The 55550-nt window shown below is 71.4% G+C and carries 56 protein-coding genes (2 of these 56 cut by a window edge); 28 read left to right on the top strand and 28 right to left on the bottom strand.

Translation table 11 applies throughout. The features are described 5' to 3' along the window. The 3 genes in view from ACZ6SA_RS06980 to rfbD are tightly spaced (at most 11 nt apart) and all read left to right on the top strand, a layout consistent with a single transcriptional unit that may run on beyond the window. On the top strand, positions 1-91 hold the 3' portion of the coding sequence (locus tag ACZ6SA_RS06980; RefSeq protein WP_465827000.1) for a glucose-1-phosphate thymidylyltransferase. The gene continues 977 nt to the left of window position 1, outside the view; only the last 91 of its 1068 coding nucleotides appear in the window; its start codon lies beyond the left edge, outside the window; its stop codon occupies positions 89-91. Further along, the gene (gene rfbB / locus ACZ6SA_RS06975) at positions 88-1011 is read left to right on the top strand and encodes a dTDP-glucose 4,6-dehydratase (RefSeq protein WP_465826999.1); all 924 of its coding nucleotides are present in this window, start codon (positions 88-90) and stop codon (positions 1009-1011) included. The genes ACZ6SA_RS06980 and rfbB overlap by 4 nt, the downstream gene beginning before the upstream one ends. An 11-nt stretch (positions 1012-1022) precedes the next feature. Further along, positions 1023-1880 (top strand): dTDP-4-dehydrorhamnose reductase, encoded by an 858-nt coding sequence (gene rfbD / locus ACZ6SA_RS06970; RefSeq protein ID WP_347648394.1) that lies wholly within the window; start codon positions 1023-1025, stop codon positions 1878-1880. On the opposite strand, the gene ACZ6SA_RS06965 is transcribed toward rfbD, so the two are convergent. Further along, positions 1862-2440, bottom strand: coding sequence for a dTDP-4-dehydrorhamnose 3,5-epimerase family protein (locus tag ACZ6SA_RS06965; RefSeq protein WP_347648395.1), 579 nt, complete (start codon positions 2438-2440; stop codon positions 1862-1864). The two genes, rfbD and ACZ6SA_RS06965, sit on opposite strands and share 19 nt — an antisense overlap. A 76-nt stretch (positions 2441-2516) precedes the next feature. On the opposite strand from ACZ6SA_RS06965, the gene ACZ6SA_RS06960 reads away from it, so the two are divergent. The 7 genes from ACZ6SA_RS06960 to ACZ6SA_RS06930 are packed head-to-tail and all read left to right on the top strand — an operon-like array spanning position 2517 to position 9394. Beyond that, on the top strand, positions 2517-3416 hold the full coding sequence (locus tag ACZ6SA_RS06960; RefSeq protein ID WP_465826998.1) for a phytanoyl-CoA dioxygenase family protein: 900 nt from the start codon (positions 2517-2519) through the stop codon (positions 3414-3416). Beyond that, positions 3417-4625, top strand: coding sequence for a methyltransferase domain-containing protein (locus ACZ6SA_RS06955; protein WP_465826996.1), 1209 nt, complete (start codon positions 3417-3419; stop codon positions 4623-4625). Then, positions 4622-5398 carry a glycosyltransferase family protein gene (locus tag ACZ6SA_RS06950; RefSeq protein ID WP_465826995.1) on the top strand — a complete coding sequence of 259 codons (777 nt, stop codon included), beginning with the start codon at positions 4622-4624 and terminating at the stop codon, positions 5396-5398. Before ACZ6SA_RS06955 ends, ACZ6SA_RS06950 begins: the two co-directional genes overlap by 4 nt. Next, positions 5395-6045, top strand: a complete 651-nt coding sequence (locus ACZ6SA_RS06945) for a PIG-L deacetylase family protein (protein WP_347648399.1) — start codon at positions 5395-5397, stop codon at positions 6043-6045. The genes ACZ6SA_RS06950 and ACZ6SA_RS06945 overlap by 4 nt, the downstream gene beginning before the upstream one ends. A 2-nt stretch (positions 6046-6047) precedes the next feature. Continuing rightward, the gene (locus tag ACZ6SA_RS06940) at positions 6048-7079 is read left to right on the top strand and encodes an NAD-dependent epimerase/dehydratase family protein (RefSeq protein WP_347648400.1); all 1032 of its coding nucleotides are present in this window, start codon (positions 6048-6050) and stop codon (positions 7077-7079) included. Further along, positions 7072-7956 (top strand): glycosyltransferase, encoded by an 885-nt coding sequence (locus tag ACZ6SA_RS06935; protein WP_347648401.1) that lies wholly within the window; start codon positions 7072-7074, stop codon positions 7954-7956. The genes ACZ6SA_RS06940 and ACZ6SA_RS06935 overlap by 8 nt, the downstream gene beginning before the upstream one ends. 13 nt (positions 7957-7969) lie before the next feature. After that, complete coding sequence (locus ACZ6SA_RS06930; RefSeq protein ID WP_465826993.1) at positions 7970-9394, top strand: oligosaccharide flippase family protein; 1425 nt, start codon at positions 7970-7972, stop codon at positions 9392-9394. Here the strand turns inward: ACZ6SA_RS06930 and ACZ6SA_RS06925 are convergent. From ACZ6SA_RS06925 to ACZ6SA_RS06910, 4 genes are all read right to left on the bottom strand, one after another. Continuing rightward, complete coding sequence (locus tag ACZ6SA_RS06925) at positions 9371-10405, bottom strand: hypothetical protein (RefSeq protein ID WP_465826992.1); 1035 nt, start codon at positions 10403-10405, stop codon at positions 9371-9373. The two genes, ACZ6SA_RS06930 and ACZ6SA_RS06925, sit on opposite strands and share 24 nt — an antisense overlap. A gap of 22 nt (positions 10406-10427) precedes the next feature. After that, positions 10428-11780 carry an O-antigen ligase family protein gene (locus tag ACZ6SA_RS06920; protein ID WP_465826990.1) on the bottom strand — a complete coding sequence of 451 codons (1353 nt, stop codon included), beginning with the start codon at positions 11778-11780 and terminating at the stop codon, positions 10428-10430. A 4-nt stretch (positions 11781-11784) separates the two neighbouring features. Then, positions 11785-12591, bottom strand: coding sequence for a YveK family protein (locus ACZ6SA_RS06915; protein ID WP_347648405.1), 807 nt, complete (start codon positions 12589-12591; stop codon positions 11785-11787). Positions 12592-12794: 203 nt separating this feature from the next. Continuing rightward, complete coding sequence (locus ACZ6SA_RS06910; protein WP_347648406.1) at positions 12795-13343, bottom strand: dTDP-4-dehydrorhamnose 3,5-epimerase family protein; 549 nt, start codon at positions 13341-13343, stop codon at positions 12795-12797. Positions 13344-13370: 27 nt separating this feature from the next. Here ACZ6SA_RS06910 and ACZ6SA_RS06905 point away from each other — a divergent pair, with 27 nt between their 5' ends. From ACZ6SA_RS06905 to ACZ6SA_RS06890, 4 genes are all read left to right on the top strand, one after another. After that, on the top strand, positions 13371-14429 hold the full coding sequence (locus ACZ6SA_RS06905; RefSeq protein ID WP_465826989.1) for a class I SAM-dependent methyltransferase: 1059 nt from the start codon (positions 13371-13373) through the stop codon (positions 14427-14429). Next, positions 14426-15226 carry a glycosyltransferase family 2 protein gene (locus ACZ6SA_RS06900; RefSeq protein ID WP_465826987.1) on the top strand — a complete coding sequence of 267 codons (801 nt, stop codon included), beginning with the start codon at positions 14426-14428 and terminating at the stop codon, positions 15224-15226. Before ACZ6SA_RS06905 ends, ACZ6SA_RS06900 begins: the two co-directional genes overlap by 4 nt. A 74-nt stretch (positions 15227-15300) precedes the next feature. Continuing rightward, entirely contained in the window at positions 15301-16095 is a 795-nt protein-coding gene (locus tag ACZ6SA_RS06895; RefSeq protein WP_465826986.1) for a 2OG-Fe(II) oxygenase, read from the top strand. A gap of 26 nt (positions 16096-16121) precedes the next feature. Further along, entirely contained in the window at positions 16122-17309 is a 1188-nt protein-coding gene (locus ACZ6SA_RS06890; RefSeq protein WP_465826985.1) for a glycosyltransferase family 4 protein, read from the top strand. Here ACZ6SA_RS06890 and ACZ6SA_RS06885 read toward each other — a convergent pair. Genes ACZ6SA_RS06885 through ACZ6SA_RS06870 form a run of 4 tightly spaced genes read right to left on the bottom strand, consistent with a single transcriptional unit; the run spans position 17270 to position 20796 of the window. Next, entirely contained in the window at positions 17270-18250 is a 981-nt protein-coding gene (locus ACZ6SA_RS06885; protein ID WP_347648411.1) for a hypothetical protein, read from the bottom strand. The genes ACZ6SA_RS06890 and ACZ6SA_RS06885 overlap by 40 nt on opposite strands. Continuing rightward, complete coding sequence (locus ACZ6SA_RS06880) at positions 18247-19239, bottom strand: GNAT family N-acetyltransferase (protein WP_347648412.1); 993 nt, start codon at positions 19237-19239, stop codon at positions 18247-18249. Before ACZ6SA_RS06880 ends, ACZ6SA_RS06885 begins: the two co-directional genes overlap by 4 nt. A gap of 1 nt (position 19240) precedes the next feature. After that, complete coding sequence (locus ACZ6SA_RS06875) at positions 19241-20131, bottom strand: glycosyltransferase family 2 protein (RefSeq protein WP_465826983.1); 891 nt, start codon at positions 20129-20131, stop codon at positions 19241-19243. Then, positions 20131-20796 carry a polysaccharide deacetylase family protein gene (locus tag ACZ6SA_RS06870; RefSeq protein WP_347648414.1) on the bottom strand — a complete coding sequence of 222 codons (666 nt, stop codon included), beginning with the start codon at positions 20794-20796 and terminating at the stop codon, positions 20131-20133. Before ACZ6SA_RS06870 ends, ACZ6SA_RS06875 begins: the two co-directional genes overlap by 1 nt. Positions 20797-20957: 161 nt before the next feature. Here ACZ6SA_RS06870 and ACZ6SA_RS06865 point away from each other — a divergent pair, with 161 nt between their 5' ends. Beyond that, a complete protein-coding gene (locus tag ACZ6SA_RS06865; RefSeq protein WP_347648415.1) occupies positions 20958-22073 on the top strand; it encodes an acyltransferase family protein in 1116 nt (371 codons plus the stop codon). On the opposite strand, the gene ACZ6SA_RS06860 is transcribed toward ACZ6SA_RS06865, so the two are convergent. Further along, positions 21978-22949 carry an NAD-dependent epimerase/dehydratase family protein gene (locus ACZ6SA_RS06860; protein ID WP_465826982.1) on the bottom strand — a complete coding sequence of 324 codons (972 nt, stop codon included), beginning with the start codon at positions 22947-22949 and terminating at the stop codon, positions 21978-21980. The genes ACZ6SA_RS06865 and ACZ6SA_RS06860 overlap by 96 nt on opposite strands. Positions 22950-23461: 512 nt before the next feature. Between ACZ6SA_RS06860 and ACZ6SA_RS06855 the strand changes: the two genes are divergently transcribed. Further along, positions 23462-24811 carry a glutamate-1-semialdehyde 2,1-aminomutase gene (locus tag ACZ6SA_RS06855; RefSeq protein ID WP_347648417.1) on the top strand — a complete coding sequence of 450 codons (1350 nt, stop codon included), beginning with the start codon at positions 23462-23464 and terminating at the stop codon, positions 24809-24811. A 42-nt stretch (positions 24812-24853) separates the two neighbouring features. Here ACZ6SA_RS06855 and ACZ6SA_RS06850 read toward each other — a convergent pair whose 3' ends face one another. The 4 genes from ACZ6SA_RS06850 to ACZ6SA_RS06835 form a co-directional block, all read right to left on the bottom strand. After that, positions 24854-25900 carry a 2-oxoacid:ferredoxin oxidoreductase subunit beta gene (locus ACZ6SA_RS06850; RefSeq protein ID WP_465826980.1) on the bottom strand — a complete coding sequence of 349 codons (1047 nt, stop codon included), beginning with the start codon at positions 25898-25900 and terminating at the stop codon, positions 24854-24856. Continuing rightward, positions 25893-27737 carry a 2-oxoacid:acceptor oxidoreductase subunit alpha gene (locus tag ACZ6SA_RS06845; RefSeq protein ID WP_465826979.1) on the bottom strand — a complete coding sequence of 615 codons (1845 nt, stop codon included), beginning with the start codon at positions 27735-27737 and terminating at the stop codon, positions 25893-25895. Before ACZ6SA_RS06845 ends, ACZ6SA_RS06850 begins: the two co-directional genes overlap by 8 nt. A 119-nt stretch (positions 27738-27856) precedes the next feature. Continuing rightward, on the bottom strand, positions 27857-27946 hold the full coding sequence (locus ACZ6SA_RS06840; protein WP_352322479.1) for a putative leader peptide: 90 nt from the start codon (positions 27944-27946) through the stop codon (positions 27857-27859). Between the two features lie 32 nt (positions 27947-27978). Next, positions 27979-29457 (bottom strand): polysaccharide deacetylase family protein, encoded by a 1479-nt coding sequence (locus ACZ6SA_RS06835; RefSeq protein WP_465826977.1) that lies wholly within the window; start codon positions 29455-29457, stop codon positions 27979-27981. 109 nt (positions 29458-29566) lie between these two features. Here ACZ6SA_RS06835 and ACZ6SA_RS06830 point away from each other — a divergent pair, with 109 nt between their 5' ends. The 5 genes from ACZ6SA_RS06830 to nuoH all read left to right on the top strand — a co-directional run bounded on the left by ACZ6SA_RS06830 (position 29567) and on the right by nuoH (position 33295). After that, entirely contained in the window at positions 29567-29938 is a 372-nt protein-coding gene (locus ACZ6SA_RS06830) for an NADH-quinone oxidoreductase subunit A (protein WP_347648421.1), read from the top strand. Between the two features lie 30 nt (positions 29939-29968). Next, positions 29969-31201: a M48 family metallopeptidase gene (locus ACZ6SA_RS06825; RefSeq protein WP_465826975.1), complete on the top strand. Its 1233-nt coding sequence runs from the start codon at positions 29969-29971 to the stop codon at positions 31199-31201. Between the two features lie 87 nt (positions 31202-31288). Beyond that, a complete protein-coding gene (locus ACZ6SA_RS06820) occupies positions 31289-31822 on the top strand; it encodes an NADH-quinone oxidoreductase subunit B (RefSeq protein WP_443155639.1) in 534 nt (177 codons plus the stop codon). Then, positions 31819-32361, top strand: a complete 543-nt coding sequence (locus ACZ6SA_RS06815; protein WP_347648423.1) for an NADH-quinone oxidoreductase subunit C — start codon at positions 31819-31821, stop codon at positions 32359-32361. Before ACZ6SA_RS06820 ends, ACZ6SA_RS06815 begins: the two co-directional genes overlap by 4 nt. Further along, positions 32354-33295, top strand: coding sequence for an NADH-quinone oxidoreductase subunit NuoH (gene nuoH / locus ACZ6SA_RS06810; protein WP_347648424.1), 942 nt, complete (start codon positions 32354-32356; stop codon positions 33293-33295). Before ACZ6SA_RS06815 ends, nuoH begins: the two co-directional genes overlap by 8 nt. A gap of 33 nt (positions 33296-33328) precedes the next feature. On the opposite strand, the gene ACZ6SA_RS06805 is transcribed toward nuoH, so the two are convergent. The 3 genes from ACZ6SA_RS06805 to ACZ6SA_RS06795 are packed head-to-tail and all read right to left on the bottom strand — an operon-like array spanning position 33329 to position 35611. Continuing rightward, a complete protein-coding gene (locus ACZ6SA_RS06805; RefSeq protein WP_347648425.1) occupies positions 33329-33787 on the bottom strand; it encodes a MaoC family dehydratase in 459 nt (152 codons plus the stop codon). Next, positions 33784-34674: an amidohydrolase family protein gene (locus ACZ6SA_RS06800; RefSeq protein ID WP_465827101.1), complete on the bottom strand. Its 891-nt coding sequence runs from the start codon at positions 34672-34674 to the stop codon at positions 33784-33786. Before ACZ6SA_RS06800 ends, ACZ6SA_RS06805 begins: the two co-directional genes overlap by 4 nt. A gap of 10 nt (positions 34675-34684) precedes the next feature. Beyond that, positions 34685-35611: an SDR family oxidoreductase gene (locus ACZ6SA_RS06795; protein WP_465826973.1), complete on the bottom strand. Its 927-nt coding sequence runs from the start codon at positions 35609-35611 to the stop codon at positions 34685-34687. A gap of 104 nt (positions 35612-35715) precedes the next feature. On the opposite strand from ACZ6SA_RS06795, the gene ACZ6SA_RS06790 reads away from it, so the two are divergent. Then, the gene (locus ACZ6SA_RS06790; protein ID WP_465826971.1) at positions 35716-36585 is read left to right on the top strand and encodes a PaaX family transcriptional regulator; all 870 of its coding nucleotides are present in this window, start codon (positions 35716-35718) and stop codon (positions 36583-36585) included. Positions 36586-36604: 19 nt separating this feature from the next. On the opposite strand, the gene ACZ6SA_RS06785 is transcribed toward ACZ6SA_RS06790, so the two are convergent. From ACZ6SA_RS06785 to ACZ6SA_RS06740, 10 genes are all read right to left on the bottom strand, one after another. Further along, the gene (locus ACZ6SA_RS06785) at positions 36605-37876 is read right to left on the bottom strand and encodes a 2-hydroxyacyl-CoA dehydratase (protein WP_465826970.1); all 1272 of its coding nucleotides are present in this window, start codon (positions 37874-37876) and stop codon (positions 36605-36607) included. Next, the gene (locus tag ACZ6SA_RS06780) at positions 37864-38961 is read right to left on the bottom strand and encodes a 2-hydroxyacyl-CoA dehydratase (RefSeq protein WP_465826969.1); all 1098 of its coding nucleotides are present in this window, start codon (positions 38959-38961) and stop codon (positions 37864-37866) included. Before ACZ6SA_RS06780 ends, ACZ6SA_RS06785 begins: the two co-directional genes overlap by 13 nt. Position 38962: 1 nt before the next feature. Then, a complete protein-coding gene (locus tag ACZ6SA_RS06775; RefSeq protein WP_465826967.1) occupies positions 38963-40201 on the bottom strand; it encodes a CaiB/BaiF CoA transferase family protein in 1239 nt (412 codons plus the stop codon). Beyond that, the gene (locus ACZ6SA_RS06770; protein ID WP_465826966.1) at positions 40194-41315 is read right to left on the bottom strand and encodes a CapA family protein; all 1122 of its coding nucleotides are present in this window, start codon (positions 41313-41315) and stop codon (positions 40194-40196) included. Before ACZ6SA_RS06770 ends, ACZ6SA_RS06775 begins: the two co-directional genes overlap by 8 nt. Continuing rightward, positions 41312-42127: an amino acid ABC transporter ATP-binding protein gene (locus ACZ6SA_RS06765; protein ID WP_347648433.1), complete on the bottom strand. Its 816-nt coding sequence runs from the start codon at positions 42125-42127 to the stop codon at positions 41312-41314. Before ACZ6SA_RS06765 ends, ACZ6SA_RS06770 begins: the two co-directional genes overlap by 4 nt. After that, on the bottom strand, positions 42124-42969 hold the full coding sequence (locus ACZ6SA_RS06760; RefSeq protein WP_347648434.1) for an amino acid ABC transporter permease: 846 nt from the start codon (positions 42967-42969) through the stop codon (positions 42124-42126). The genes ACZ6SA_RS06765 and ACZ6SA_RS06760 overlap by 4 nt, the downstream gene beginning before the upstream one ends. Next, positions 42966-43859 carry a transporter substrate-binding domain-containing protein gene (locus ACZ6SA_RS06755; protein ID WP_347648435.1) on the bottom strand — a complete coding sequence of 298 codons (894 nt, stop codon included), beginning with the start codon at positions 43857-43859 and terminating at the stop codon, positions 42966-42968. Before ACZ6SA_RS06755 ends, ACZ6SA_RS06760 begins: the two co-directional genes overlap by 4 nt. A gap of 110 nt (positions 43860-43969) precedes the next feature. Further along, positions 43970-44893, bottom strand: coding sequence for a PaaX family transcriptional regulator (locus tag ACZ6SA_RS06750; protein ID WP_465826964.1), 924 nt, complete (start codon positions 44891-44893; stop codon positions 43970-43972). 81 nt (positions 44894-44974) lie between these two features. Beyond that, positions 44975-46021 carry a PaaX family transcriptional regulator gene (locus tag ACZ6SA_RS06745; protein ID WP_347648437.1) on the bottom strand — a complete coding sequence of 349 codons (1047 nt, stop codon included), beginning with the start codon at positions 46019-46021 and terminating at the stop codon, positions 44975-44977. Between the two features lie 146 nt (positions 46022-46167). Next, positions 46168-47535: an alpha/beta fold hydrolase gene (locus tag ACZ6SA_RS06740; protein ID WP_465826963.1), complete on the bottom strand. Its 1368-nt coding sequence runs from the start codon at positions 47533-47535 to the stop codon at positions 46168-46170. 216 nt (positions 47536-47751) lie between these two features. Here ACZ6SA_RS06740 and ACZ6SA_RS06735 point away from each other — a divergent pair, with 216 nt between their 5' ends. The 6 genes from ACZ6SA_RS06735 to ACZ6SA_RS06710 all read left to right on the top strand — a co-directional run bounded on the left by ACZ6SA_RS06735 (position 47752) and on the right by ACZ6SA_RS06710 (position 54808). Then, positions 47752-48744, top strand: a complete 993-nt coding sequence (locus tag ACZ6SA_RS06735) for a phosphate/phosphite/phosphonate ABC transporter substrate-binding protein (RefSeq protein WP_465826961.1) — start codon at positions 47752-47754, stop codon at positions 48742-48744. Further along, entirely contained in the window at positions 48737-49522 is a 786-nt protein-coding gene (locus ACZ6SA_RS06730; protein WP_347648440.1) for a phosphonate ABC transporter ATP-binding protein, read from the top strand. The genes ACZ6SA_RS06735 and ACZ6SA_RS06730 overlap by 8 nt, the downstream gene beginning before the upstream one ends. After that, positions 49522-51174 (top strand): phosphonate ABC transporter, permease protein PhnE, encoded by a 1653-nt coding sequence (gene phnE, locus ACZ6SA_RS06725; RefSeq protein WP_465826960.1) that lies wholly within the window; start codon positions 49522-49524, stop codon positions 51172-51174. Before ACZ6SA_RS06730 ends, phnE begins: the two co-directional genes overlap by 1 nt. Before the next feature lie 16 nt (positions 51175-51190). Continuing rightward, entirely contained in the window at positions 51191-52396 is a 1206-nt protein-coding gene (locus ACZ6SA_RS06720) for a cytochrome P450 (protein ID WP_347648442.1), read from the top strand. 76 nt (positions 52397-52472) lie between these two features. Further along, complete coding sequence (locus ACZ6SA_RS06715) at positions 52473-53423, top strand: alpha/beta hydrolase family protein (RefSeq protein ID WP_465826958.1); 951 nt, start codon at positions 52473-52475, stop codon at positions 53421-53423. Then, positions 53420-54808, top strand: coding sequence for an alpha/beta hydrolase family protein (locus tag ACZ6SA_RS06710; protein WP_465826957.1), 1389 nt, complete (start codon positions 53420-53422; stop codon positions 54806-54808). Before ACZ6SA_RS06715 ends, ACZ6SA_RS06710 begins: the two co-directional genes overlap by 4 nt. A gap of 30 nt (positions 54809-54838) precedes the next feature. Here the strand turns inward: ACZ6SA_RS06710 and ACZ6SA_RS06705 are convergent, their stop codons facing one another. Then, on the bottom strand, positions 54839-55550 hold the 3' portion of the coding sequence (locus ACZ6SA_RS06705; RefSeq protein WP_347648445.1) for a serine/threonine-protein kinase. It continues 473 nt past the right edge of the window; only the last 712 of its 1185 coding nucleotides appear in the window; its start codon lies off the right edge, out of view; its stop codon occupies positions 54839-54841.

Genomic DNA, 55550 nt, shown 5'->3' with positions numbered 1-55550 from the left:
CCACGACGTCGAGGTCACCCCCGCGCCCCACACCCCCAGAGCCCACCGTCTCGTACTGGGCGATCACAGCAAGGTGCAGATCAGTTCATGAGAGTTCTGGTGACGGGTGGCGCGGGGTTCATCGGCTCCCACTTCGTGCACGGCCTCGACGCAGCGGACGTGACCGTGCTGGACAAGCTCACGTACGCGGGAAGCCGGGCCAACCTCGACGGCGTGCGGCACACGTTCGTGCACGGCGACGTCTGCGATGCCGGCCTGCTGGCCGAGGTCGTGCCCGGCCACGACGTGGTGGTGAACTTCGCCGCCGAGTCCCACGTGGACCGTTCGATCGAGGGGGCGGCCGAGTTCGTGCGCACCAACGTGCTGGGCACGCAGACGCTGCTGCAGGCGTGCCTGGAGGCGGGGGTGGCCAAGGTGGTGCAGGTGTCGACCGACGAGGTGTACGGCACGATCGAGTCGGGCTCCTGGACCGAGGACGCGCCGCTGGCGCCGCGCTCGCCGTACGCGGCCTCCAAGGCGGGCGCCGACCTGATCGCCCGCTCCTACGCGATCACCCACGGGATGGACGTCTCGATCACCCGGTGCGGCAACAACTACGGGCCCCGCCAGTATCCCGAGAAGATCATCCCGCTGTTCGTCACGCGGCTGCTGCGCGGCGCGACCGTCCCGTTGTACGGCGACGGCGGCAACGTGCGCGACTGGATCCACGTCCAGGACCACTGCGCGGGCATCCGCCTGGTGATGGACAAGGGCGAGCCCGGCGAGGTCTACCACGTCGCGGGCACGGCCGAGCTGACCAACCTGGAGCTGACCGGCCGCCTGCTGGAGGCCTGCGGCCGGGACTGGGACCTGGTCGAGCACGTCGAGGACCGCAAGGGCCACGACCGCCGGTACTCGCTCGACGACGCGAAGTTGCGCGCCCTGGGCTACCGGCCGGAGATCCCGTTCGAGCAAGGGCTGAAGGACACCGTGCGCTGGTATGCCGAGCACCGGGGCTGGTGGGCGGCTTGACAGGAGGCGTCATGAGATGGCTCATCACGGGCGCGGGCGGCATGCTGGCCACCGACGTGCTCGACCGTACGGCGCTGACCGGCGACCCGGTGGTGGCGCTCGCCCGCAGCGAGCTGGACCTGCGTGACCGGCGCGCGGTGCGCGACTTCGTGTGCGCCTACCGCCCCCGAGCGGTGATCAACTGCGCGGGGTGGACCGCCGTGGACGCGGCCGAGTCGCGCGAGGCGGAGGCGCTGGCGATCAACGGGCACGCGGTGCGCTGGCTGGCCGAGGCGTGCGACCAGGCCGGGTCGCGGCTGGTGCACGTGTCGACCGACTACGTCTTCGACGGCGCGAGCGCGGCGCCGTACCGCGAGGACGCGGCCACCGGGCCCGTGAACGCCTACGGGCGCACCAAGCTGGCGGGGGAGCGCGCGGCGCTGGAGCACGGCCATTACGTCGTGCGGACCGCCTGGTTGTACGGCGCGGCAGGTACCGACTTCGTCCGGACCATGATCAGGCTGGCCGGTGAGCGGCCGTTCGTGGACGTGGTCGACGACCAGCGCGGGCAGCCGACGTGGGCGGCCGACCTGGCCGACTTCCTCGTACGGCTGGCGCAGTCGGACCTGCCGCCGGGCGTCTACCACGGCGCATGCTCGGGCGAGACGACGTGGTACGGCCTGGCCAAGGAGGTCTTCACGCTCCTCGGCGCGGACCCCGGGAGGGTGCGGCCGGTGACCAGCGCCGACTGCCCGCGCCCCGCCCGGCGTCCGGCCAGCAGCGTGCTGGCCTGCACCAGAGCTGAGCCGCTGCGCCACTGGCGGGCGGCGCTGCACGCGGCCTGGCCGGTCATCGCCGCGAATGCGGGGCCTCAATGCAACGTGGCGTAGAACTCCTGGCACGCGCGATAGTCCGGCAGCAGCCCGGCCGCGAGCGCCTCGTCGAGCGAGGGAGCCGCGGCGTCCTTCTCCGACAGCACGGGCTCCACCTCGGGCGGCCAGCCGATCGCGAGCGCCGGGTCGAGCGGGTGGACGCCGTGCTCCCGGCCCGGCGCGTACGGCTGCGAGCACAGGTAGACCACCGTGGCCTGCTCGCTGAGCGCCATGAACGCGTGCCCGAGCCCTTCGGCGACGAGCATGCCCCGCCGCGTGCGGTCGTCGAGCGTCCGCGCCTCCCAGCGGCCGAACGTGGGCGAGCCCGCCCGCAGGTCGGCGACCACGTCGAGGACGCTGCCCGACACGCACATCACGTACTTCGCCTGGCCGGGCGGCACGTCGGCGAAGTGCACGCCCCGCAGCACCCCGCGGCCGGACACCGAGCAGTTGACCTGGGCGAGGTCGAACGGCCGCGGCAGGTCGGCCGCGCGGAACGCCTCGAGGAAAGAGCCACGGGGGTCGGTGTGGACGCGCGGCGTGTACACCCACGCGCCGTCGATCGAGAGGCGCTCCATGAGCGCAGCATGACAGAGCACTCCACCGCAAGGTAACTCTTCATCCCCTATGCCAGCCGATCAGGAGGAATACCCCATGATGACTGCGGTCTTCTCCAACAGCGATGCGAGCGACGAGAGGCGGCGCGAGCTCCTCTACCAGGGCGAGGTGTTCGTGTACGCGGCCTCGCCGGCCACGACGGAGCTGATCGGCTTCGCCAGGGAGCTGATCTCGGAGGCCTTCGGCGGGCTGGACCCGGAGACGGCGCAGCACGAGATGCCGGTCGAGGCCTTCGCCGAGGTGCTGGCCGGGCTCAAGCCCCGCTTCATCCACCACCCCCGGTGCAAGGAACTGCTGCCCGCCGTCATCGAGGAGCGCGGCTGCGACCTCGGGCGGACCTATTTCGACGTGCCCAGGATGCGCACCTCCACCTCCAACGACTATCTGGTCTCCGGCATCTCCTACGCCTTCCACCCGCACCGGGACTGCTGGTATTCGGCGCCGTTCAGCCAGGTCAACTGGTGGATCCCGATCTACGGCGTGGTGCCCGAGAACGTCATGGCCTTCCACCCGCGCTACTTCGACCAGCCGGTGCGCAACAGCAGCAGGGTGTACGACTACGCCGAGTGGAACCGCACCAGCAGGCAGTCCGCGGCTGGGCACATCCGTAGTGACACCCGCGTCCAGCCGCGGCCCGAGCAGCCGATCGATCTGGAGCCGCAGGTGCGCGTGGTGCCGGAGGCCGGCGGGACGCTCATGTTCTCCGGAGCCCAACTGCACTCCACCGTGCCGAACACCTCGGGCAGGACCAGGTTCAGCATCGACTTCCGCACCGTGCATCTCGACGACGTTCGCGCCCGGCGCGGCGCGCCGAACGTGGACGCCCGGTGCACGGGCACGACGCTGCGGGACTTCGTCCGCTGTAACGATCTGGCCCCCATGCCCGAAGATCTCGCGCTGGAGTACGAGAGCGCGGCCCTTGCCGGAGCGAGCTGAATGAACACCTGCCGACTGTGTGGCTCACATGAGCTTGCCGGGGTCGTGGACCTCGGCGCGACTCCGCCGTGCGAGCTGTTCCTGACCGCGGAGCAGCTCGACGAGCCCGAGCCCACCTACCCGCTGCACCTGCGGGTCTGCACCCGCTGCAGGCTGGCCCAGCTGCCGCCGCTGATCACGCCGGAAGAGACGTTCACCGAGTACGCCTACTTCTCCTCGTTCTCGACCTCCTGGGTGGAGCACGCGCGCCGGTTCGTGGACCAGGCGGGACCGCGGCCGGGCGACTTCGTGGTGGAGGTGGCCAGCAACGACGGCTACCTGCTCCAGCACGTGGTGGAGCGAGGGGTGCGCTGCCTGGGCATCGAGCCGTCCGCCAATGTCGGGAAGGCGGCGGACGCCAAGGGGGTGCCGACGCTCACCGCATTCCTCACGCCGGAGGTCGGGCGGCGGGTGCGTGCCGAGCACGGGCCGGCCGATCTGGTGGTGGCCAACAACGTGTACGCGCACATCCCCGACATCGTCGGCTTCACGAAGGGCCTGCGGGCGCTCGTGGCGGATGACGGCCGGGTCTCCGTCGAGGTGCAGCACCTGCTGACGCTGATGGAGCTCAACCAGTTCGACACGATCTACCACGAGCACTTCCAGTACTACACGGTCGCCTCGGCGCAGCGGGCGCTGGCGAGCGGCGGTCTGCATCTCGTCGACGTCGAGCTGCTGCCGACACACGGCGGGTCGATCAGGTTGTGGGCGCGGCCGGCGGAAGGGCCCGTGTCGCCGCGGGTGGTCGACGTGCTGGCCAGGGAGAAGGCTGCCGGGCTGCACGAGTCGTCCGGGTACGAGGACTTCGCGGCGCGGGTGGCCAAGGTGCGGCGCGACCTGCTGAGGTTTCTCATCGACGCGGCCGACGCGGGCAGGACCGTCGTCGGATACGGCGCTCCCGGCAAGGGCAACACCCTGCTCAACCACTGCGGGATCCGGCCCGACCTGCTCGCGTACACCGTGGACCGCAATCCGTACAAACACGGCCGGTTCACGCCCGGGTCGCGGATCCCGATCCGCGCGCCCGAGCGGATCGCCGAGGACCGGCCCGACTACGTGCTGGTGCTGCCGTGGAACCTGCGGGATGAGCTGGTGGAGCAGCTCGCGTACGTCCGTGAGTGGGGAGGCGCTCTGGTCTTCCCGATTCCGAGTCTGGAGGTCGTCGCATGAAAGTCGTGCTCTTCTGCGGCGGGCGCGGCACCCGGATGCGCAGCGGCGCGCCCGGCGGGGACATGCCCAAGCCGATGCAACTCGTCGGCCCCCGCCCGCTGGTCTGGCATGTCATGCGCTATTACGCGCACTTCGGGCACAAGGAGTTCGTCCTGTGCCTCGGCTACGGGGCCCAGCACATCAAGGAGTTCTTCCTGACGTACCAGGAGACAGCGTCGAACGACTTCATCATGCGCAACGGGCACGTCGAGCTGCTGTCCACCGACATCTCGGACTGGCAGGTGTCGCTGATCGACACCGGGCTCGACGCGCCGATCGGCGAGCGCTTACGCAGGGTGCGACCGTACCTCGGCACGGACGAGATGTTCCTGGCCAACTACGCGGACGTCCTCACCGACGCCCCGCTGCCCGACATCATCGACCGCTTCGCCGCCTCGAACGCGGGCGCGTCGATGATGGTGGTGCCGCCGACCAACACCTTCCACGTCGTCGACGTCAGCGAGGGCGGGCTCGTCGGCGGCATCACGCCTGTCAGCACGATGCCGCTCTGGGTCAACGGCGGCTTCTTCGTGCTCCGCCAGGAGATCTTCGAGCACATCCCGGAGAACGGCGACCTGGTGGCCGACGGCTGCGCCGAACTGGCCAAGAGGGGCCGCCTGCTGGCCTACCCCCATCGCGGTTACTGGCGGCCGAGCGACACCGTCAACCAGCGCCTGGAGCTGGACCGTTCCTGGGCGAGAGGCGAGCGGCCCTGGGCGCTGTGGGAAGCATGATCGGTCTGCGCCCCGCGCAGCTGGACGCGGTCGTCGCGCTCGGCGCGCACTGCGACGACATCGCCATCGGCGCCGGTGCGACCCTGCGGACGATCTGCCGCAACCGCCCGGGGCTGCGGGTGGACGCGCTGGTGTTGTCCGGCGGCGGCACCGAGCGGGAGGCGGAGGAATGGGCGGCGCTGGCGGCCTTCTGCCCTGGCGCCGACCTCAGCCTCACCGTGCTCAAGGTGCCCGACGGGCGGCTGCCGGCGCACTGGGACGAGGCCAAGAACGCCCTGGAGGGCCTGCGCGCCAGGACCCGGCCCGGCCTGATCCTCGCCCCCTGGACCGGCGACGCCCACCAGGACCATCAAGGGCTGGCCCGGCTCGTTCCGACAGTGTGGCGGGATCACCTGGCGCTGGGCTACGAGATCGTCAAGTGGGACGGCGACCTCGGGCGCCCCTCGGTCTACCAGCCGCTCGACGACGACATGGCCGAGACCAAGGTGAGGTTGCTTCAGGAGCACTACCACTCGCAACGGCACCGCCCCTGGTACGACAGGGAGGCCTTCCTCGGGCTCGCGCGCATCCGCGGCGTCGAGTGCAACGCCAGGTACGCCGAGGCGTTCCACGTGACCAAACTGACCATCGATCTGGCTGGAGACTGACTGTGCGGATCCTACTGACCGGGCACCAGGGTTACCTGGGCAGCGTGATGGCTCCCGTGCTGTCCGCCGCGGGGCACGACGTCGTCGGCCTCGACTCCGGGCTGTTCGCCGACCGCGTGCTCGGGCCGGCGCCTCATGATCCGCCCGGCTACGCGGTCGACCTGCGGGACGTGAGTGCCGAGATGCTCGACGGCGTCGACGCGGTGGCACACCTCGCCGCGCTGTCGAACGACCCGCTCGGTTCGCTGGCCCCCGAGCTGACCTACGACATCAACCACCACGCCTCCGTGCGGCTGGCCCGGCTGGCCAGGGATGCCGGCGTGCGCAGGTTCGTCTACGCGTCCACCTGCTCGGTCTACGGCGCTTCCGGTGGCGACGACCTGGTGAACGAGGACGCGCCGCTGCGGCCCGTGACGCCGTACGCGGAGTCGAAGGTCAGGGTGGAGGACGACCTGGCCAAGCTGGCGGACGACGACTTCTCGCCGGTGTTCATGCGCAACGCGACGGCGTTCGGGTTCTCGCCCAGGCTGCGGGCCGACATCGTGCTCAACAACCTCGTCGGCCACGCGCTGCTGGCCGGGGTGGTGAAGGTGCTCTCGGACGGTACCCCGTGGCGGCCTCTGGTGCACGCGCTCGACATCGCCGCAGCCTTCGCCGCCGTGCTCGCCGCGCCGCGCGAAGCGGTCCACGCCACGGCCTTCAACGTCGGCACCGAGCGCAACAACCTGCGGGTTTCGCAGATCGCCGAGCACGTGGCCGCCGCGGTGCCCGGCGCACGGCTGCTGGTCACCGGCGAGACCGGCGGCGACCCCCGCTCCTACCGGGTGGACTTCTCCAGGATCAGGGCCGTGCTGCCGGGCTTCGACTGCGCCTGGAGCGTCGAGGCGGGCGCGGCCGAGCTGGCCGCGGCCTACGCCACGCATGGCCTGACCACGCCGGCCTTCGAACGGAGCTTCGCCCGGCTGGCCCGCATCGCGGCCCGCCAGGCCGAAGGCAGCGTCGGCGCCGACCTGAGGCCGGTGGGGCATGTCTGAGCCGCTGATCGGCATCGGCCTGCCGGTCTACAACGGCGAGCCGTACCTCACCAGATCCCTCGACAGCCTCATGGCGCAGAGCGAGACCGACTTCGAGCTGGTCATCGGCGACAACTGCTCCACCGACGGCACCGAGGAGATCTGCCGCGAGCTGGCGCGCAAGGACCCGCGGGTGAAGTACGTCCGCCGCGAGCGCAACATCGGCGTGCTGGGCAACCACAACCGCCTGATCAAGGAGACGCGGGGCGAGTTCTTCTCCTTCGCCTCCTCCGACGACGAATACCACCCCGACCGGCTGGCCAAGCTGGTCGCCGCGCTGCGCGCGGAACCCGGCGCGGTGCTTGCCTTCTCCGCGGCCGAGGAGATCGACGAGGACGGCGACGTGCTGCGCGTCTGGCGTAACTCCATCAGAACCGACCATCCGTCGCCGGTCGTACGCATGCGCGCCAAGCTCGCGGACCCGGAGGAGAACCTCCAGCTCTACGGCCTGATCCGGCGCTCGGCAATGGAGCGGGTGCGTCCGCAGGCGCCCTTCAAGGGCAGCGACCGGGTGACGATCGTCGAGCTGGCCCTCCTGGGGTCGTTCGTGGCGGTGGACGAGCCGCTGCTGCGCCACCGTCAGCACACCCAGCGCATGAGTGAGGTCGTCGACGCGCGCGCCTACCGCATGCGGGAGCAGGGCACCGAGCGCCGCTTCTACCTGCCCAACGTCGAGGAGGGCGTCTTTCTGCTGCGCGGTGTCAACCAGGCGCCGCTGACGCGGGGGGAGCGGGTGCGCGGCTACGCCTCGCTGTGGCCGTGGGTGTGGCGCAACACCATCCCCATGGCACGTAACGTCGCCCACGCCGGACTGGATGTCCTACGGAGGCGGCACTGAAAGACGGGACGCGATGGCGGCAACGGCGGAGCTGGGCGGCAAGTTCAAACGGGGCCTCGCGTTCAGCCTGATCAACACGGTCCTGTCCCGGCTGGTCACCTTCACTCTGGGCATCGTGCTGGCGCGCATCCTGACGCCGGAGGAGTTCGGCATCTACGCCACGGCGCTGCTGGTCCAGCTCTTCCTGATGGTGATCAACGATCTCGGTGTGGGCAACGCGCTGATCCGCCGGGAGGGCGAGGTCAAGCCGATGATCCCGACCGCCTGGACGATGTCCGTGGGCGGCGGGTTGATCTGCACGATCCTGGCCTACTTCGGCTCCGGCACCCTGGCCTGGGCGCTGGGCAGCCCGAACGCCACCGGCGTGCTCCAGCTCATGTCGCTGAACATCCTGATCAACGGCTTCGCCTCGGTGCCCGCCTCGGTGCTGGCCAGGGAGTTCCGCCAGGGCAAACGGCTGAAGGCGGACGCGGCCGGGCTGGTGGTCAACGTCACGCTCACCTTCACCCTGGCCATGACCGGGTTCGGGCCTTGGTCGCTGGCGATCGGGCACGTCACCGCGGGGGCGTTCGTGAACGTGCTGCTGATGGCGTTGTCCGGCTGCTGGCCGGTCTTCGGCTTCGACCGCCGCCACAGCGGCGAGGTGGCGCGCGTCGGGCTGGCCATGGCCGGGTCCTCGGTCCTGCTCATCGCGCTGCAGGGCACCGCCCAGGCGGTCACCGGCCGCTTCCTCGGCGAGGCCGCCATCGGCCTGTTCTTCATCGCCAACAACGTGGCCAACTGGCCGATCCAGATCATCTCCAAGACCCTGGAACGGGTGGCGCTGCCCACCTTCGCCCGTGCTCGCGAGGGTGACGGCGACTTCGGCACCACCGCGGGCACGGTGATCGGCGTGGCGGCCGGGGCCGTGCTCATCTGCGGCACCGGCCTCGCCGTACTGGCCAAGCCGATCGTGCAGGTCGTCTACGGCCACCAGTGGCTGGCCGCGGCCACCATGCTGGCCGGGCTGGCGCTGGCCAACGTCGCCAGGATCGTCGCCGAGCTGGTCTTCCACCTGCTCATCGCGGCCAACTCCATGCTGATCTCGGTGCTGCCGCAGCTCGCCTGGCTGCTGGTGCTGGTGCCCGCCTCGGCGATCGGCGCGCACGTGTGGGGCTTCGAGGGCATCGGGTGGGCGCAGGCGGCCGTGGGCTTCGGCTGGGCCGTTCCCGTGCACCTGTGGTGCGCCCGCAAGGCCGGGGCGCGGCTCGGCGCGCTGCTGCGCACGCTGGTGCTGCCCGTGTCGATCTCGGCGGTGCTGGCGCTGCTGCTGTTGGGGCTGGTGACCGTCGCGCCCAACGAGCTGGTGGCGATGCTGGGCGGTGGCGTGCTGATCGCCGGTGCGCTGTTGCTGGTCTACCGGCAGGTCAAGAGGCTAACCGCCATCGACGCACGGTAGCTCGGGGCCCAGCCAGGTGACCCGGTAGGCCGCGTCGATCCGTACGAGCCGGTTGTCGGCCCAGGCGGAGATGGCCGAGCACGAGCTGTCCACGGGGCTGTAGAGCCAGGCGTCCAGGACGACCCGGTTGCCGGTGACGATGTACTTCCACCTGTCGCCGCCCTTGTGCACGCGGATGGTGGAGCTGCCGCCGATGAGCAGGTTGTCCACGACGGTGGCCTCGGGCGAGCCGTCGGAGATGAAGATCGGCGCGGTGACCCCGGAGGCGGGCACCTGGCGCTGGTCGAAGGTGTTGTGGCGGATGACGATGCCGCGGCCGCCCCGGTAGGCCTGGAAGCCGTCGGAGTGCCACTCCTCCTCACCGCACAGCAGCGCGTAGGAGTCCTGGATCAGCACGTTGTCGCCGCCTGTTCCGAACGCGTCGCCGTGGCCGACGACCTTCACCCGGGTGGCGGTGAACTCCGACTCGCTGACACCGGTCCCCGCCTCGCAGGAGTCGGGCCGGCCCACCGTCGAGTCGGTGATGGCGAACGAGCCCTTCCCGCGGGGACCGTTACGGCTGTTGTCGACCCAGCCCTCGATCCAGCTGTCGCGGATCACGACGTCCTCGCCCTCGACGAGCAGGTTGCCGGTGATGTGCAGGCCGTCGATCACCTGGCCGTCCTTGTCGGCGACGAAGTCGCCCTCGGCCTTCTTGAGCTCCTTGCCCGGCGGCACGCCGGTGCACTCGGGAGTCGGATATTCCGGCGGCGGGGGACAGGCCCGCCCCCCGGAGGGCGTGGCCGGGCTGCTGGCAGGCGTGGAGGAAGGGCTGCCGGCGGGGGAAGGGCTGGTGCGCGGCGGGGCGCTGTGCTCGCCGGCGGCGGGCGGCGAGCCTCCGTCGGAGGAACGGCCGGTGCCGTTCACGGCGAGCACGCCCGCGCTCACCACGGCCACGCCCGCGCTCAGCACGGCCACGCCGACGGCCAGGCGTAAGGCCACGCCCGAGCGCCGCTTGCTGGGTGAGGGCATGGGTGATCCGTCCTTCGAGAGGTCAGGTTTCGATTCTCGCCGACGATCCGGCGGCACGCGCGGAGCCGACCGGTTCGCGCTGGTGCCGGAGCAGGGCGCCGCACGCGCCCACCGTGAGGAAGACCAGGCCCGTGATCAACGCGTACGCGAGCATGTCGAAGGTGATCGCCGCGACCGTGGGCACCGACAGGCAGGCGACCAGCGTCATCGCCAGGTCGCGCAGCTCGGGGTCTCCGGTGAGGGAGCGCACCCGCAGGGCCGCGTAGATGCCCGACAGGAAGACCGCCACCAGCGCGAACAGCCCGACGATCCCGTTGTCCAGCAAGGTCATCATGTACTGGTTGTCCAGCCAGCCGTACTTCAGCGGCAGGTTGGTGCCCACGCCGTGGCCCAGCCACGGGTAGCGCTCGATGCGCAGGGAGGTCGGCGCGTAGTCGACCAGACGGCCCTTGATGCTGTTGTCCTGGCTGAAGTTGGAGAACAGCGCGATCAGGGTGCCGACCAGGCCGGGCACCAGGATGCGCATGATGACCAGGAAGACGCCCGCGGCGATGGCCATCCTGACCCGCACCCGCCATGACCAGGAGTAGAACAGCACCAGCCCGGCGACCGCCGCGCCCAGGATGGCCGAGCGGGACAGCGAGAACATGATGCCGCCGCTGATCATGGCGAAGCAGCACCACCACAGCCACTGCCTGGGCTCCTTGCGGCGGTTGGCACGGAAGGCGAAGTAGAGGGCGAGCGGCGCGGTGAAGGCGCACATCACGCCGTACTCGATGGGGTGGCCCGCGGTCCCGGACGGCCGGCGGAAGATGGATCGCTCCAGGATGGTCTCTTCGGTGGAGACCGAGCGCAGCCCCGGCAGGGTCAGGAAGTCGGTGAGGTCGACCCCGAGCCGCGACTGCAGGATGCCGACGAACGACATGAACGTCGCGCCCAGCACCATGCACTTGAGAACGAGTTCCACGCCCTTGCGGGTGCGCAGCCCGTCCACTGCCGCCAGGCCGGCGGCGATGACCGAGAAGAGCGTGATGAGCGTGCGGTCGGTGGCCTTGAGCTCGTCGGCCGGCAGACCGGAGTAGGTGGCCGCGCCGTAGGTCAGCAGTTGCGTGATGGCGTAGCAGAACAGGACGGTACGCACGACGTTGCGCCCCTTGGCCACGCCGAGGGTGTCCACCTGCTGGGCGCAGAACCACAGGACGCCGATGCCGAGACCGAAGAGCATCGTCGGTGCCAGGTCGAGCGGGATGCCCTGTAGCACCAGCTTGGCCGGCAGGGCGCACAGCACCAGCACGTACGTGCACAGCAGCACCGTCGCGTCCTTGAGCGGGCGCCCGGAGTCCGCCGTGACCGGTGGAAGGACCGTCGTAGTCACGGCGTCAGTCGGTCACGCGAGGGATGTCCGTCAGGGTGTCATCGTCGGCCGGGCCGGTGAGCTCCTTCGACGGGATGGCGGGGACGGCGCCGTTGTACTGCTTGACCTGCTCGGCCTGCTCATCCGGCTGCGGCTCGGGCTCGGGTGGTGCTTCCTGCTCGGGCACGGCTCGCGCCTCCTGGCGGCGGCGTCGCTGGTTGAGGTAGCTCTCGGTGCCGTAGACGGCCAGCAGACTGGCCGCCAGTCCGACGCCGAGGGCGGCGCCGGCGGCGCGCAGCTTGAGATTGTTCTGACCGATCGGCGTCGTGGGCTCGATGATCGGCGTCATCACGATGTAGGTGGCGGGGATCGAGGGCGCCAGCCTGCGCTGGTGCTTGAGCAGGTCGAGCCTGGTGCGGACAATGGCGTCGGTCACCATCCGCCTGGCACGCTCCGGCGAGGTGCTGGTGGCCTTCACGGCGATGAAGGGCCCTTCCAGTTCGCCGCTGGTGACCGAGAGGCTGTCGTCGGAGTCCGGGTCGACGAGAGTGTCGGCGACCTCGGGCGTGTTCATCGCCTGGATCAGGAAGGTCGACGTGATCCTGAGGCCCTCGTCGAACGCCAGCAGTGGGTTGGCGTAGGCGTTCTCCGCAGGATTGCTGGCCACCTGCGAACCGCCCGTCGGGACGGTGAGGATCAATAAGCCCTCGGAGTCGTAGTACGTCGGGTAGGTGATGAAGATCGCTCCCGTGACGCCGAGGGCGGCCAGGAACATGGGCACGGTGACGTACCACCGCCGCACCATGACCTGCAGGGTCTTCCAGAGATCCACGACATTAACCCCTCAGCGACATGTCCCGGCGCACGGTGATTCTCGCCCAGTCCAGATCGAGATACAAGTCCGCGAAAACACCCACAGCCTGCCGTGAATTTCCAGCTTCTGCGATGTCCGAAATCGGACAGTTTATTCGTGTAACGAGCTCTGGAACGTGCCCGATATTGGTGCGGATAAGTGCGTCTTTGGGGGAGCGATTGTCATACGCCCAGCTGCTCGCGCAGCTCAGCCCAGCTTCCTGCCCGGGTGTCGCGAGGGCTGAGCGTGGTGACGGGGAGTGGCCAGGTGATCGCCAGTTCGGGATCGTCGAACCTGACCGACAGGTCCTCGGCGGGATCGTGTTCGCGGTTGATTCGGTAACACGTGTCGGCCTCTTCCGTCAGCACCTGGAAACCATGCATAAAGCCCGGCGGCACGTAAAGGCAGGCGAAACTGACATCGTCCAGCAGGTACGCGGCCGAGCGCCCGAAAGTCGGCGAACCCGGCCGGGCGTCCACGATCACGTCATGCACCGCGCCGCGCGCGCACCGTACCAGCTTGGCCTCGCCCGGCCCGCTCCTGCCGTGCAGCCCGCGCACCGTCCCGAGCTTGGAACGCGACTGGCTGTCCTGCACGAAGGAGTGCGGCTCCAGGCCCGCCCCTGCGGCCACGGTCGCGTCGAAGGTGCGGGTGAAGAAGCCTCGCTCGTCACGGTGGGGGGTGGGCACGAACAGCAGCACGCCGTCCAGTTCGCCACGTCTGATCTCCATGAGCGCATGATGTCCAAAGGAGACACCGTGATCCAGTGCCGGTTCTGCCGCTCCGCCTCCGGCCGCGTCGTCCTCGACCTCGGACCGCAACCGGCCTGCGACCTGTTCCCGCCGGCCACCGATCAGGGACCGGATCCGGTTCACCCGCTGCGCATGTGGGCGTGCGCCGCCTGCGGCCTGGCCCAGCTCGCCGAGGACCCGGCCGGCGCGGAGGAGCCGCGCGGAGCCGAGCCGGCCGCCCTGGTCGAGCAGGCCCGCGCCGCGGTCTCCCGGATACGCCTGGCCGGCTGGCTGGACGGGGCGCGCACGGTCGCCGAGTTCGGCAGCCCGCACGGCGGTTCCTGGCTGGGACTGGTGGACCTCACCCCGGTGGACGGCCCAGGCGCGATGGAGGGCGGGGCAGACCTGGTCATCGACTGCTTCGGGCTGATGCACGAGCCCGACCAGGCCGCGGGGCTGGCCGCCCGCGCCGAGTGCCTGGCCCAGGGCGGTGTGCTGCTCCTGCAGTTCCACAGCCTCGCCGCGATCCTGCGCGGCGGCCAGTGGAACGCTCTGCGGCACGGCCACCACGCGTACTACTCCACCCCGGTGCTGGCCGCCATGCTGCGCCAGGCCGGGCTGGTCGCGCGCAGCGCCTTCCGCTTCGACCTGTACGGCGGGACCGTGCTGCTGGCCGCCACCCGCGACGGTGAGCCGGACGAGTCGGTCACCACCCTGATCGAGGAGGAGGTGGCGGCAGGCGTCACCGACCCCGCGGTGCTGGAGCGCCTGGGACAGGACGCCACGCGCGGCGCCGAGAAGCTGCGTGCCCTGCTGGCCGAGCAGAGCGGCCCGGTCATCGGGTACGGCGCGGCCTCCCGGGCCGTCGCGCTGCTGTGCCGCGCGGGCGCGCACGCCGGCCGGCTGCCCGCGGTGGTCGACGCCTCGCCGGCCAAGCAGGGCCGCCGCATGCCCGGGACGGACATCCCGATCGCCGGCCCGGAGCGCCTGGCCGGGGCGGGTCAGGTCCTGCTCTTCCTGCCCGACCTGCTCCCGGAGGTCCGCGCGAGCTACCCGGACGTCTCCGGCTGGATCGTGGTCCCGTGACCGGCCTCAGCGTGGTGATCGCCGCGCACGACGAGGAGCGTGTGCTCGGTCGCTGCCTGGACGCGCTGCTGCCGCAGGGCGAGCCGGAGGTGGTCGTGGTCGCCAACGGTTGCGCCGATCGCACCGCCGAGGTGGCGCGCGAGCGCGGCGTGAAGGTGATCGAGCTGCCCGCGCCGGGCAAGGTCGCCGCCCTGCGCGCCGGAGACGCCGCCTGCGCCGCGTTCCCCCGCCTCTACCTGGACGCCGACGTGGTGCTCGCGCCGGGCTCTGTGGCGGCGATGCTGGCCTGCCTGGCCGGGACGGGCTTGTCCGCCTGCGCGCCGGAGCCCGAGCTGGACCTGGCCGGCGTTTCGCGGGTGGCGGCCGGTTTCCACCGCGCCCACGAGCGGCTCATGGCGGGCCGCCGCGGGCTGGCGGGCACGGGCGCCTATCTGCTGACCGAGGCCGGCCACGCCCGCGTGTGGCCGATGCCGGACGTGCTGTCCGACGACGGCTGGGCGCACCGCTCGTTCGCTCCGGCCGAGCGGGCCACCGCGGGCCGGTCGCTGGTACGCCCGGCCCGCACCGTCGCCGCCGTGGTGCGCCGCAGGGCCCGCGTACGGCAGGGCAACCGGCAGCTCGACCGGCTGGGCCGTACCGAAACCAGGCTGGGCGGTGCGGACCTGGTGACACTCGTGCGGCGGCGGGAGGTGGCGGTGTGCGACGCCGCATGCTTCGTCGCGGTGCTCGTCGCGGAGCGGCTGGCCGGGCCGCGAGCCGGTGGCGGCTGGGCTTCGGATCGTTCCAGTCGTGAGTAACGTCGCGGCAATTTCGCCGAAATAGGTGGAGAAGGAAGGTCTTCATGGGGGACGAGAGGGTTCCTATGCAGGATGTGACATTCGCCTTTCAGCGGGCCGAGCTCATGGCCCACGCCGAGCGGTTTCGCGAGCAGTTCGCCACGGCCGAGCCGTTCCCCCACGTCGTGATCGACGACTTCCTGCCACCCTCGGCCCTGGAGCCGGTGCTGGAGGAGTTCCCCGAGCCGCGTGGCGTCACCTGGCAGGAGTTCGACAGCGCCAGGGAGATCAAGCTGGCGCTGTCGGACACCGAGTTGATGGGGCCCGTGACGCGGAATCTGCTCCACGAGTTCAACGGCCAGGTGTTCGTGGACTTCCTGGAGGCGCTGACCGGCATCACCGGCCTCATCCCCGACCCGCACTTCGACGGCGGCGGGCTGCACCAGAGCCGCGCCGGCGGCTACCTGAAGGTGCACGCCGACTTCAACAAGACCAAGCGCCTCAACCTGCACCGCCGGCTCAACGGCATCCTCTACCTGAACCGGGACTGGTCGCCCGAGTGGGGCGGCGACCTGGAGTTATGGGACAGCGACATGACCGCGTGCGTCAAGCGCGTGGCCCCGCTCTTCAACCGTTTCCTGATCTTCGCGACCACCGACAACGCCAACCACGGCCTGCCCGACCCGATCACCTGCCCGCCCGACCGCGCCCGCCGCTCGATGGCGCTGTACTACTACACCAACGGCCGCCCCCAGGAGGAGTTCAGCGGCGAGCACAGCACGCTGTTCCGCCAGCGGCCCGGTGAGGACTTCAAGGGCACCTTCCGGCAGAGGCTCAAGCGCTGGGTGCCGCCCGCGCTGGCCGATCTGTTCTCCCGGCGCGGCGCATAGTGGCGGGCGAGCACGTCCTCATCGTTGTGCAGAACCTTCCGGTTCCCCTGGACCGCCGGGTCTGGCTGGAGTGCCGGGCGCTGAAAGCGGCCGGCTACGAGGTCTCGGTGATCTGCCCCCAGGGCCCCGGCGACCCGGCCTACGACGTGCTGGAGCGCGTGCACCTGTACAAGTACGCGCCGCCGCGCCAGGCCGCCGGTCCGGTCGGTTACGCCTGGGAGTTCGTGTACTGCTGGATCCGCACGGCGCTGCTGTCCCTCAAGGTACGGCGCCGCCGCAGGTTCCACGCGCTGCAGGCGTGCAACCCGCCGGACACGTACTGGGCGCTGGCGCGGCTGTGGCGGCCCTTCGGCGTGCGCTTCGTCTTCGACCACCACGATCTAAATCCCGAGGTGTTCCGTTCCCGCTTCGGCGAGCCGGCCTCCCTGGCCGGGCGGTCGCAGCTCAAGGCGCTGCTGTGGCTGGAGCGCCGGACCTTCCGCGCCGCCCACCGGGTGATCTCCACCAACACCTCCTACCAGAACATCGCGGTCGGGCGCGGCGGCGTGCCGCGGGAACTGTCCACCGTGGTCAGGTCCGGCCCCGACACCACTGTGATGCGGCCAGGCCAGCCGGTGCCCGAGCTGCGCCGCGGCCGGAAGCACCTGCTGGTCTGGCTGGGCATCATGGGCCCGCAGGACGGCGTGGACGTCGTGCTGCGCATCGCCGAGCAGGTGATTCACCGGTACGGCCGCACGGACGTGGGCTTCGCCCTGCTCGGCTTCGGCGACTGCCTGGAGGACCTCAAGCGCCTGGCGAGCGAGCTGAGGCTCGACGAGCACGTCGAGTTCACCGGACGGGTGGGACCGGAGGAGATCGCCCGCTACTTCTCCACCGCCACCGCCGGGCTCTCGCCCGACCCCTTCAGCCCGCTCAACGACGTCTCCACGATGAACAAGACCATGGAGTACATGGCCTTCGGCCTGCCGGTGGTGGCCTACCGGCTCACCGAGACGGCCGTGACCGCAGGGGAGTGCGCCGTCTACGCCGACCCCGACGACCTGGACGGCTTCGTCAAGGAGCTGATCGCGTTGCTGGACGACCCGCCGCGCCGCGCGGCCCTGGGCGCGGCGGGACGCCACCGCGCCGAGACCGTGCTGGACTGGCGCCGGCAGGCCGAGGCCTACGTGGCGGTCTACGACTCGATCTTGCGCAACCAGACCTCGCGCCAGTAGGGGTAGATGGAGCGCGGGCAGTGCCGGTGGTAGACGGCCTGGCAGATGACGTTCTCCAGGATCAGGCAGTCCTTCAGCTTGATCATGCGGCCGGTGGGCTCGTCGATGATGCGCTCGACGCGGCGCAGCACGCGGGCCCGCTTGCCGCAGTAGAGCAGCATCTCGGCGTCGAAGACCATGCCCCGGTTCTTGTTGTCGGGCCGCAGCGTCTTGACGATCTCCTCCTTGCTCTTGACCTCGACCAGGTCACCGGGCCGCAGGCCGAGCGGTTCGGCGGGCGGTGTCGGGCCGGTGGCCGTGCCGCGCAGGAACGGCCACTCCTCGCCGCCCCTGATGCGCAGCCGACGCGGCAGCCGTAGCGTACGCCGCTGGAAGATGTTGAACGCCAGCACGGCCAGGCCGCGCAGCACGGTCAGCAGCCGCTCGTTGCGCGTACGCACGTCGTGGACGTACTGGCTCCAGTCGTAGGGCCCCAGCCCGCCCTCGGAGGCGTTCAGCAGCTCGGTGGCCTGGCAGCGGTGAAGCGGCTCGCCGTCCTCCGCCGTGCCCCGCACGGTGTCCTTCTCCAGCGTCTCCAGCGCGGCGCCCCCGCCCTCAGGCGGCCTCGGCCCGCCCTCCAGCCACTCCTCGCGGAAGAACAGCAGGCACCCGGCCTGGCAGCCGCCGTGCGCGCTGCCATCGCAGCGGGCGCCGACCAGGTGCACCGTGTTCTGCATGCGCCGCCTGGTGCCGGTCTGCTGGATCGTGTCGCAGGTCTTGTCCGCTCGCTTGTACACCCGCATTTCCTGGCCGGCGTAGGCCAGCATCTCCGGCATGAACGGTAGCCCGCCCAGTCTGCCGTTCTCGTCCAGGGAGGCGAGGATCTCCTCCTTGCCGCGCACCCGCACGATGTCCCCTGCGCGCACTTGCGCGACGTCCCCCGCGCGAAGCTGCTTGTTCAACGTCCCCTCCTGAGCACCTTCTTGGCTGTCGCGATCAGTGCGTTCCTGGCCTTGCGTACCGGGCTGGCGGTGACCTCGCCCTCGCAGACCAGGATCTGCCCGGTCATCGCCCGGCGTTTGTACTCGTCCTCGCCGCGCCCCAGGTCGATGCGTGCCACGCCCATGTGGGGCGCGGCCGCGATCAGCTCGCGCAGCAGGATCCAGCCGGGCGACAGGCGCGCGTGCGCCGGGTCGTAGACGGGAAACCACCAGTGCAGCACCCCGCCAGAGCGCAGCCCGAAATGCGCCGCCAGCAGGTGCGGCCCGGCGTGCACGGCCGACAGGACCCCGGCGAACTCCGGATCGCGGGCGGCCAGCAGCTTGTGCAGCATGTCGGCCCGCCTGGGATCGGTGAAGTAGTCACGGGCTCCGGTGGCCGTGTACTGGGCCCGCTTGAGCTCGATCACCCTGTCGAGCAGCGCGTGATCGAGCGCGTCCGCGGTGAGGACCACCTCGCCCAGCTCCCGCCCCGCCTTGCGGGCCCGGCGCCTGGCCTGCGCCAGGTTGTCCTTGGCGGTACGCGAGGCCCGGCCGAGGTAGCCGTCCAGGCCGCCGGTGACCTCCAGGAAGGGCGAAGGGCGGCGGCGCCTGACCCATCGGTCGAAGTCCGGCTGCTCCAGCAGGTGGTCGAAGGCCAGGCCGCGCACCCGTGCCGCCCGGACGAACTCCAGGGCGGGGAAGGCGGTGCCCGGTGCCCGGATCGGCGCCTGGAAGTCGGCGGCCGGCCAGCCCGCCGGCCTGGCGATCGAACCGTCGCGCTGGAAGGGCAGCAGCGCCAGCACCTCGGGGTCGCCGTGCACCGCGACCTGGATCTCGCGCCCGCTCGCGTGGACGGCGGCGGCGAAATCGGGGTGGAAGTAAGGGCTGTCCAGCGCCGGATCGGTGGCCCTGAGCCGGTGCCAGGCGGCCAGCTCGTCCGGCGTGAGGGCATCGAAGGCGACGATGCGCACGTCAGCCCCCCGGAAGCTTCCGCAGCCGGCGCGCTGGCCGCACCAGGGCCACCAGCGCGGCGCGAGCCGTACGCTGACCGCGCAGCGCCCTGACCGCCTCGCCCAGCAGCACCGCGGCGAAGTAGGCGGCGCCGCGCACTGGACCGTTCCGGTCGCGGAACAACCTGACCCGGTTGACCGCGATCAGCGCGGCCAGCATCGGGCTGGTGTCGGACTCGCCGCCGATGTGCTCGAAGACCGCCTCGGGCTCGTACCACAGGCTCCAGCCCAGGTCGGCGGCTCGTAGCGCGTACTCGGTCTCCTCGCTGTAGAGCAGGAAGGACTCCTCCCACGGACCGGCCGCCCGCACCAGCGGGGTGGCCACGAGCATGGCCGCACCGGTGGCCCAGGCCGCCGGGCAGGGCCGCTCGTAGGCCGCCGGGTCGGTGACCAACTCGCCCAGCCGGCTCGACCGCCCGGCCAGGGTGCCGCCGAGCACGGCCTGCGCCAGCGCCCGCGTGACAGTGGGCGCGCGGCGCAGCGAGGGCTGCAAGGAGCCGTCCGAGTTGACCAGCTTCGGTACGGCGATGCCGCATCCGGGACGGTCCAGCGCGCGCGCCAGCACGGGCAGCGACCCCGGCGCCAGGCGGCAGTCCGGGTTGAGCACCAGCACGGCGTCGACCGCGTCGAGGTCGAGCGTCGCGACCGCCGCGTTGATCGCCGCCGCGTAACCGGCATTGCGCCCGAGTTGCACGATCCGGCACCCGGCCGCCTCGGCCACCCGGACGGACTCGTCGCGGGAGGCGTTGTCGGCGACCACCACCCCGGCCAGGTCGCGGGGGAGCGAGCTGAGGCAGTCCTTCAGCACCTCGGCGCTGTTGTAGCTGACGATGACGGCCGCTATGCGCGTCATCAGCGGAGACGCTTGATCGTCCGCGAGACCAGTTTCCTGGCCCGCATCCCGGGTGACCGGCTGTCCTCCAGCAGGGCGGTGGCCCAGCCGGGACCGATGTCGCGGTGGAGGCTGGTGCGCGGCTGGAGCCAGGCGCCGGCACGGGCCCGGCCGCCGTCGCTGGTGTAGGCGAGGCTGACACCCGCCCGGCGTAACCTGGCCAGCACGTGCCGGTCATAGGAGCCGAACGGGATGGCCACCCTGCCGACCGGCTCCCCACACAGCTCGCTGAGCACCTCGGGGGCCCGCGCCAGCTCCTCGGCCTCCTGCCCGGGCGCGAGCCGCCGCCAGTCGCGGTGGGCCCAGCCGTGCGAGCCGATACGCATGCCCTGCTGCACCAGTTCCCGCACGCCGTCGGCGTCCAGCCTGGCCCGCTCGCCTAGCCGGCCGGCCAGCACGAAGAACTCCGCGCGGAGCCCCCGCTCCAGCAGGGCCGGCAGACCGATCTCCAGGTCGGAGTCGTTGCCGTCGTCGAAGGTGAGCCTGACGTCCGGCCGGTCCTTCACCTCATCGAGGACCTGCTCGAACTGTTCGACACTGACCCACGTCACGTCCTCGCCGGGGTCGAGTTCCCGGAGTGGTTCGCCGATGCCGTGGACAGTCAGGTTGAGGACCGAACGGGTCAATGTCCCCCGACCTCTCTAGTGGCAGCCGTCCCGATCAATATCGTTCCAAAGCGCCGTACTTGTTACATCTCGCAGTGGCCGGTTCCGGCCGTTCCAAAGCTGTTGCCACGGCCTTTGAGCACGTCTAAGGTGACGTGGGTTCCGGCGTAGGGCGGGGATGCATGGAGCAGCGGGCACGTGACCTGGTCGCGGAGGCCGACAATGCGGCCCCGGCACGATTACCGTCCCTGACGGGTCTGCGCTGGCTGGCCGCCTTCGGCGTGTTCGGCTTCCACATCCTGGCCAACCAGACGATGACCAGCGATCCCGGGTTCGTCCACGGGATGGGTGTGCTGTTCGGCGCCGGCGCCTCAGGGGTCTCGCTGTTCTTCGTGCTGTCCGGGCTGGTGCTCACCTGGTCGGCCCGCCCCGGTGACCGCCCTGTGCGCTTCTGGCGCAGGCGGGCCGCGCGGGTGCTGCCCGACCACGTGGTGACCTGGCTCTGCGTGCTGGCCATGCTGGCGCTGGTCGGGCGCGAGCTGTCGGCGGGACCCGCGCTGGCCGGGCTCGTCCTGGTGCAGCCGTGGGTGCCCGACGAGGGCTACTACTTCGCCGTCAACACCCCGGCCTGGTCGCTGGCCTGCGAGGCGTTCTTCTACGCCGTCTTCCCCTGGCTGGTCGCCCTGGTACGCGCGGTGCCCGCGCGGCGCTGGTGGCTGCTCGCCGTGGGACTGGTGGCCGGCGTCTGGGCGGTGTCCGCTCTGGCGACGCTCATGCCGGAGCCGCGCGCCTACTGGTTCGTCACGATCTTCCCGGTGACCCGGCTGCTGGAGTTCACGCTCGGGATCTGCCTGGCGCTGATGATCCGGAACGGGCGTTGGCGCGGGCCCGGGGTAGGCGTCTCGGCGGGCCTCGTGGCCGTGGCCTATCTCGCCGCCGGGCTCGTTCCCGAGCCCTGGGGCTGGGTGGCCTGGATGGCGGGCCCGCTGGCACTGCTCGTCGCCGCGCTCGCCGCCGCCGACGCACGGCGCGGGCGCGGCCTGCTGGGGCATCCCTGGCTGATCCGGCTCGGTGAGATCTCCTTCGCCTTCTACCTGGTGCACCAGCCGGTGATCCGGCTGGGCACCAAGCTTCTGGGTCACGACCTGAACGCGGTGGCGGTGGTCGCCGTGTCGGCCGGCATGTTGGTGGTGAGCGTCGGCCTAGCGTGGCTGCTGTTCAGGTTCGTCGAGCGGCCCATGGAACGCCGGCTGCGGCCTGTGGAGGGCGGGCGCGTGGAGCGCCACTTGAGGCACTAGCCGGCCCGCGTACCATCGCAGGGTCCGCGCCAGCCCCTCCGCCAGCGGCGTGGCCGCCCGCCAGCCGAGCACCTCCTCCGCCGGTCGCACGTCGGCGAGGTGGGCGCGGTCACGTGCCCGGTCGGCGATCGCTCCGTAGACGGGTGCCACGGACGTCCCAGCCAGCCGGTGGAGCAGGTCCACGGTGGCCCGGATGGAGGTGCCCGTGCCGCTGCCCACGTCCAGGGCCTGGCCGTCGGCCGCGCCGCTCAGCGCAGCGGCCACCAGCGCGTCGACGACGTCGTCGACGAAGACCCAGTCGACCAGGCGGGTGCCGCTGCCCACCTGCGGCGACCGGCCCTGCAGGAGCTCGGTGGCCACGTACGGCACGAGCTTGCTCAGGTCCTCCTGGCCGGGGCCGTACACCATGGCGATGCGCAGGACCGTCACCGGGACGTTCCACAGATGGTGGAAGAGCATGGCGTAGCCGGTGGCGGCGGCCTTGGCGGCGGAATAAGGGGAGTGCGGGGCGACCGAGCCGGCGTGCGGCTCCTCGACCGAACCGGCGAACACCAGCCTGGCCGGCGTGCGCGTGGCGGCGGCCAGGAGGTTGACCGCGGTCAGCAGGTTGCCGCCCAGTGTCTCGGAGACCATCGCGACCTCGCGCCTGCCGCTGACCTCCCCGGCCAGGTGGAAGACCACCTGAGGGCGGATCGCCCGCATCAGGGCGGCGGTCGCCTCTTCCTCGCGCAGGTCGCACTGGTGCCAGATCTCGCCGTGCAGGGAAGCCCGCGGCCCCCGGCTGACGGCGTGGACCTCGACCGACAACCCCCGGAGGCGGCGGGTCACGTGGGCGCCGATGAAACCGGAAGCTCCGGTGATCAGAACGCGGTGCATGCTCTCTCCTAAGTGTCGACTTCAGAATGATCACGAGGAAAGAGCGGTCCGGGCGGTGCCCGGGGGGAATGTAAGCCGGGTGGGCCTGGATCAGGGTCAGGATCGGGCCTGGCCCGTTGCCGTTCCCGGCGATGGCGCGCGCGGGGTCTGCGAAGGGAGCGGCGGCGCAGCGCCCGAGAGCGGGCGGGAGCGGGCCGGCGCGTGGCTGTCGGGTTACGCCGGGGCGCGCTCGACGAGAGGGCGGGGCGAGGGCTGCGCGACAGCGGGCACAGCCGCTCGTCGCCCTGCTCGACCGGCAGGTGCTCGCCGGTCAGGTGCTCGACCGCCGACGGCGGTGGATGGGTGCTCGCGGACGGCTCGGTGGGCGCCGCGAGCACGAGTAATATCAGGACCAGCCAGTGCAGGACCACCAGGCCATTGTCACGGCTGGCCCGCCGGGTGTCTCCGTCTTGGAGCGATCCAGCAGAGCCGTCGATCTGTCGCCCCGGGATGGTGATCCCTATCATCGGGTAATGGTCCCGTTACAAGAGCATGCCGGGTTCGCCGAATCCGAGCGGCTGCAGAGCCGCCTGCACGAGCTCGTCCCTGGAGGGGCGCACACCTACGCCCGCGGCAGCGACCAATATCCAGAGGGCATGGCACCGGTGCTCGTGCGCGGCTCGGGCGCCAGGGTCTGGGACGCCGACGGCAACCGCTACGTCGAATACGGCATGGGCCTGCGCGCGGTCACGCTGGGTCACGCGTACGAGCCCGTGCTGGCCGCGGTGCGCGCCGCGCTCGAGGACGGGCTGAGCTTCAGCAGGCCGACCGACCTGGAGGTGTCGGCGGCCGAGGACTTCCTCCGCCACGTGCCGGGCGCCGAGATGGTGAAGTTCGCCAAGAACAGCTCGGACGCGACCTCGGCCGCGGTCCGGCTGGCCAGGGCGGCGACCGGACGAGACCTGGTGGCCATCGGCGACCAGCCTTTCTACTCGACGGCCGACTGGTTCATCGGGACGGTGGCGATGAACGCCGGCGTGCCCGCGGCCGTACGCGAGCTGACCGTGCGCTTCCCCTTCAACGACCTCCACTCGCTGCGGGCGCTCTTCGAGCGGCATGACCGGCAGGTGGCGTGCGTGGTCATCGAGCCGGCGACCGCGACCGCCGAGCCGGCGCCCGGCTACCTGGAAAGCGTGCGTGCGCTCTGCGAGGAGCAGGGCACGGTGCTCGTGTTCGACGAGACGATCACCGGGTTCCGCTGGGCCATGGGGGGCGCGCAGACGTTCTACGGCGTCACGCCCGACCTGTCGTGCTGGGGCAAGGGCATGGGCAACGGCTTTCCCATCTCCGCCCTCGCCGGCCGTCGGGAGCTGATGGAGCTCGGCGGCCTGCGTACCGACCGGCCGCGCGTCTTCCTGCTGTCGACCACGCACGGGCCCGAGCGGGTCTCTCTGGCGGCCTTCCGCGCGGTCGTGCGCGCGTACGAGGAGGGCGACCCCATCGCGATCATGGAGCAGCGCGGCCGCGCGCTCGCCGAGGGGGTCAACGCGGCGGCGGCCGAACTCGGCCTGGGGGACCACGTCGCCGCCGTCGGCCGGCCGTCGTGCCTGGTGTTCACCACGGCCGATCACGAAGGGCGGCCGTCACAGGCCCATCGCACGCTGTTCATCCAGGAACTGCTCAGGCGCGGGGTGCTGGGGCAGTCCTTCGTCATCTCGGCCGCGCACACGGCCGGCGACGTGGCCCACACCGTCGAGGCCGTACGCGAGGCTCTGGCGGTGTACGCCAAGGCGCTCGAAGCACGCGGTGTCACAGGGCTGCTGAACGGGCGCCCGGTCGCGCCCGCGCTCCGCGGCCTGGCGGAGCCGCGCCGGCTGCGCTGACGGGGGAGCTCCCGCGTGACCGCGGCGGCTCCCCCGCGAACGTCAGCCGATGCGCCAGGTGTCGCCACCCAGCAGCAGCTCGCTCAGGTCGCCGGTCCCCGTGCGGGCCGCGGCCTCGTCGAGCTGTTCGGCCATGAGAGTGTCGTAGGCCGGGCGGGCGACCTGCCGGAAGATGCCGATCGGCACGTGCTCGAACGCCGGCTCGTCGAGCCTGCTGAGCGCGAAGGCCACCGACGGGTCGGGGTTGTGCGCGTCGTGCACGAGGATCTGGTCGTCGCTCACGCTGTCGCGGGCCACCACCTCGATGCCCCCGCTCGCGGCGCGTACGACGGCCTTCGAGGCGCTCGCGATGGGCTGGCCGTGCTCCAGCCGCACCGTGATGTCGTCGCGGACCTCGGGGTCCTTGAGCTGCTCGAAGGCGTTGTCGTTGAAGATGTTGCAGTTCTGGTAGATCTCCACCAGCGACGTGCCGTGGTGCGCGGTCGCCTCGCGCAACACCGACTGCAGGTGCTTGCGGTCGGAGTCGATGGTCCTGGCCACGAAGGACGCCTCGGCGCCGATGGCCAGCGAGATCGGGTTGAACGGCTTGTCGAGCGACCCCATCGGCGTCGACTTGGTGATCTTGCCGACCTCGCTCGTGGGGGAGTACTGGCCCTTGGTCAGACCGTAGATCCGGTTGTTGAACAGCAGGATGTTGAGGTTGACGTTGCGGCGCAGCGCGTGGATCAGGTGGTTGCCGCCGATCGAGAGAGCGTCGCCGTCACCGGTGATCACCCACACCGACAGGTCGGGACGCGAGGCGGCCAGCCCGGTCGCGATCGCCGGCGCCCGGCCGTGGATGGAGTGGAACCCGTAGGTGTTGAGGTAGTACGGGAACCGCGACGAGCACCCGATGCCGGAGACGAACACGATGTTCTCGCGCTTGAGCCCCAGCTCGGGCAGGAAGCTCTGCACGGCGGCCAGGATCGCGTAGTCGCCGCAGCCCGGGCACCAGCGCACCTCCTGGTCGGACTTGAAGTCCTTCAGGGTCTGCTTCACGTCGGTCTTGGGAACGAGCGAGAGCCCCTTCCCATTGACTAGCTCAGTCACTGTCGATCACGTCCTGGATGACTCCGGCCAGCTCCTCCGCCTTGAACGGGAGCCCGCGCACGCGGTTGTAGCTGATCACGTCGACGAGGTAGCGGGCCCGCAGCAGCAGGGCCAGCTGGCCCAGGTTGATCTCGGGCAGCAGCACCTTGTCGTAGCGCTTGAGGATCTCGCCGGTGTTGGCGGGCAGCGGGTTGAGGTGGCGCAGGTGGGTCTGGGCGACCTTGCCGCCGCCCTTCCTGATGCGCCGCACGGCGGCGGCGATCGGGCCGTACGTCGAGCCCCACCCGATGACGAGCACCCTGGCGTCGCCCTCGGGGTCGTCGAGCTCGAGGTCGGGCACGTCGATGCCGGCGACCTTGGCGGCCCGGGTGCGGACCATCAGGTCGTGGTTGGCGGGGTCGTAGGAGATGTTGCCGGTGCCGTCGGCCTTCTCGATGCCGCCGATGCGGTGTTCGAGGCCGGGGGTGCCGGGGATGGCCCACGGGCGGGCGAGGGTCTCGGTGTCACGCTTGAAGGGCAGGAACGTGCCGTCCTCGCTGTTCGGAGCGGTCGTGAATTCCTGCGATATGTCCGGCAGATCGGAAATTTCGGGCAGGCGCCAGGGCTCCGAGCCGTTGGCCAGATAGCCGTCCGACAACAACATGACCGGCGTGCGATATTTGACGGCGATCCTGGCCGCCTCGATGGCCGCGTCGAAGCAGTCGCTCGGCGACATCGGCGCCACCACCGGCACCGGCGACTCGCCGTTGCGGCCGAACAGGGCCATCAGCAGGTCGGTCTGCTCGGTCTTGGTCGGCATGCCGGTGCTCGGCCCCGCGCGCTGCACGTCGACGACGATCAGCGGCAGCTCGGTGGTGACCGCCAGGCCGACGGTCTCGGCCTTCAGCGCCACGCCGGGACCCGACGTGGTGGTCACGCCCAGCGACCCGCCGAACGCGGCCCCGAGCGCCGCGCCGACACCGGCGATCTCGTCCTCGGCCTGGAAGGTGCGGATCCCGAACCGCTTGTGCTTGGACAACTCGTGCAGGATGTCGCTCGCCGGGGTGATCGGATAGGACCCCAGGAAGAGCGGCAACTTCGACTGCACGCTGGCGGCGATCAGACCGTAGGCGAGCGCCTGGTTGCCGGAGATGTTGCGATAGACGCCCGGAGCCAGCCGCGCGGGCTTGACCTCGTAGCTCACCGAGAAGCCCTCGGTCGTCTCGCCGTAGTTCCAGCCCGCCTGGAAGGCGGCGATGTTGGCCTTGGCGATGTCGGGCTTCTTCGCGAACTTCTGCTCGAGGAACTTGACGGTGTGCTCGGTCGGCCGGTGGTAGAGCCAGGACAGCAGGCCGAGGGCGAACATGTTCTTCGACCGCTCGGCGTCCTTCTTCGACAGGTCGAAGTCTTCGAGAGCCTTGACGGTCAGCGAGGTCAGCGGGACCGCGTGCACGCGCCACTCGCTCAGGGAGTCGTCCTCGAGCGGGCTGGCGGCGTAGCCGACCTTCTGCAGGTTGCGCTTGGTGAACTCGTCGGTGTTCGCGATGATGTCGGCGCCCCTGGGCAGGTCGCCGAGGTTGGCCTTGAGCGCGGCAGGGTTCATCGCCACGAGCACGTTCGGCGCGTCGCCGGGCGTGAGGATGTCGTGGTCGGCGAAGTGCAACTGGAAGCTCGAGACGCCGGGCAGCGTGCCCGCGGGCGCGCGGATCTCGGCGGGGAAGTTGGGCAGGGTCGACAGGTCGTTGCCGAACTCCGCCGTGCCCGCCGTGAAACGGTCGCCGGTGAGCTGCATGCCGTCGCCGGAGTCTCCGGCGAATCTGATGATCACGCGGTCGAGTTGCTGGACCTGCTTCGTCACAGCTCAGTCCTCCTCGACGCGCCAAGGCGCGGTTGATGTAGGCGCGTTCTCTGTTTCCATGCTAGATCCTCGGAAGGTCACGCGTTTGCGGGCCGCGAAAGCGGGTAACGCGGCCGGGGTCAGGGTGAGGCGGGAGAACGACGACACAGCCCGGACGCGAGCCTGCAGAGGTCCACATGCAGGCGGGCGAACAGGACGGTTCGGGTCACGTGCGCCAACTATACGTCCCCCTACACGCGCACTATGTCTGGGGCTGCTCGCTCCCAGACGTGTACATGCGTCCGGCCTGCATCCCCGCAGTGCCGTACAACTCGGGAACGGTGACAAAGCTGTAACCCTTCCCGCGCAACCTTTCGAGGATGTCCGGAACGGCATCGACGGTTTCCCGATGGATGTCGTGCATGAGAATGATCGCACCTGGATGCGCCTCGCGCACCGCTCGTTCGACGATGTCGGCAGATTTCCCGCCCTCGTGGTCGTGGGTGTCGACGTCCCAGGTGACCAGTGACATGCCCTGCTCGGCCGCGACGGCGCGCAACTCCGGGCCCACGGCCCCGTACGGCGGTCGCACGAGCGTCGGCGTGCGCCCGGTCGCGACGGAGATCGCGTTCCCGGCCTCCCTCAGCGAGTCGGCGATCTTGCTGGTGGTCAGGTCGGCAAGGTTCCTGTGCGTCCAGCCGTGGTTCCCGACCAGGTGACCCTCGGCGCTCATCCGCAACACCAGACCGGGGTCGGCGGCGGCGTTCGCGCCGAGCGGGAAGAACGTCGCCCGCGCCCGGCCGTCCTGGAGCCGGTCGAGCAGCGCGCCGGTGTAGGGACCGGGACCGTCGTCGAACGTCAGGGCCACGCACTTGGTCTCGGCGCAGTCGGTGGTCACGGCCAGGTTCCTGACGGCCTCGGTGTTGTTCGCGGGGTGGTCCGTGGGCGGAGGGCCGTTCAGGTCCTCCGCGGCCCTCCGCGCCGCCGCCCTGACGCCGTCCTGCGCCCGCGCCCCCAGGCCGGACAGCAGCGGCGTGACGTCGTCAGCCGGCACGGCCGCCGCCACCCGGCCCAGCCGGCACGGCCCGGCCTGGCAGTCGTCGAACTCGACCACCAGGTCCCCGTCGCGGTTGAAGGCCATCGAGTCGAACCGGTCGGCGTCCGCGATGATCCCGCCCGCCACGATCTGCGACCCGCGCTCGTGGATCAGGCGCCGCTTGACCAGCACGCCCAGCCTGCGCAGCGCGTCCGCGCCCGCGAGCAGCCCGGAGGAGCGGACCGCCCTGCCGTCGTGCGGGTCGAACCAGTACGTCCGCGTGGAGTGGTGCCAGCCCGCCTTCAGCTTCTCGCCGGTGCGCATCCGCACGGCGATCGCCCCGGGGGAGGCGGCGGCGAGCTGCCAGTTCACGTTCAGCTCGGACCGGGTGCCGGCCGCCCTCGTCCTCGCGCGCTCGCGGAAGGCGCGCAGTTGCGCCCGTGCCCGCTCGTGCAGCGTCCGGTTGAGGGCGGGGGCCTCGTCCAGCTCGGGGTAGGTGATGTACGCGTATGTGCCGTCGGCGGAGTCGCCGCCGGTAAGCGTTCTGGTGGACAACCCGACCACGGTCGTGGGGTCGACAAAGTCGATCGACGTCGGCTCTGCCGGGACCACGATGTCCCTGCCGGGTGCGGTGGCGGCCACGCCGCAACCGGACACCGAGAGGGCCAGCAGAGCGATTCCTGAAGAGAATCGCTTTTTGCGCATGCATGTCAGGGTATGGGGGCGATCTTCCGATTTACCCTGACTTGGGATGATCAGGTCCTGACTTTTGACCATCTCCCGGTTTGCGTCTCCCCTGGGTTACCATCCCGTCATGGACGGCTATTTCGGGTCGTACGTGCTCGTCGCCGCGCTGCTCGCCATCGGCGTCGCCATCGTGGCCGGCGCCCTGCTCGCCAACCGCCTGCTCCGCCCGTCCAGGCCCACGCCCGACAAGCTGACCACGTACGAGTGCGGGGTCGACCCGGTGGGCGAGGGCTGGGCGCAGTCCCAGGTCCGCTACTACGTCTTCACGTACCTCTACGTGGTGTTCGCGGTGGACGCCGTCTTCCTGTTCCCCTGGGCGACCGTCTTCGACGCCCCCGGCTACGGGCTGACCACGCTCGTCGAGATGTTCGTGTTCCTCGGGTTCATCGCCCTCGGCATCGTCTACGCCTGGCGCAAGCGCGTACTCACCTGGACGTGAGGGTGTGGCACGTTGTGTGCCATGTATGCCGTGTCCGTCTGCCCTCAGTGCGACCAGCCGCTCAAGACCGAGCCGTCCTTCCCCTCGTGGTGCCCGTCGTGCGACTGGAACGTCGTACGCGACGGCGGAAGGCGGGAGCACGCGCGGCCGGCCCGATTATCAGCCAGGCTCGTCCGCGGCCTCCACGAGGACGTCCTCCGCTCGGAGAAGGAACCCGGCGGACTCCCGGCGGGCACGGCCCGCGTCGCCGGCTACGCCCTCGCCTGCCTGACCCACCTCCTCACCCCCGCTCTCCTCCTCCTCGCCGGCTACCTGCTGACCCGCGGCAGCCTCTTCGCCGTGCTCCCCGCCCTGGTGGCCCTCGACCTCGCCTGGCTGCTGCGCCCCCGCCCCGCCCCCTTCCCCGGCGGCGCGCAGCCCCTCACCCGCGAGGACGCGCCCGACCTGTACGCCCTGCTCGACCGCATCGGCACGGAGATCAAGGCGCCCCGGACCGACCTGGTCGCCGTCAGCGGCGAGGTGAACGCGTCCTTCAGCACCTACGGCTGGCGGCGCCGGCGCCTGGTCGAGATCGGCTACCCGCTGTGGGCGATCCTGACCCCGCAGGAACGCGTCGCGCTCCTCGCCCACGAGATGGCCCATGCGAGCAACGGCGACGACCGGCACGGGCTCGTCGTCGGCAGCGCGCTGCACTCGCTCACGGTGCTGCGCGAACTGACGACATTCGGCTGGGAGCCGGGGGACGGCCTCTCCCGCTGGCTCGCCGAATCCCTGCTGGCCCTGCTCGGACTCCCCGTACGCGGGCTCATCGCCGCGATGGAACTGCTGCTGCACCGCGCGTCACAACGTGCCGAATACCGGGCCGACGCGATGGCGGCGCGGGTCGCGGGCGTGCCGGCGACGGCCTCGCTCCTGGACGCGACGGTCACCAGGGCGGCCTCCGCCCTCTGGTTCCTGGAGACGAGCGCGCTCACGGTGAAACCCGAACGATTGTGGACGGCCCTGCGCACGTCCGCTGACGCGGTGCCCGACTCGGAGCTGGAGCGCCGCCGCCGCGCCGCCCGCCTGGAGGAGCTGCGGGTGGACAACACGCACCCGCCGACGTACCTGCGGATGGAGTGGGTCGCGACGCTGCCCTACCAGGAGGCACGGGTGGCGGCCGGGGACGCGGCGCGCGGGGCGGACGGCGCCGAGCTCGACGCGGCGGCGAGCCGCGTGGCGCGGGCCATCAGGGAGAACGCGCAATCAGCCCGCTACCGCTGACCGCGCGGTGGTCATCGGGAGCGCAACGGCTGTTCACGCCAGGGAAGATTCCTTTGCGTTCCCCCTGATGCGCGTAAGAATGGGCACATGGCAGCAACGGACCTCCCGATGCCCACAGTGGGGCCGATCTCCAGGTTGGCCCCCAAACCCATGCGCTTCGTGCTCAACTGGGGCAGGCGCTATTCGCTGTGGGTGTTCAACTTCGGCCTTGCCTGCTGCGCCATCGAGTTCATCGCGACGTCGGCGAGCCGCCACGACTTCATCCGCTTCGGCGTCATCCCGTTCGCCAACGGTCCCAGGCAGGCCGACCTCATGATCGTCTCCGGCACGGTCACCGACAAGATGGCCCCCGCCGTCAAGCGCCTCTACGAGCAGATGCCCGACCCGAAATACGTGATCTCGTTCGGCGCCTGCTCCAACAGCGGAGGCCCCTACTGGGACTCCTACTGCGTGACCAACGGCGTCGACCAGATCATCCCCGTGGACATCTACGTCCCCGGCTGCCCGCCCAGGCCGGAGGCGCTCCTCTACGGCATCACCAAACTCCAGGAGAAGATCGCCGGGGAGAAGCTCAGCGACCGCTACGTCTGGTCCCGCGCCCACTCGTCGGAGCAGGCGTGACCGCCCGGATCGCCGAACGGTTCGGCGAGCGCGCGGAGATCACCGAGTCGTACGGCGACGTCACCGTCGACGTCGCCCCCGACGGCTGGATCGAGTTGCTGACGTTCGTCCGCGACGAGCTCGGCCACACCTTCTTCGACTGGCTGACCGGCGTCGACGACCCGCCGGACACGTTCCAGATCGTGGCCCACGTCTGCAACCCCGACGCCCGCACCCGCCTGCTGCTGCGCACCCGGGTCCCGCGCGCCGACCCTCACCTGCCCAGCGCCGTCGACGTCTACAGGGGCGCCAACTGGCACGAGCGCGAGACGTACGAGATGTTCGGGGTGATCTTCGACGGTCACCCCTACCTGGTGCCGCTGCTGCTGCCTGACGGCTTCGAAGGCCATCCGCTGCGCAAGGACTTCGTCCTGGCCGCCCGCGTGGCCAAGGCATGGCCCGGCGCCAAGGAACCCGGCGAGTCGGGGCACGGCGCCCCGAGCCGCCGCAAGACGCTTCCGCCAGGAGTTCCAGCCGACTGGGGGCCGCCCGATGCTTGACGTGGTGCTGAGCTTCGCCGTCATCCTCCTCGTGTTCCTGGTGCTGCCGCTGATCGTGGGCCAGACCGAGCACAAGGTCATGGCGCACATGCAGTCGCGGCTGGGGCCCATGTACGCGGGCGGCTTCCACGGCTGGGCGCAGCTCATCGCCGACGGGGTGAAGTTCGCGCAGAAGGAGGACGTCGTCCCGGCCGCGGCCGACCGCCGCATCTTCATGATCGCCCCTGGTGTGGCGCTCGTGCCCTACCTCCTCGTGCTGATCGCCATCCCCCTCGACCGCGGCCTCGTGGCCGTCGACCTCGACCTCGGCCTCTTCTTCGTGCTCGCCGTCATGGGCGTGGGCGTGCTGGGCGCGATCATGGCAGGGTGGGCCTCGGCCAACAAATACTCCGTGCTCGGCGGCATGCGCTCGGCGGCCCAGCTCATGGCGTACGAGCTGCCGCTCGTGCTGGCGGCCTCGTCGGTGGCGATGGCCGCGGGCACGCTGTCGATCCCCGGCATCGTCGAGGCGTGGCAGTGGTGGTGGTTGCCGTGGCAGGCCATCGGCGGCGTCGTCTTCTTCGTGGCCGGGCTCGCGGAGCTGCGGCGCCCGCCGTTCGACATGCCGATCGCCGAGTCCGAGATCATCATGGGCCCGATGACGGAGTACACCGGCATGCGCTTCGCGCTGTTCATGCTCTCGGAATATGTCGGGATCGTGGTCCTGTCGTTCCTGACCACCGTCCTGTTCCTGGGCGGCTGGCACGGGCCGTTCCTGCCCGGCTGGTTGTGGACCCTGGTCAAGGTGTTCGCGCTGGCGTTCGTGGTGATCTGGCTGCGGGTGACCTATCCGCGGCTGCGCGAGGACCAGTTGCAGAAGCTCGCCTGGGCCGGGCTGGTCCCGCTGGCGCTCGTGCAACTGGCGCTCACCGGGGTCGTCAAGGTCATCGTCTGACGGGCACAGCCCGGTCCTCCGCGCGTGACGACGTCAGGCGTAGTGGCGGTAGATGGCGCGGGCGACGCAGGCCGGCTTGTCCGCCCCTTCGATCTCGACGGTGAAGTCGAGGTGCATCTGCACGCCGTCGCCGGGCACGTCCTCGACCGAGGCGACGGTGGCGGCCAGGCGGACCCGGGCGCCCACCTTGACCGGGCTGGGGAAGCGGACCTTGTCCAGGCCGTAGTTGATGCTCATCTTAACGCCCTGGATGTCGAGCACCTCGTTGAACAGCGGGATGACCAGGGACAGCGTCAGGTAGCCGTGGGCGATCGCGCCGCCGAACGGCCCGCCCGCGGCCCTGCCGGGGTCGACGTGGATCCACTGGTGGTCGTCGGTGGCGTCGGCGAAGGTGTTCACCCGGTCCTGGGCGATCTCCAGCCAGCCGCTGTGGCCGAGACTCTCGCCGGCCAGCGCCCTGATCTCGTCGAGCCCGTACGCCGTGGTGGTCATGCGTCCGTCGTCCTCTCCTGGGTGCCGAGCCCGAGCAGGCGTACGGCGTTGTCCTTCAGAATCCTCGGGCGGACCTCGGGCTTGATCTCGAGCTTGTCGAAGTCGGCCAGCCAGCGGTCCGGGGTGATCACGGGGTAGTCGGACCCGAAGAGCACCTTGTCCTTGAGCAGCGTGTTGGCGTACCTCACGAGCTGCGGCGGGAAGTATTTCGGCGACCAGCCCGACAGGTCGATGTGGACGTACGGCTTGTGGGTGGCCACCGCCAGCGCCTCGTCCTGCCAGGGGAACGACGGATGGGCCAGGATGATCCGCAGCTCGGGGAAGTCCACGGCCACGTCGTCCACCAGCATGGGATTGCCGTATTTGAGCCGGATGCCGCCCCCGCCGGGGACACCCGCGCCGATGCCGGTCTGCCCGGTGTGGAACAACGCCGGGACACCCAGCTCCTCGATCGCCTCGTACAACGGGTACGCCACGGGGTCGTTGGGGGCGATGCCCTGGATGCTCGGGTGGAACTTGAACCCGCGCACTCCGTGCTCCTCGACCAGCCGCCGCGCCTCTCGCGCGCCCGCCCTGCCCTTCCAGGGGTCGACGCTGGCGAACGGGATCAGCACGTCGGCGTGCTCGGCGCAGCTCTCCGCGACCTCCTCGTTCGAGATGCGCGGGTGCCCGGTGGCGTGCTCGGCGTCCACGGTGAACACCACCGCGGCCATCTTCCGCTCCCGGTAGTACGCGGCCATCTCGGGGATGGCCGGCTTCCGGTGCCCGTGGGCCTTGAAGTAGTCCTCCGAGGCGCCGAACAGCTCCGGGCTGAGCGAGCCGTGCCCGTCCTTGGAGATCTCCGCGTGGGTGTGCACGTCGACCGCGACCAGCTCGGCGACGTTCATGGCCGCCATGTCAGGCCTCCTGCCCGTCCGAGGCGGGGACCTTGGGCGCGGGGACCCCGTACGTCTCCGGCTCGGCGCCGACACCCGAGTGCCAGGAGGCGGCGATCGCCTCGGCCGTCCACCCTCCGTCGGCGAGGGCGACGGCCTTCTCGCCGGGGTGGGACCACAGGGCGAGGCGGTCGCCGCCGACGCCGATCGCCTGGCCGGTCACCTCCGCGGAGGCGTCGGAAGCGAGGAACACGACGAGCCCCGCCACGTCCTCGACCGTGCCCAGGCCCTCGTCCTTGCGCAGCCAGCCGGGCAACGGCCGGCCGGTCCGCTCGGATTCCTCGATGATCGGCGCGAACACGGGAATGGTCTTGGTCATCCCGGTCGCGGCCACCGGCACGACCGCGTTCACCGTGATCTTCGCCCTGGCCAGCTCCATCGCCCAGGTTCTGGCCATCGCCACGATGCCGGCCTTGGCCGCCGCGTAGTTGGTCTGGCCGAAGTTCCCGCGCTGGCCCGCCGGCGAGGAGATGAGGATCAGCCGGCCGCCGGTGCCCTGCTCGCGCATCTGGACCGCCGCGGCCCGCGCGCAGGTGAACGTGCCGCGCAGGTGCACGTCGATCACCGCGTCGAAGTCGTCGTCCGACATCTTCCACAGGACCCGGTCGCGCAGGATCCCCGCGTTGGTGACCATCACGTCAAGCCGGCCGAACTCCTTGACCGCTGTGGCGACCAGCCGGTCGGCCACCTCGGCTGAGCCGACGGGGGCCTCGACGCTCAGCGCGCGGCCGCCGCTCCCGGTGATGGCGGCGACGGCCTGCGCCGCCGCCGCGGCGTCCACGTCGTTGACGATCACCGCCGCTCCGGCTGTGGCCAGCGCCTCGGCGTATGCGCGGCCGAGCCCGCGGCCCGCACCTGTGACAACGGCGACTTTGCCGGACAGATCCATTGCATTCCCCCTGAGGTGTGAGGCGGATGAGGCGAATATATGTCGGTATTGTGACGAACGTCAAAGATTTGCCTAACGTCCTGAGGTCGGCCTACTCTCGTGTTGTGACGCGCACCGACGGGGACGACGACGGGCAGCCGGCATCGGCCCCGCGGCCGCAGTCGCTGCTGTTCAGCTTTCTGGGGATCTACGTGCTGGGCCGCGACCTTGCCGTCTACTCGGGCAGCCTCATCGAGGTGTTCTCCCGCCTGGGCGTCTCCGAGGAGGCGGTCCGGTCGACGCTGGCCCGCATGGTGAAGCGAAACCTGCTGGCCCGGCACCGCCGCGGGCGCAAGACGTACATCGGGCTCACCGAACGGGCCGAACAGGTGCTGGAGGACGGGCGCCGCCGCGTCTGGGAGACCGGCGCGGTCAACCGCGCATGGGACGGCACCTGGACCCTCGTCGGGTTCTCTCTCCCCGACAGCCTGCGCACCACCAGGCACGACCTGCGCTCCCAGCTCGTCTGGGCCGGGTTCGGCCTGCTGCAGAGCGGGCTGTGGATCGCCCCCGGCACCAAGGACACCGGCGATGTCCTCACCTCCCTCGAGTCGGGCGATCTGCGGGTGGACGACCACGTCACCGTGCTGCAGGCCCGGGCGCTCAAGCCCACCGAGTCGGCCGACCTCGTCCGCAAGGCCTTCGACACCGAGCAGATCGCCGGCCGCTACCGGGCCTTCCTCCGCCGCTGGGACACCCGGCATCCGGTGCCGGCCGCGGCCGACGACCTCGCCCGCCAGCTTCTCCTGCACACCGACTGGCTCCAGCTCATCCGGCAGGACCCGCACCTGCCCGCCGAACACCTGCCGCGGGACTGGCCGGCGATCCGGGCCGAGCAGGTCTTCCACACGCTCGCCCGCGTCTACGAACCACCCGCGCGGGAAGTGGCGTCGGCGATCCTCGACACGTCCGGCGTACGGCAGGACCCACCCTGACCCCGCCCGGCGGGGAGCTCTACCCGGGTCGGGCCATGACGACGTCCTCCAGCCACCGACCGACGCGTTCGACCATGTCGTCGTCGAAGGTGCGGGCGTCGACGTTGTCGGCATGGATCTCGAGCACGGGAAACCCGGCCGCCTCCAGTGCCCTGGCGGTGAAGTAGCTGCCCCGGGGGTCGTCGGAGACCAGATGGACCACGCCGTCGATGCCGTGCGAGCGGGCCTCCTTCACGTACCACTCGCTCGACCACGGCGGGGTGTAGAGCTGGTCGCTGAAGGCGGCGAAGCGCGCCGCCAGCGCCCTCATGGGGTCGTCGCCGTAACGGATATAACCGTCGGCGGCGACGGCGAGGTACATCGACCAGACGAACACCGCCCCGTACTCCTCCTGGAAGCGCTGGTAGAAGCCCATGTCGTACCAGAGGCCGCGGCCGATCCACATCAGCCTGGCCCGCTCCTCCTGGCACGCGCCCACGCCCGCGTCGACCCGGTCGCGCACCTCCTCGTAGAAGCGCCTGGCGAGGTCCCTGGCCCACTCGGTGCCGCGGTGCCACTGCGGGAGCATGACGCTGGGGATGCTGTCGACGACGCCGAGCGGCGCGGGCCGGGCGCGGGCGACGAGGGCACGCGTCTTCCTGTTCCACTCCCCCTGCTCGTTGGCCAGGGCCATCACCTCGCGGAAGCGGGACTCGTCGAACCGCCTGCCGGTGGTGGTCTCCAGGAACCTGACGAGGTTCTCCAGCTCCGCGGTGAGCAGATCCAGCCTGGCCGGGCCGACGGCCTCTTCCCACCGGTGCGGCATGAGCTCCCACCAGTTGACGGGGACCTCGTTCTCGGCGGCGCTCTCCAGGGGGTAGAAGGTGACCCCCGGCTCCTGCCCCCAGATGTCGAAGATCTTGCGGGTGACGTCGCCGGAAGCGTCGCCGACGACGATGTCCGGCCCGGGCAGGCCGCCCCACGGGCCCGCCTCCGGCTCCGGGTCGAACGCGGAGCCGAGGGTGACCGCGTTGTACTGCTCGGAGTAGTCGGGGTAGCCGCGCTGCCGCACCAGCTCCAGGTAGTGCCCCGACCGCTGCTTGGCGGTCACCAGAGAAGCCCACCATTGGCTGACCGCGTACGGGATGTCCATCGTGCGGAAGATCTCGTGCGGGACGTCCGCGTTCAGCAGGGCGAACGGCTCGCCGGCGGCGACCCGCCCGCGCAGGTCGGCGAACCATTCGCGCTGGTGCCTGCCCGCCTCGGCCGCCGTGTCGAGGGATTTCACACTGCGCGATCTCACGTTGGGCATGGATGTTCCTTCCGCAGGGCGGCCAGATCGGCACGCCCGTAGTCCTGGTGCTCCAGCAGCACGGCGGGGATGTCCAGCGCCGCGCGCTGCGCGGGGAAGTCCCAGGCCGGGGCCTCGTCTCCGGCCCTGCAATAGGCGACGAAGAGCTCGGCCCCGCAGTGCCGTACGGCCGCCGCCGCGCGCGCGGCCCGCTCGCCCGCCGTGCCCCTGTGGGCGGTCGGGCCGCCGTGGTGGTAGCGCTCGGCCAGCGCGTCGAGGCCGCCCGCGCCGACCGGCTCGTTCACGAAAGGGCCGCCGAAGGAGTGGTCCTCACCGACGATCACCAGGCCCTCGGACTCGATGGCCTCGTACACGTGCGGCGTGTCGTGGTCGCTGCCGCTCAGGAAGACGCGCCGCCCCGCGTGCTCCGGGAGCTGATCCGCCTCGACCAGCAGCCGTTCCAGCAGTGCGACGTGCTCGTCCACGGGCAGGACCGCATTGGCCACCGCGAGGAACTGCCTCCCCGTGAGGCGGGCGGGCACGGCCCTGCGCAGCTCGGCGGCGGCGGCCAGCAGCCGGCGCCGCACGTCGTGCGCCGCCACCGCCCCGGCCAGGTCGAGAGGGCGGCCGGTCCAGGCCTCGAGCCTGGCGGCGAACTCGCCGATCCTGCGCCGGTTGTACCGGGCGGTCGTGCGGTGCGGCAGGTGCAGGATGTCCACCAGGTACGCCTCGGGCAGCCCCGAGCCCGGCTCCACGCGGCACAGCTCGCGCAGCGCGTAGAACAGCCGCAGGGACGCCTCGCAGTCGCGCGAGACCACGATGCGATCCAGCTCGCCGAAGGAGCCGGCGAGCAGCCGGGCGAGCACCGAGCGGGCCACCGGGTCCACCCCGCGGCCCAGGTATCGGTCTCCGAGCGCGGACCCGGACCCCGGGTCGCCCGTGAGACGGAACGCGCGGACTCCCGCGGCGGTCAGCAGCTCGACCGGCATGTCCGCCCCGACGTAGCCGACGACCGCGGTCCGGCCGCCGGTCCGGCCGTTCGAGGCGGCAGGAGGCGCGCCGTGCCGGGCGTACGCCTCCTCCAGCGCGGCCAGGGCCGTGCGCACGTCAGATCACCCCTTCCTCGGCCAGCTCCTTCAGCTCGGCGCCGGAGTAGCCGAGCAACCCGCCGTAGATCTCGGCGTTGTGCTCGCCGAGGCCGGGCGCCGGCCGGTCGAGCGCCGCCTCCGAGTCGGAGAAGCGGATCGGCACGCCGGTCCCGTACAGGTCCGCCTGGCGGCCGTGGCGGGGATGCTCCAGCGGCACGACCTCCTCGCGCTCCAGCACCAGCGGGTCGCGCACGCCGTCGCCGGGCTCCCGCACCTCGGCTGCGGGCACGCCATGCCGGGTGAGCAGGTCGAGGACCACGGCGAGCGGCCGGTCCGCCGCCCACGAGCCCACCAGCTCGTGCAGCTCCCCGGAGTTGGCCACGCGCGCGTCCCGGGAGGCGAACCGCGGGTCCGCGGCCAGGTCGTCGCGCCCCATCGCCGCGAACAGGCCGCGGGCGAAGGCGTCGGTCGGGCCGCACAGCGCGAACCAGCCGTCCGCTGTGGGAAACGTGCCGAACGGCGCCAGCCTGGGCACGGTCGTCCCCGTGCGCATGGGCAGGCCCAGCTTCTCGTAGGCGTCGAAGGGCTCGCACGCGACCAGCGAGGTGAGCGCCCCGAGCATGGACACGTCCACGTGCTGGCCCTGGCCGGTCGCGTCGGCCCGCAGGACCGCGGCGAGCGTGCCGATCACCGCGTACAGCGGCGCGACCAGGTCGCCCACCGGCAGGCCGAAGCGGACAGGCGGCTCGCCGGGGGCGCCCGCGGTCATCATCACGCCGCTGAGCGCCTGGATGATGGTGTCCATCGCCTTGCCCGAGCCGGGACCGCCCTGCGCGCCGAACCCGCTGATCGACGTGCACACGATCCGCGGGTTGATCGTGCTCGCCCAGTCGTGGCCGATGCCGAGCCGCGCCGTGACGCCGGCGCTGTAATTGTCGATCATGATGTCCGACACCCGGACCAGACCGGCCAGGACGTCGCGGGCGCGGGGGTGCTTCAGGTTCAGCGTGACGCTCTGCTTGTTACGGCCCCGCAGGAGCATCGACACGGACATGTCGTCGTCCCCGCCGCGGGTCAGTGCCAGCCCGTCGGCGCCGAGATAGGGGGCGTTGTTGCGGGAGCTGTCGCCGCCGGTCAGCGGATTCTCCACCTTGATCACACGGGCGCCGAGCCCGGCCAGCAGCAGGGTCGCGTACGGCCCGGACAGCGCGGTGGTCAGATCGATCACCGTACGGCCGGCCAGCGGGCGTTCAGCCACGCAGCACCACCTCGTCCCCCTCCCAGCGGAACTCCGTCTCCAGACCCGCCTGCCGCGTGATGCGCTCGATGTACGCCACGACCCGCCGTCCCTCCTCGTCGTCGCCGAGCGGCACCGGCCGGCCGGCGCCGTCGATCCAGCAGGGCACGAGACCGGCCGAGACCAGGCCGTTCCGGTCGAAGCGGCAGAGCGCGATCGCGGTGTTCCGGCTCTCGGGATGAAAGGGGTAGTACGGCATGTCCGGGTCCGGGGCGAAGCCGTACAGCTCGACTCTGCGGCGCGCCCACGCGGCCCGCTCGCCTTCGTCGCCTGTCGCGGGCGTCAACGCGTGGGTGACGGTCACGAAGTTGCCCAGCCCGTGGTAGATCGGCCTGCCGCGGTACATCTCGACGCCTCGCATGATGTGGGCGTGGTGGGCGAACACGGCGTGCGCTCCGGCGTCGACGGCGGCACGGGCGACGGGCCGCTCGTACATCGCCAGCACGGCGGGTGTGTGCCCGACGCCCTTGTGCAGCGACACCAGCACGACGTCGGCCTCGGCGGCCAGGGCCGCCACGTCGGCCGCCAGCCGCTCCAGGCACGCGGGGTCGGCGAAGGTGTAGACGGCGGGCGGCCCGCCGGGGCTGGCGTGGTCGAGCTCGTAGTGGGTCAGCACCTTGACGTATGCGCAGCCCGGCTTGCGGCTGGTCGCCCAGGACTCGCGCGGGCCGACGCAGTTGTAGCTCAGCACGCCGATCCGCAGCCCGCCGCGCTCCACGACCGCGGGACGGCGGGCCTGGCCGAGGGTCATGCCGGCGCCCGCGGTGGCCAGCCCGGCCTCGGTCGCGTACCTGATGGTGTCGGCCACTCCCTGGTCGCCGACGTCGTAGACATGGTTGCCCGCGAGCGTCACCACGTGGAATCCGGCCTCGGCGACCGCGGAGAGCGCGGCGGGATCGGCGGGCGGCGCGGGTACGTCGGTGCTGACCTGGGCGGTGGATGTGCTGTGGGGCACCTCGATGTGGCCGATCACCACATCGCCCCGGCCCAGCGTCTCCCGTGCCGGGGCGAAGAAGGACGCGGGGTCGGGCTCGTCGACGACGAGGTCGCCGACGGCCATTACCGTGCAAGTCAAGAGGTGGTCTCCTCCTCGAGCGCGCGTTCGTCAGGGGTTGGGGCCGCGCGCCCGGAGAAGCGCGACAGGAAGGCTCGCAGACGGGGCGAGGCGGGATTGTCGAAGATCTCCTCGGGAGTGCCGGTCTCGACCACCCGGCCCTCCTCCATGAAGACGCAGCGATCGGCCACCTCGCGGGCGAAGCTCATCTCGTGCGTCACGATGATCATGGTCATGCCGCCGCGGGCCAGATCGAGCACGACGCTCAGCACCTCGTCCACCAGCTCGGGATCGAGAGCGCTGGTGGGCTCGTCGAAGAGCATGATCCTCGGGTGCGTGGCCAGGGCCCTGGCGATGGCGACGCGCTGCTGCTGGCCGCCGGAGAGCATCCGGGGGTGGGCGTCCGCCTTGCCGGCGAGCCCCACCCGCTCCAGCAGCCGCAGCGCCTCCTCGCGCGCCTCCTCGGGGGCGCGGCCGTGGACCGCCACCTGGGCCTCGACGACGTTGCGCAGCACGCTCCAGTGCGCGAACAGGTTGAACTGCTGGAAGACCATGCCCATGCGGCCGCGCTGGGCGGCCACGCGGCGGTCCGGCAGGGGACGCAGGTGGCCCCTGTGCATCTCGTGGCCGAGCAGTTCCCCGTCGAGGTACATGGCCCCGCCGTCGATGTTCTCCAGCTGGTGGACGCAGCGGACCAGGGTGGACTTGCCCGACCCGGACGGGCCGATGACGGTGACGACCTCGCCCTCGTGCACGTCCAGGTTCACCCCGTCGAGCGCCAGGTGGTCGCCGAACCGCTTGCGCACGTCATGGACGCGCAGGACCGGTGTCACCGCTGCCCCCTTCCGAAGTGCTGCTCCAGGCGCCGCTGGCCGAGCGACAGCACGGTGACCACCGCCAGGTACCAGGCGCAGGCGACGATCAGCAGCGGCACGATCTCGTAGGTCCTGTTGTAGATCACCTGCACCGAGTACAGCAGGTCGGCCATCGCGATCACGCTGACCAGGGAGGTGCCCTTGAGCAGGCTGATGAACTGGCTGCCGGTGGGCGGGACGATCACCCGCATCGCCTGCGGAAGCACGACCTTGACGAAGCTCTGCCGGGATGTGAAGCCCATCGCGCGGGCCGCGTCACGCTGCCCGCCGTCCACGGCCAGGATGCCGGCCCTGACGATCTCGGCCATGTACGCGGCCTCGTGCAGGGTGAGCCCGATGACGGCGGCGGTCAGCGAGCTGATCACGGAGTTGGTCGGCCACGAGACGAAGGTCGGGCCGAACGGCACGCCCAGCGAGATCCGCGGCAGGAGGTAACCGAGGTTGAACCAGAAGATCAGCTGGACCAGGGGTGGTATGCCGCGGAAGACCGCGACGTAGACGCCGCAGGCCCAGGCCACCGGCCTGAAGCCGCTCAGCCTGCCCGACGCGAGAAGCACCCCGAGCACGCTGCCCAGCGCCATCCCGATGACGGTGAGCAGCAGCGACATGCCGAGACCGCGCAGGATGTTCGGGTCGAACAGGTAGGTGCCGACCACCGGCCATTCGAACCGCGGGTTGGTGACGAGGAACCAGGCGAACTGCGCGACGAGCACGAGGAGCACGGCTCCGACCACCCAGCGCAGGGGGCGGATGCGGGGACGGGCCGAGGCGACGTCCACGACCTGCGGCGCCGAGCTCACTGCGCCGCCGCTGTGTTCATCCGGGGCTCTTCCACCGCCACCTTCTGGAGCCCGTACCTGTCCATGATCTTCTTGTACTCGCCGTTCTCGAAGATCTCCTTGAACGCGTCGAGCATGACCGGGCCGAGACCGCTGGACTTGGGCACGAGCATCGCCAGCTGGTCGACGCCGGCGCCCTGCTCGTCGGTCTGCGTGACGTACGTGAAGGCGTCCTTCTGCTTCACCATCACGTCGAGGGCCGCGCTCTCGGTCATGCCCGCGGCGTCGGCGCGGCCGGACGTGGCGGCGAGGATGGTGCCGTTCGTGTCGGCGAAGCCGATGAAGTCGATCTGCGGCTTGCCCTGCTTGGCGCACCATTCGGTCAGGCGCTTGGCCTGGTCCTCCACAATGCTGCCGGCGGTGCCGGCGACCCGCTTGCCGCACAGGTCACCCGAGCTCTTGATGGCCGAGGACCCGGCCTTGGGGATCAGATAGGAGGTCCGGGTGACCATCCAGACGATCGCGTCGAACTGCTTCTCGCGCTCGGCGGTGTCCTTGACCGGCCCGTTGAAGGCGTCGTACCTGGAGGCGAGCATGCCGGAGAGCGCCGCGGGCAGGCCGCTGACGATCGAGATCTCGGTGCGGACCCCCAGCGCCTTGCCGAGGGCGTCCTGCAGATCCTTGTCGATGCCCGTGACGGTCTTGCCGTCGTTGGCGACGATCCGGTAGGGCGGGTGGGAGTCTCCGGCAAATCGGATGACGCCCGTCTCCTTGACGGCATCGGGTAGGGCGTCGTACAGCGCCGTCGCGCCGGCCGGCCGCTGCGTCTCACCGCCGCCTCCGCCGCATGCTGCGGCACCGGCGAGAGTCAATACCGCCGCACTCGCGAGAACGGTCCTGGGCAGTCTCATGGTGGTCCTCCCGCGACCGGACTAAGGCTGCAGTTAGTTGTGCGGTCGTTGGGGTAAGTGTCACACCTAAGGGTGCACGCCTGTCAAGAGCCGGTTGTGCGGGGGAGCGATCAGGTGGGCGCGAGGATGGAACCGGTCCGGTGGTGGGCGACCAGTTCGGCCAGTCCGGGCTCGAACTCCGCGACGATCTGCTTGACGCGGAACTCGGCGAGCGGCCCGAGGGTGTCGTAGATCTCCACGAAGAGGTCCCTGGCCGCGGCGCGCGGCCAGTCGGCGGGCAGCAGCTCCGCCGGCAGGTCGGGATCGTGGTTGGGGAACGTCCGCCAGGTGTCCATGATCCCCGAACGCGCCACCAGCGCCTCGGACGCGCCGACCGCGCCCTTGCGGACGCGTTCCAGGAGGGGCGCGTACCGGGCCACGAACTCCTCGTAGGTGCGCCGGAGCTGATCGAAGTCCCACGCCTCCTGCGGGGCGCGCATGCCCGTCAGGTCCAGGGCCTCGGCGCGGAAGACCGTCGCCATCGGGATCTCCAGCTCGGTGAGCACCGCCGCCGCGCTGTCGGTGTTCGCCCGCGGCGAGACCCACAGCCCGTCGTAGAGCGGGGCGAAGCCGAGCCAGCGCAACCTCGCGCGCAGCGCGTGGCGCAGGTCGCGCTGTTCCTCGGAGATGGAGAAGGCCGCCATCACCCATCTGCCGTCCCAGGCGCCCTGCTCCAGGCCGAAGGACATGATCCGCTGCCTGCCCTCCAGCATCACCGCGGCGGCCCGGTCGGTCAGCCGGTAGTAGGTGCGCCGCCCGGACTTGGACGACTCCAGCAGATCCCGTCTGGTCAGGCGGCTGAGCGCGGCCCTGGCCGCCACGGCGGAGACCCCGAACTCCTCGGCCAGCCGCACCAGGGCCGCGGACGGCAGCTGCTCGGGCCGGCTGATCCAGTAGTCACCGAGCAGCGTCGTGATCAGGTGCTGCGGGGGTGCGCCGACCTGGAAGCGCGGAAAGTCGACGTTCCCTGCCTCGGACAGCTCGCTATCATTCACAGCGAGAGTATATTGGCAACGCTTGGACGTGCGCTCGTTATGGGAATGTCATGCTTCCATGGTGGCTCTCGATGCGGGGCGTCAGCGGGCCTCGCCGCCCTCCGCCCGCCACGCGCCGGCCAGGTCGCCACCGGCGAGGAGGTCCAGGCGGTCGCGGTCGGTCGTCGCGTCGAAGCTCGTGTGACGGTGGGCCACCGGCGACTCCAGGCCGGACACCTGCGTGAAGGTGTGGTGCGCTGCCAGCCCGGCCAGCTCGGGGTCGAATCCGGCGAGGATCTCGCGGAAGCGCTGCTCCGCCGGCTCTCCGAGCGAGTCGTAGATCTGCACGCACAGCCGCCTGGCCTCGTCGCGCGGCCAGCCGGCGGGAAGCAGCTCGGCGGGAAGGTCGGGGTCGAGCGTGGGGAACACCCGCCAGTCGGTCATGATCGCGGTCCGTAGCCGCAGCGCTTCCGCAGGGCACGGGACGGACATCGCCAGCCGCTCGGCGACCGGCCGGTGGGTGCGGATGAAGCGCAGGTAACGTTCGCGCAGCGCGGTGACGTCGAAGGCGCGGGCCGGCACCGGGTCCAGGTCGTCGTCGGCGACCTTGCGGGCCCGGAACACCACCGCCCCGCGCACGCCCAGCCTTCGCGCGAGCTCGACGACGTCGTCCGTCATGTCGTGCGGGGACACCCACACCGCGTCGAAGATCATGCCGAAATGCAGGAGACGCAGCCCGTCGCGCAGCGCGCGGCGGGTGTCCCGCTGGTCCTCGGGCACCGAGAACGTGACGACCGTCCACTTCCCGTCCCAGCGCGGGGTGGCGGCGCCGAAGGTCAGCAGCCGGCGCATGTGCGCCACGATCACGTCGTTGGCCCGGGGCGGCAGGCCGTACGCGGTGGTGCGACCGTTGCGGGAGCTGGTCAGCAGCCCTCGCGAGGTGAGCCGCCGCAGGGCGGCGCGGGCGCTGGCCGCGGTGATGCCGAACTCCTCCAGCAGCCGCACCAGCGCCGCCGACGGGATGTGCTCCTGCCGCCAGAACCAGTAGTCGCCCAGCAGCGTGGTCAGCAGCCGCTGTGGCTCGGCCCCTTGCCGAGCCCTTGGCAGGGAGCCGGGCTCCGGCGACGCGGCCACCTGGCGTCGGTCCATCGTCAGACTCCTCAGCCGGTGAGGGGCCCAGCAGGCCACGCCCGATCACGGACGGGCTGACCGGGCTCGACCTGGGTGAATTTTACGGCGTCCGGGCATCCCGGCGTGGTCGGTCCGGGAGGCGACGATCGCCTGAGACGCCTCCTTCAGCGTGGCACGTGAGGGCGCAGGAAACGGCCGGGGGAGTAGCGGACGAACTCCGCGCCGCCCAGGGCCGGGTCCTCGGCGGCCAGGCGTGCGGCGAGCCGGTTGAGCTGATGAGCGTTGACGCCCGTCCAGCGGCCGGTGACGACCCGGCTCCGCAGGGTCCGCACCGCGGCGACGAACTCGGCTCCGGTGTAGCGGCAGTGGCCCGGCCGGTCGACGAACGCCTGGCGCAACATCTCCCCGTTTCCGGCGCGCCGCACCACGTCGGAGTAGGCGCGGGCCTGGGTGACGGTGGGGTAGTTGTCGCTGCGCTCGTGCACCGTCAGGACAGGGACGCCCAGCGCGCCGCGTGGGGTGAAGTTGTCCTCCATGTAGGTGACGGCGCCGGGGTCGGCGGAGACACGCGGCGCCGCGCCCAGGGCCGCGAGGTCGGCGTCGAGGTCCAGCCCCGCGCTGCCGTAGAGGGCCCGCACCTGTTCCATGCGCCCCGACTGCCGTAGTGCCCGGCGGTAGTCCACGCCCGTGTTCCAGGAGAAGTTCCCGCCCGCCCGCTGTTCCAGCGGATGGCGGGGAGAGAAGACGGTCGCCATGAACGCCGCGTACTGCTGGGCCTGCTGCGCGGCCCAGTCGCGCGCCGCCGGCTCCGGGGTGCCGGGGACCGACCAGGTGGAGACCTGGGCGAAGGACGCGGCCAGGGCGATGCGGGCCCGGCCGGCCGGAGTCTGCTGGGCGGCGCCCAGGACGGCGCGGGCGGCCGCGGTGCTCCGCGCCTCCTCCTCCGCCGAGGCCAGCCGGACGAGCTTGACCGCGTCGTCGCCGGGGGCGAGCAACGTCTTGAACGCGAAGGCCGCGTCGAACGACTGGTTGAGCATCGCCACCGGCCCGGCGACCGAGGCGCAATAAGGCAGCGCGCCGTCGATCAGGTCGGGCCGGCGTTCGGCCAGGCCGGCCGCGATGGCGCCACCCATCGAAGCCCCCCAGGCCAGGGTGACCGCGGGTGTCCCTGCCACCTCGGCGAACGTGGCGAGCGTGGCCGCGGAATCCCGCAGGGTCTCCTCGACGGCCCAGCCGTCCCCGTAGGGCCGGGTGCCGGCCAGGGCGTAGCCGTGGGCCAGCAGCCGGCGCCGCGCGGCGGTGTCACCGCCGAGGTCGGCCGGCAGGTGCTGCGGGCCGGCTCCCTGGCCGTAGCCGGGACTGAACGCCAGCACGGTGCCGTTCCAGCCGCGCGGGACCTCGATCGCGTAGGTGGCGCCGCTCGGGTGGACGCCCGTGACGCTGATGGGACTGGCCCGGCCGGTCGTCGCCGAGGCGTGGGGCAGGCCGGCGGCCGGTGGGAGGGCGAAGGCCGTGGCCGTGAGCACCGTCACGGCAAGGGTCGCCCGATTCATCACTGAACGGGGATTGATGTCCGCCTCCATGGGTGGGAAGCTGCAGCGACGAAACTAGGCAACAGTTAGATGGACGGTCGTCAAGATTTAGCCGCTCATAATGTTCGACAGTAATCCTACGGTCGTCACAGAACCGTTGACAATGCTCGTGGACCTGCTTACTTTGGCCCGACCACCTGCATGTGAGGAGCCTCGATGTTCCGAAAGTCAGCTCTGGGCGTCATCGCGGCGGGTGCCGCGATCGCACTCCTGCCCGCCTGTGGTGCCGGTCCAGGAAGCACCCGCAGCGCATCCGCAGACGGTGGCCGGCCCGGCGAACTGGTCTTCGCCGCCATCCCGTCGGAGCAGAGCGACAACCTCGAAGCGTCGTTCGCCCCGATCGTCTCCGCGCTGCGGAAGGACCTCGGCGTACCGGTGCGGTTCCAGGCCGTCACCAGCAACGCCGCCGTCGTCGAGGCCCAGGTCGCCAAGCGGGTGGACGTCGCCGTCTACGGAGCCTTCAGCTACTACCTGGCCCGCAGCCGCGCCGACGTCGAGCCCGTCGCCGTCCCGCTGGCCGTCCCGGACGGCGACCCCGGCGCGCACGCCTACGGGGTGACCCGCGGTGACGACAAGAGCATCGCCTCGCTCAAGGACGTCGCCGGCAAGGACGTCTGCTTCACCGACCCGGGCTCCACGACCGGCTATCTCCAGCCCCTCGCCTCGCTGCGGGAGGCCGGCGTCGATGTGGACAACGACGTCAAGACCCTGTTCACCCACGGGCACGACACGGCGGTCGCCTCGCTGCTGGCCGGCGACTGCGACATCGCCTTCGTCGGCGACGTCTTCATCGACCAGTTGCTGCCCGCCCGCGGCCAGCTCAAGCCGGGGCAGGTCACCAAGGTGTGGACCTCGCCGCTCATCCCCGGGCCGCCGATCGTGGTCGGCACGTGGCTTCCGCAGGACGTCCGCGACAAGATCTCCAAGACGGTGACCGGCCTGACCGCCACCGGCGCGGCCTCCGCCGGGCTGTGCAAGGGCAACGAGATCAAGGGGCCGAAGAACTGGGGCCGGCACGCCGACGCCACGGCCTGCACCCTCGGCACCTCCACCGCCTGGACGTTCGTCAAGGCCACCGACGCCACCTACCAGCCGATCGCGCGCATCTGCGAGATCACCAAGGCCGAGGTCTGCACGTCCGGTGGCTGAGGAACCCGCCGCGATCGGCGACCCCGTGCTACGGCTGTCGGAGGTCGGCAAGGGCTTCCACGGCGTCACCGTGCTCGACGACGTCTCGCTGGACGTCCCGCGGAGCCAGTTCGTCGCCCTGGTCGGCCCTTCAGGAGCCGGCAAGTCCACGCTGCTGCGGCTGGTCAACGGCATGCACCTGCCGGACAGCGGCACCGTGCGCACCCTGGGCGAGGACCCGGCCGCCTGCTCCCGCAGCCGGCTGCGCGCCCTGCGCGCCAGGGTCGGCTTCGTCTTCCAGCAGTTCGGCCTCGTCGGGCGGCTGTCCGCGCTGGAGAACGTGCTGATGGGCGCGCTCGCCACGCTGAAACTGCCCAGGTACGGGGTGATGAGCTACCCCCGCGCGCTGCGGGTCAGCGCCGTGGAACATCTGGACCGGGTCGGGCTGGCCGACCTGCGGTTCCAGCGCTGTGACACGCTCTCCGGCGGGCAGCAGCAGCGGGTCGCGGTGGCCCGGACCCTGCTGCAGAGCCCCGAGCTGATCCTCGCCGACGAGCCGGTCGCCTCGCTGGACCCGGCGGCGAGCGTGCTGGTGCTGGAGATCCTCAAACGGATCAGCGCCGAGGACGGCATCTCCGTCGTGTGCAGCCTGCACCAGGTCGAGTACGCGCTCTCCACCGCCGACCGGGTCGTGGCGCTGCGCGGCGGCCGGCTGGTGCTGGACGAGCCCGCCGCCGGCCTCACCGCCGAGCGGCTGCGGGAGATCTACGGCCCTGCGGCTTCCTGGGGGCCAGGCTGATGACCAGCACCACCCCCGCCACGCACGCCCCCGTCGCGCCGGACCCGGGCCCGCTGCGGCCGCCGTGGAGCGCCCGCGCCCTGGTCGCGGCAGGGCTGCTCGTCGCGGCCGTGGCCGTGACCTGGCTGACGTTCTGGTGGATCGGCCTGTCCCCGGCCACGCTGGCCGCCGGTCTCGACGACACCGCGCGGCTGCTGCGCCGGATGTGGCCGCCCGCCCTGTCCGGCGCCGGCGACGTCGCCTGGATGATCATGGAGACGCTGCTCATCGCCGTGGCGGGCACCGGCCTGGCGGTGCTGGCCTCGGTGCCGCTGGCCTTCACCGCCGCGCGCACCCACCGCGGGCCCCGCTGGCTGCGCCCGGTCGCGCGGGTGACCGTCGTGCTGACCCGGGCCGTGCCGACGCTGGCCTTCGCGATCCTGTTCGTACGGATCTTCGGCCTGGGTCCGCTGGCCGGCGCGCTCGCCGTGGCCGTGCACTCGGTGGGCATGATCGCCAAGCTGCTGGCCGACGCCGTCGAGGAGACCGACCCCGTCCCCGCCGAGGCCGCCCGCGCGTGCGGGGCCGGCGAGGCGCAGGTGGCCGTCTCCACCGTCCTGCCCCGCGTCTTCCCCGCGCTGACCGCCATCGTGCTGTACCGCCTGGACATCAACATCCGGACGTCGGCCGTGCTCGGCGTCGTCGGGGCCGGCGGCATCGGCGTGGCGTTGCAGACCGCGCTGGGCAGCCTCAATTACCACCGGGCGGCGGGCATCATCTGCGTGATCGTCGCCCTGGTGCTGCTGCTGGAGCTGCTGTCGGTGGCGGTCCGCCGCCGCGCCAGAGCCGGCCGGTCCGCCGCGGGCTCGACGGGCCCCGCCGCGCTGCCTGCCGGGCGTGCCCCGCACGACGTCGGCTGGGACCGAGGCCGGGTGCTGCGGGTGGCCGGCACGGTCGCCACCGGGGCGGTCTTCCTCGTGTCACTGTGGTCCCTGCAACCCGACCTGGGCCGGCTGTCCGGCGCCTGGACGAACCTGCGCGGCGTCCTCACCGGCATGTGGCCGCCCGCGTTCTCCGGCGACCTGGTCATGGCGGTGCTGGAAAGCCTGCTCATGGCACTGGGCGCCGCCGCGGTGGGCGCCGCGTGCGGGCTGGTGCTGGCCCTGCTCACCGCCGTCAACACCACCCCTTGGCGGCCGCTGTCCGTGGTGGTCCGGGTGCTGCTGGTGGTGGTCCGGGGCATCCCCGACCTGGTGTACGCGCTGCTGTTCGTGGCCGCGCTGGGGCTCGGCCCGTTCGCCGGCTTCCTGGCCCTGTGGATCTCCTGCACCGCGCTGGCGGCCAAGTTCTTCGCCGACTCGCTGGAACAGCTCGACCCGCTGCCGCACGAGGCGCTGACCTCGGTCGGCGCCCGCCGGTGGCAGTCCTTCGCCGCCGGGACCTGGCCACAGTTCGTGCCGTCCTTCACCGGCAACGGCCTGTTCGTGGCCGACCTGGCGCTGCGCGAGTCGATCGTGCTCGGCATCGCCGGCGCGGGCGGCGTCGGCTACCTCATGCAGGAGTCGATCGCCACGCTGAGGTACGACACCACCGCCGCGATCGTCATCGCGATCGCCGTCGTCGTGTACGCCATCGAGACGCTCGCCCGGATCGCGCGCAGGCACCTGCTGTGAACGAAGGGAATTCACCATGACGACCACCGGCGACGGCCTCGGACGCGCCTCCGACTGGGACCCCACCGCACCGGAGACCTTCGACAGCTCCCACGAGACCTACGCCGAGCTGCGGCGGCGCTGCCCGGTGCCGTGGAGCGACGCCTTCGGCGGCTTCTGGGCCGCCACCCGCTACGCGGAGGTGGTGCGGGTGGCCAGGGACAGCCAGACGTTCAGCACCGCGGTGCAGAACGTCGTCCCGCACGTGCCGCGCGCCCAGCGCCGGCCGCCGCTGCACTTCGATCCGCCCGAGCACGAGATCTACCGCGCCCCCATGGACCGGGTGCTGCGCCGCAGCGTGGTACGGCGTCTCGAACCGGCCTTCGCGCAGGCGGCACGCGAACTGCTGGAGCCGCTGCTGGCCCGCGGCGGCGGCGACTACTCCCAGGAGTTCGCGCTGCCGTATGCGGCGCAGTGCTTCGCGATCTTCCTCGGCCTGCCGGTCGACCAGGTGCTGGAGATCCGCCGGATCGGCGTCGAGTACAGCTTCGCCATCCAGGAGATGGACCGGGCCCGAGTCATGGCGGCCAGTGACGAGTTGTACGCCATCGCCCGGGCCATCGTCGACAACCGCCGGGCCGACCCCCGCGCCCCGGACGAGGACCTGGTGAGCAGCCTGCTGCGGGCGTCCGGCGACCCGGAGCGGCCGATCCCGGACGACCTGGTGGTGGCCACCGTACGGCAGACCGTCGTGGCCGGCATCGGGGCGCCGCACGCCGTGCTGGGCAGCGCGGCCGTCCACCTGTCCCGCGACCCTGACCTCCAGGACCGGCTGCGCGCCGACCCTGGGCTGCTGCCGGCGACGATCGAGGAACTCCTGAGGCTGTACGCCCCCTACCGGGTCTTCGCCCGCACCGCCACACGGGACGTCGAACTCGGCGGCCGCACGGTGCGCGCCGGCGAGGCCATCGCGATGATCTTTCCCTCGGCGAACCGGGACGAGGCGGTGTTCGACGACGCCGACCGGCTCGACCTCGAGCGGCGGCCCAACCGGCACCTCGCGTTCGGCCGGGGCGCGCACCGCTGCCCCGGCGCGGCGATGGCCCGGCTGGAGATGACGGCCGCGCTGGGCGAGCTGCTCGCCGGCACCACCCGCGTCGAACCGGACGGCGAGGTGGAGATGTTCAACTGGCTGGAGTTCGGGCCGAGATCGGCGCCGCTCCGCCTGGTCCCCCGCGGCTGAGCCCGTCTCCCGGGCCGCCGTCCGGCCGGCCATCCACACCCCTGCTCCCGTCCATCAACCGTGGAGGAAACGCGTCATGTCAGCCCGCTTCATCACCGCGCGGACCTTGCTGGCGGTGACCGTGGGGGCAGCCGTCCTCACCGTCCCCGGCTTCACCGCAGCATCGTCCGCCGTGGGGTCGTTCGCAGTGGCGTCGTTCGCTCAGAATCCGCCACCGCAGGAGCCCTCCGCGGCCGGCGGCCCGACGCCGGCCGTGCTGCCCACGGTCCGGGAGGCCGCCGACGGGTTGCCCGGGCACACCGTCTACCGCCCGGCCGAGCTCAAGGCGCTGCGGAAGGGCAGCCTGCCCGTGATCGTGCACGGCAACGGCGCCTGCGCGACGAGCAACCTCGAAGGGATCACGTTCCTCACCGGCCTGGCCTCCCAGGGATACATCGTCGTGGCCAACGGCGGGGTGGACGAGTTCCCCGTCCCCAGCACCCCGGACAGGACGACGGCGCACCCTGAGGCGCTCCTCGCGGCCGCCCGTTGGGCCACCGAGTCGAAGCGGGCCCGCAAGCAGTTCGACGGACGGGTGGACACGACGCGGGTCGGCGTGCTCGGCCACAGCTGCGGCGGCATCGAAGCTCTCGCCGCAGGGACCGACCCCATGATCGACGCGGTCGCCGGATTCAACACCGGATACCTTGCGGAGCCGAGCTTCGGCGGCTACGGGCGCGACCGGCTCGCCGACCTGCACACCCCCACGCTCCTGGTCAACGGCGGTCCCGACGACGTCGCCCAGCAGAACAGCGTCGAGAACTACGCCATGCTCGACGTCCCCGCCGTCCTGGCCAGTGACGCGGCGGCCGGCCACGTCGGCCTGATCGCGGGGCTCCAGGCGACCATGGGCTGGCAGGTGGCCGCGGACTGGTTCGACTACGTCCTACGCGGGGATCGGGCCGCCGGGGCGCGCTTCGCCGGCCCCGGCTGCGGGCTCTGCACCGAGGACGGCTGGACGATCGAGTCGAAGGGACTGCCGCTGTGATCAGCCGAACGATCGTGTGCCTGGCCGCCGCCGCGGTGACGGCCGCCGGCTGGAGCGGAACCGCCGGCGCAGCCCTCGCCGGGCCCTCCGGTGACACACCGTGCCTGCCGGACTCTCCCGCCCGCCCCAGCTGCGTCAGCGGCACCCTCGATGACGGCACGCCCTACGAGTTCGTCGTCCCGGCCCGCTGGAACGGCACCGTGGTGGTCGCCCTCGACTTCGCCGGTTCGGGCCCGAACGAGCCCCTGACCGCGCGGTTGCTGGCCGACGGCGTGGCCCGCGGCGGGACGAGCCGGGCGATCACCGGCTGGGACATCCGGTCCGCCATCGACAACCAGGCCGAAGCGCTGGCCCGCTTCGAGCAGGCCTACGGCCGGGCCCGCAAGGCGATCGCCTCCGGGACCTCGATGGGAGGTTTCGTCGCCGCAGGCGTCGCGCAGGTCCACCCCCACGCCTTCGACGCGGCCGTCCCGATGTGCGGCGGACTGGGCGGGTCCGTCGCCCAGTGGAACCAGAAGCTCGACACGCTCTTCGTGCTGGAGCGCCTGATCGCGCCGGGGTTGCCGGTCATCGACATCCCGGAGGACGTCGAGTCGGCCAGGAAGGCGTGGATCGACGCCCTCGCCGCGGCGCAGCAGACTCCCGAGGGCCGGGCCAGGATCGCACTCGCCGCCGCGATCGGCCAGCTGCCCGCCTGGGGCCGCAACCCCGACGGGTCCGCGCCGCCGCCTCCGGACGGCAGGGACGCCGGCGCGCTGGAGGAGGGCGCCTACCTGGCGCTCGCCGGTGGCCCCCTGCCCTACGTCGGGCAGGCCATGAGCAGCCGGCGCCAGATCATGGCGGTGGTCGGCGGAAACCCGTCCTGGAACACCGGCGTGGACTACGCGAGGCAGCTGCGCTTGGCCGATCCGGCCCTCCGGCGTGCCGTCGGGGAACTGTACGAGGCGGCAGGCCTGGAACTCGCGGCCGACTTGAAGGACCTGGCCGCCGCGCCTCGCGTCGCGGCGGACCCGGACGCCGTCGAGCGGTTCTCCCGCGGCATCGTCCTGGACGGCGAGCTGCGGATTCCCGTGCTGACCCTGTCGGGCACCGGTGACCAGATCTCCACCGTCGCCCAGCAGCAGTCGTACGGGGAGAAGGTGCGCCGGGCCGGCGCGAGCTCCCTGCTGCGCCAGACGTACACGCAGACCGTCGGCCACTGCGACTTCTCGCCGGCGGAGCAGCAGGCCGCGCTGGCGACGGTGCTCGACCGGCTGCGGAGCGGTCACTGGCCCGCGACGTCGGCCCGGGCGATGAATGCCCGCGCGGCGGCGCTGAGGGCCGACCCCGCCCCTCGGTACGCCTCGTTCAGCCCACCCCGGTTCAACCGGCCCTACCCGCGCTGAGCCGCACGGCCCGCCTGGGCGGATCGGGCGTCAGTGAACGATGGCGAGCATCACGTCGGAGGCCGAGGGGCGTTCGTCCGGGCGCTTGTTGAGGCAGGCGCCCACGATGCCTCGTAAAGCGGGCGGCAGCGGCGACAGATCAGGGTGGATCGTGAGCACCCGGTTGAACACGGCAGGCACCGTGTCCTCCCCGAACGCGGGCCGGCCCGTGGCCGCGAAGATGATCGTCGATGCCCAGCTGAACACGTCGGAGGGCGGGCCCACGGTCTCTCCTGAGAGCTGCTCGGGAGACATGTAAGGGGGAGTGCCGACCATCTTCCCCGTCGTCATGGTCACCTGGTCGAGCGCCTTGGCGATGCCGAAGTCGATCACCCGGGGGCCGTCGTGCCCGATCAGCACGTTGCTCGGCTTGAAGTCGCGATGGACGATGCCCGCCTTGTGGATGGCCGCCAGCGCCCCGGCCGTGGCCAGCGCCAGCCGGGTCAGCCCGTCCTCGTCGCGCGGGCCATGCTTCTTGACCAGCTGCTCGAGCGACGGGCCCTCGACGTATTCGCTGACGATGTAGGGGTGCCGGCCGGAGATGTTCACATCGAGCAGGCGGGCTGTGGAGAACGTCGCCACCCGCCGGGCCGCGTCCACCTCTCGCGCGAACCTCTTCCGCGCCATCTCGTCGACCAGGTCATGCAGCACCTTCACCGCCACCCGCGCCCCGTTGGGCGCGGTCGCCAGGTAGACCGCGCCC

It is taken from the genome of Nonomuraea sp. NPDC049378, from assembly GCF_055586745.1.
This window is presented reverse-complemented; position numbering and strand designations above follow the sequence as displayed.

Excerpts from the sequence above, each read along its gene's own strand:
- rfbB (WP_465826999.1), top strand. The coding sequence starts at position 88 with ATGAGAGTTCTGGTGACGGGTGGCGCGGGGTTCATCGGCTCCCACTTC.
- rfbD (WP_347648394.1), top strand. The coding sequence starts at position 1,023 with ATGAGATGGCTCATCACGGGCGCGGGCGGCATGCTGGCCACCGACGTG.
- ACZ6SA_RS06965 (WP_347648395.1), bottom strand. The coding sequence starts at position 2,440 with ATGGAGCGCCTCTCGATCGACGGCGCGTGGGTGTACACGCCGCGCGTC.
- ACZ6SA_RS06960 (WP_465826998.1), top strand. The coding sequence starts at position 2,517 with ATGATGACTGCGGTCTTCTCCAACAGCGATGCGAGCGACGAGAGGCGG.
- ACZ6SA_RS06955 (WP_465826996.1), top strand. The coding sequence starts at position 3,417 with ATGAACACCTGCCGACTGTGTGGCTCACATGAGCTTGCCGGGGTCGTG.
- ACZ6SA_RS06950 (WP_465826995.1), top strand. The coding sequence starts at position 4,622 with ATGAAAGTCGTGCTCTTCTGCGGCGGGCGCGGCACCCGGATGCGCAGC.
- ACZ6SA_RS06945 (WP_347648399.1), top strand. The coding sequence starts at position 5,395 with ATGATCGGTCTGCGCCCCGCGCAGCTGGACGCGGTCGTCGCGCTCGGC.
- ACZ6SA_RS06935 (WP_347648401.1), top strand. The coding sequence starts at position 7,072 with ATGTCTGAGCCGCTGATCGGCATCGGCCTGCCGGTCTACAACGGCGAG.
- ACZ6SA_RS06930 (WP_465826993.1), top strand. The coding sequence starts at position 7,970 with ATGGCGGCAACGGCGGAGCTGGGCGGCAAGTTCAAACGGGGCCTCGCG.
- ACZ6SA_RS06925 (WP_465826992.1), bottom strand. The coding sequence starts at position 10,405 with ATGCCCTCACCCAGCAAGCGGCGCTCGGGCGTGGCCTTACGCCTGGCC.
- ACZ6SA_RS06910 (WP_347648406.1), bottom strand. The coding sequence starts at position 13,343 with ATGGAGATCAGACGTGGCGAACTGGACGGCGTGCTGCTGTTCGTGCCC.
- ACZ6SA_RS06875 (WP_465826983.1), bottom strand. The coding sequence starts at position 20,131 with ATGACGCGCATAGCGGCCGTCATCGTCAGCTACAACAGCGCCGAGGTG.
- ACZ6SA_RS06865 (WP_347648415.1), top strand. The coding sequence starts at position 20,958 with ATGGAGCAGCGGGCACGTGACCTGGTCGCGGAGGCCGACAATGCGGCC.
- ACZ6SA_RS06860 (WP_465826982.1), bottom strand. The coding sequence starts at position 22,949 with ATGCACCGCGTTCTGATCACCGGAGCTTCCGGTTTCATCGGCGCCCAC.
- ACZ6SA_RS06855 (WP_347648417.1), top strand. The coding sequence starts at position 23,462 with ATGGTCCCGTTACAAGAGCATGCCGGGTTCGCCGAATCCGAGCGGCTG.
- ACZ6SA_RS06835 (WP_465826977.1), bottom strand. The coding sequence starts at position 29,457 with ATGCGCAAAAAGCGATTCTCTTCAGGAATCGCTCTGCTGGCCCTCTCG.
- ACZ6SA_RS06830 (WP_347648421.1), top strand. The coding sequence starts at position 29,567 with ATGGACGGCTATTTCGGGTCGTACGTGCTCGTCGCCGCGCTGCTCGCC.
- ACZ6SA_RS06820 (WP_443155639.1), top strand. The coding sequence starts at position 31,289 with ATGGCAGCAACGGACCTCCCGATGCCCACAGTGGGGCCGATCTCCAGG.
- nuoH (WP_347648424.1), top strand. The coding sequence starts at position 32,354 with ATGCTTGACGTGGTGCTGAGCTTCGCCGTCATCCTCCTCGTGTTCCTG.
- ACZ6SA_RS06805 (WP_347648425.1), bottom strand. The coding sequence starts at position 33,787 with ATGACCACCACGGCGTACGGGCTCGACGAGATCAGGGCGCTGGCCGGC.
- ACZ6SA_RS06800 (WP_465827101.1), bottom strand. The coding sequence starts at position 34,674 with ATGAACGTCGCCGAGCTGGTCGCGGTCGACGTGCACACCCACGCGGAG.
- ACZ6SA_RS06795 (WP_465826973.1), bottom strand. The coding sequence starts at position 35,611 with ATGGATCTGTCCGGCAAAGTCGCCGTTGTCACAGGTGCGGGCCGCGGG.
- ACZ6SA_RS06785 (WP_465826970.1), bottom strand. The coding sequence starts at position 37,876 with ATGCCCAACGTGAGATCGCGCAGTGTGAAATCCCTCGACACGGCGGCC.
- ACZ6SA_RS06755 (WP_347648435.1), bottom strand. The coding sequence starts at position 43,859 with ATGAGACTGCCCAGGACCGTTCTCGCGAGTGCGGCGGTATTGACTCTC.
- ACZ6SA_RS06745 (WP_347648437.1), bottom strand. The coding sequence starts at position 46,021 with ATGGACCGACGCCAGGTGGCCGCGTCGCCGGAGCCCGGCTCCCTGCCA.
- ACZ6SA_RS06735 (WP_465826961.1), top strand. The coding sequence starts at position 47,752 with ATGTTCCGAAAGTCAGCTCTGGGCGTCATCGCGGCGGGTGCCGCGATC.
- phnE (WP_465826960.1), top strand. The coding sequence starts at position 49,522 with ATGACCAGCACCACCCCCGCCACGCACGCCCCCGTCGCGCCGGACCCG.
- ACZ6SA_RS06720 (WP_347648442.1), top strand. The coding sequence starts at position 51,191 with ATGACGACCACCGGCGACGGCCTCGGACGCGCCTCCGACTGGGACCCC.
- ACZ6SA_RS06715 (WP_465826958.1), top strand. The coding sequence starts at position 52,473 with ATGTCAGCCCGCTTCATCACCGCGCGGACCTTGCTGGCGGTGACCGTG.